We start from the raw sequence: 56,137 nt of genomic DNA, 5'->3' as shown, positions 1-56,137 counted from the left end.
GCTGTGGGCCCATTCAGAGTGGTTCCACCGCCGTGCGGCGGCAGTGACGTGTGTGGAGACGGTCGTGCCGCCGTGGCACGCCCGTGGGAAGGGTGTGCCGAGTGCGCAACACGCTGGTTCTGAACGCGAGCTACGAGCCCCTGACGACGGTGTCGCTCCAGCGCGCCGTCGTCCTGGTGCTCCAGGACAAGGCGGTGGTGGAGCAGGCGCATCCGCTGCGCTCGATCCGGGGGACGGGCGTGGCCGTCCCGGTGCCACGGGTGATCAGACTGCAGCGGTACGTACGGGTGCCGTTCCGACAACAGGCCCCGTGGTCGAGGCGGGGTGTCCTGGCCCGGGACCAACACCTGTGCGCGTACTGCGGGCGCCGGGGCACCACCGTGGACCACCTGCAGCCCAAGTCGCGCGGTGGCGAGGACAGTTGGATGAACACCGTGGCCGCGTGCGCGGAGGACAACCAGCGCAAGGCCGACCGGACACCGGAGCAGGCCGGGATGAAACTGCTGCGGCGGCCGTTCGTGCCGACGCCGCAGGCCACCCTGATGCTGGCGCTCGGCCTGCGCGGCTCGGAGGCCCGGGAGCTCGCCGACTGGCTGCCGGCGGTGCCGGGCCAGCCCCAGCCCGTCCCGGCGGCCTGACGGCGGAGCCCGATCCCAAGGCCCGTTCCCGAGGCCCGATCCCAAGGCCCGACCGCAAGGCCCGACCGCAAGGCCTGGCCTCTGAGGGGCCTCGGCCCGAAGGGCTTCAGCCCTTCGCCTCGTAGCCCGCCGCCGTGCCGAAGTTGGCCGAGTGCTCGGGTATCACGACCACCTGCCCGCCGCCGATCACGACCCGCCCGGAGACCAGCAGCGAGCCGGTGCCGGGCGGGAAGTTGCCGCCGACCGCCTCCTGGCCACCCGCCAGCGGGAAGCGGCCGAGGCGGGCGGGCTGGTCGCGGCGCTCGTCAGCTGCCAGCACCAGCGAGCCGCCGTCGATGGCGACCGCCCGGACGGTGCCCTTGGCGGCGGTCTGCGCCTTCCAGCGCTGCTTGCCGGTGTCCAGGTCGTAGCCGACCGCGGACACCGGCCCGCCGCCGTTCGCCGGGACGAGCGTGGCGACCATCGTGCGGCCGTCGAAGAAGACGTTCGGAGTGGCCGAAAACGTACCGTGGGCGACGTCCAGTCGGCCACCGTCGGTGACCACCGGGATCTCGGCGGCCGGGTCGCCGGAGGCGCCCCAGGCGAACACCCGGTCGTCCTCGGGCTTCGCGCCGGTGGTGAGCACCACGGCCGGCTCGGCGGCGAGCACCGTCACCGTCTTCGGCGAGTTGTTCAGACCCCGCCACCAGGAGACCTTGCCGTCCGCGGTGTTCAGCGCGACGGCCTGGTCGGCAGGGGTCGAATCGGCGCAGGAGGAGGCGACCAGCACGGTCTTGCCAGTGACGCCGCCGGACAGGGTGCAGAACTTGCCCTGCCCGGTGTACTGCCAGACGTCCTTGCCGTCGGCCGCGCCCCAGGCCACCGCCCGGTCGTCCCCGACCGCGATCACCTTGTCCTCGGTGACGCCGATCCGCGCCGCGTAGGCGCCCTTGGCGTCCGAGAGGGTCTTGGTCCAGGCGGTCTTGCCGGTCTTGGTGTCCACAGCGGCGACCAGCGTGCAGGGGCTCTTCGGATCGGCCTGCGGCCGGAACAGGGCCGCGCCCAGCCCGGCCGGGTTCACACCCGCCGACAGCCCGCACGGGACGGCCCCGGCCGCCGGGGGCTCGACCGACCAGGTCGGCTTGCCCGCCGTCCGGTCGTACGCGTGCACGCCGGTGCCGTCCGCCCGGACCACCACGTCGGCCAGCAGCCAGCTGCCGGCCAGCGTGTCGTCCCCGCCGCCCTGGGTTGCGGCCACGGGCTGCGCGGACCAGACCTTGGTGTGCGCCACCGCGAAGCCGGGCTCGCCGCTGCTGGTCGCGGACGCGCTGCCGCCGCCCTCGGCGCCGACCGTCAGCGCGGCCGTGAGCAGCACCCCGAGTGCGGCCACCCCGGCGCCGGCCCGCACCATCAGGGCCCGCCGGCTGGGCACGTGCTCCCCGGTCAGCACGACTGCCCGGGCCTTCGAGACCAGCGAGGAGGAGCCGCCGTCACCACCGCCGCGCCGAGCCACCCGCGAGGACGCGACGGACGCGACGGCCCCGGCGGACCCAGCAGGCTCAGCGGGTTCCGCCGGAGGCTCCTCATCGGCCGGCCCGGCCTCTGCCGCGGGCTCCTCGACCGGCACATAGCCGTCGGCCGAGTACTCGGCGCCCGCCGGAACGTACAGCGCCTCCTCCTCCGCCGCCGGCTGCTGCTCCTGCTGCGCGTCCTGCTGCTGCGCGGCGTACGGCGCGTACAGCTGCTGCCCGTACTCCGGGTACTGCTGCTGGTACGGCTGGTACTGCTCCTGGCCGCCGTACTGCCCCTGGCCGTAGCCGCTCTGGACGTACCCGCCCTCGACGTACCCGGTCGGCCCGTAGCCGGCCTGCTGGTCGTACGGGTGCTGGTCGTACTGCGGCGCCTGCTGCCACTGCCCGTGCGGCTCCGGCTGCTGCCACTGCCCCTGCGGCTGCTGCGGCTCGTAGTACCCGCCCTGGGGGTACCACTGCTTCTGGGCGTGGGCGTCCCCGAAGGGCTCCTGCGCCATCGTTACGTCCCTCCCGGCCCCCCGCCTGCCTGCCGATTGCGGCAGTCAGCATCTCACGCCCGGCCGAGCGCCCCGCCCGGGCCCTCGGCGCAGCGCAGGAGCGGGTCTCAGACCGCCGACTCGGCGCGCAGGGCGTCGTCGATGCGGGCGGCGAGGGTGAAGTCCAGGCCGGTGAGCCCGCCGGCGCTGTGGGTGGACAGCACGAAGCGCAGGGTGCGCCAGCGGATGTCGATGTCGGGGTGGTGGTCGAGCGCCTCGGCCTGCTCTGCGACCGCGACCACCACCCGGATCGCCGCCGGGAAATTCGGGGCGTCCGCGCCGCGGACGATGCTGTCGCCCTCCCGCGCCCACTGCGGTACGGCCGCCAGGGCCGTCCTGATCTCGTCCTCGCTCAGCCGTGCCCTGCTGCTCATCGGTGTGCTCCGGGTGTCGTCGGTCGGGTGCCGGTCAGGCCGCCTTCCGGCGCGGACGGACCACCAGCTCGCCGCCGCAATTGGGACAGTTGGCGGCCATGGCCTCGGTGCAGTCCGGGCAGAAGGTGCACTCGTAGGAACATATCGAGGCGGGGCCGTCGGCGGTCAGCGACACCGCGCAGCGCTCGCAGGTCTCACGCATCTCCAGGGCCATGGCGTATTCCTCCGACTTGTGTACGGTCTGACGTTCGTTCAGCTCACGAGCAGCTTGGTGACGGCCGCGAGCCCGACCACCACGATGATCCCGCGCAGTGCGGTCGGCGGCAGACGGCGGCCGACCTTGGCGCCGAGCAGGCCGCCGACCAGCGAGCCGGCCGCGATCAGCCCGGCGGCCGTCCAGTTGACCGTCGAGGTGAACAGGAAGAACAGCGCGGCGACCCCGTTGACGATCATCGCGAGCGCGTTCTTCACCGCGTTGATCCGCTGCAGGTCCTCCTGGAGCAGCATGCCCATCAGGGCCATCAGCAGGACGCCCTGCGCGGCGCCGAAGTAGCCGCCGTAGATGCCGGTGAGGAAGACCCCGACCAGCAGCACCGGGCTGCCGTCCGGGTCCCCGTCGGCGCGGCGGCGGGCGGCGACGGCCTTGGCGACCCTGGGCTGGACCACCACCAGGACGAGGGCCAGCAGGATCAGCGCCGGGACGATCGCGTCGAAGGCCCCGCTGGGCAGCTTGATCAGCAGCAGCGCGCCGAGCAGCCCGCCGAGCAGCGAGGCGGTGCCCATCCGCAGCAGCCGACGGCCCTGGCCGACCAGTTCGCGGCGGTAGCCGATCACGCCGCTGAGCGAACCGGGCACCAGGCCGAAGGAGTTGGAGACGTTGGCGGTGACCGGCGGGATGCCGACGGCGAGCAGCACCGGAAACGTGATCAGCGTGCCGGAGCCGACGATCACGTTGATCATCCCGGCACCGACGCCGGCCACCAGGACGGCGAGCGCCTCCCAGAGCGTCATGGGTCACCTCTCCTCTCGGTCCTGTCCGAGGGGATCATGCCGGACCCCGCACCGGCCCGACCAGGCCCGCCCACCATTCGGGACGTACGCCACACTGCCAGGACGCCGCGGCCACCCGGCCGGACAGCCGCACAACGGCACGGCTACGGGGCCGCTCGACCGCACGGCCACGGGGCCGGGACACGCCGAGGGCCCGCCACCACCAGGCAGCGGGCCCTCCACCGGACACCGTCACATCACTCCGGGTCGATTCACTCCGGGTCGATCTTGCGGTACTCCCGCGCCGGGTCCACCCGGGGACGGGCGGCGCCCTTCTCGACGTCCACCGGCCGCGGCCCGGCCGCCGGGTCGAGCGGCACCTGGGTGGCCGCCGGGGCCGCCGGGGCCGCCTGCGGAACGCTCGGCGCCGCGATCGCGCCGCCGTTGGCACCGCCGCCGTTACCCGTCAGGCCGGTGAAGGCGCCGCCGAGGCCCTTGAGCGCGTCGCCGACCTCGCTCGGGATGATCCAGAGCTTGTTGGAGTCGCCCTTGGCCAGCTCGGGCAGGGTCTGCAGGTACTGGTAGGCGAGCAGCTTCTGGTCGGCGTCGCCGTCGTGGATGGCCTCGAAGACCGTCCGGATCGCGGCCGCCTCACCGTCGGCGCGCAGCACCGCGGCCTGGGCCTCACCCTCGGCCCTGAGCACGTCGGCCTGCTTCTCACCCTCGGCCTTGAGGATCTGCGCCTGGCGCTGGCCCTCGGCGGTGAGGATCGCGGCGCGCTTGTCACGGTCGGCGCGCATCTGCTTCTCCATCGAGTCCTGGATGGAGGTCGGCGGCTCGATCGCCTTCAGCTCGACGCGGTTGACCCGGATGCCCCACTTGCCGGTGGCCTCGTCCAGGACGCCGCGCAGGCCGGCGTTGATGACCTCGCGCGAGGTCAGGGTCGACTCCAGGTCCATCGAGCCGATGATGTTGCGCAGCGTGGTGACGGTCAGCTGCTCGATCGCCTGGATGTAGCTGGCGACCTCGTAGGTCGCCGCCCGCGGGTCGGTGACCTGGTAGTAGATGACGGTGTCGATGTTGACGACCAGGTTGTCCTGGGTGATCACCGGCTGCGGCGGGAACGGCACGACCTGCTCGCGCAGGTCGATCCGGTTGCGGACGCGGTCGATGAACGGGACGACGATGTTCAGCCCTGCGTTGAGCGTCCGGGTGTAGCGGCCGAAGCGCTCCACGATCGCGGCGCTGGCCTGCGGGATGACCTGGATCGTCTTGATCAGCGCGATGAAGGCCACCACGACCAGGACGACCAAAACGATAAGGACGGGTTCCACGGACTCTCCCCTAGACGACCAGGGCGGTCGCGCCCTGGATTTCGACGACGTCGACCTTCTGGCCCGGCTGGTACACGCTGTCCGGATTGAGTGCGCGGGCTGACCAGATCTCGCCGTTGAGCTTGATCCGGCCGCCCTCTCCGTCGACGGTTTCCGCGACGACCGCGGTGGCGCCCTGGAGCGCCTCGATGCCCATCCTGATCTGCGGGCCCTTCCGCAGCTGCCGACGGGCGATCGGGCCGACGAAGGCCACCAGCCCGACCGAGACCAGCACGAAGGTCAGGGTTTCGAGGACCACTCCCCCGCCCAGCCCGGCCACCGCGGCGGCCGCCAGCGCACCGACCGCGAACATGGCGAACTCCGGCACCGCGGTGAGCACCAGCGGTATGCCGAGCCCCGCGGCGGCCAGGAGCCACCAGATCCAGCTGTCCACACGTCCATCCTAGGGAGCGAAGGGCCTTCGAGGCGGACAGTTCCCGCAGGTCGAGGGGCGGAAACCGGTCGCACGTGCGACCGGTTCCGACGGCCTTCCGAGTGATGGACGGGTGAGGAGGGAAAGGAGGGTCCGTGAGGGACGGACGGGGCCTCAGCCCAGCGGCAGGCCCTGGGCCGACCAGCGGTCGCCGTGGCGCTCCAGGGTGAGCGGCAGCCCGAAGCACTTGGAGAGGTTCCGGGCGGTCAGCTCGGTGTCGATCGGACCGGCGGTGAGCACCTTGCCCTGGCGGATCATCAGGACGTGGGTGAAGCCGGGGGCGATCTCCTCGACGTGGTGGGTGACCATCGCCATGGCCGGGGCGAACTCGTCCTGGGCGAGCGCGCCGAGCCGCCGGACCAGGTCCTCGCGGCCGCCGAGGTCCAGGCCGGCGGCGGGCTCGTCGAGCAGCAGCAGCTCGGGGTCGGTCATCAGGGCGCGGGCGATCAGGGTGCGCTTGCGCTCGCCCTCGGAGAGGGTGCCGAACTTGCGGCCGGTGAGGTTGGCCATGCCCATGCGGTCGAGCAGGGCGAGGGCGCGGGCCTCGTCGGACTGCTCGTAGGTCTCCTGCCAGCTGACCGTCATGCCGTAGGCGGCGGTGAGCACGGTCTGCAGCACGGTCTGCTCGGCCGGCAGCTTGTCGAACATGGCGGCACCGGCCAGGCCGATCCGGGAGCGCAGCTCGAAGACGTCGATCTCGCCCAGCTTCTCGCCCAGTACCGAGACCTTGCCCGAGGTCGGGAACAGGTACGAGGAGGCGATCTGCAGCAGGGTGGTCTTGCCGGCGCCGTTCGGGCCCAGGATGACCCAGCGCTCACCCTCGGAGATGGACCACGAGACCTGGTCGACCAGCGCGCGCCCCTCCCGGACCACGGATACGTCCACCAGCTCCAGCACGTCGCTCATGCCTACGCCTTCCCCAATACACAAAAATCTCGGCCGTCGGTGCGGGCGGCGAGCCTACTCCGGCAGCCGGTGGGCACGGGGTGGGTGCGCCGCACACGCATGGGCAAACCTACGCCACGCGGATGACCGCCGATTCCGTAGGCTGGCTGGATGCTCGCGACTCCTGCCGACAATCCGTACGAAGAACCCCGTTCGGGGCGGCTGACCGCCTGGGGCAACGCCCTGCTCAGCGGCCTGGTGCCGCCCGACAACGCCGCCGCGGCCGTGCTGGGCGCGGACGAGAGCCACCGGGTCACCGGGCTGCCCGGGGACGAACCGGGCGAGCAGCACGGGCTGACCTGGGCGCTGGGCCGGCTGCGGGTGCTCGGGGTGAAGGGCCTGCGCCTGGCACTGCCCTCCACCGGGCACCCGCTGGGGCTGACCGGCCCGGCGGTCTTCAACGAGCGCGCCATGGCGGCGGGCGAGGCGGTGCTCGCGGTGGGCGTGCCGCTCGGCCTGGTGCCGGAGATCACGGTGTACGGCCCGGAAGGGGACCGCGCGGCCACCGTGCTGTGGCGCTGCGCCGAGGTCAACGACGCCCCGCCGGCCGACGTGCCCTCGCTGCACGAGGCCGAGCGCGAGCTCGCGGACGGGCTGCGCGAGGCGACCGTCCTGCTCACCCGGCTCGACGTGGCCGGTGCCGGGCCGGAGGCGCTGCGCGCGCTGGAGGCCTACCGCCGCCGCGGCCACACCGAGCTGCTCGCCCCCGGCTACCCGCCGCGGGCGGTCCGGGTGCTGGAGTCGGCCCGCCAGGTGTCCGCCCTGCTGTCGATCGCCTCGGGCGGCCACGGTGCGGCCGTCAGCGCCTCCGAGATGGCCGCGCGCCAGTCCGTCCTGGCTCCGCTGCGGCGCACCGCCCGCCGGGCCCAGGTCGCCGCCTACAACGCCCTGGTGGACGAGCGCGAGGACCGCTGAGCCACGCCCTACCCGCGCGTCTCTCCGTTGCGGACGGCCCACAGCGCGGCCTGGGTGCGGTCCGCGAGGTCCAGCTTCATCAGGATGTTGGAGACGTGGGTCTTCACCGTCTTCTCCGACAGGTGAAGGCTGCGGGCGATCTCCCGGTTGGACCGGCCGTCGGCGATGTGGCCGAGCACCTCGCGCTCGCGCTCGGTGAGGGTGCCGCCGCGGCCCTGCGGGGCGCGCGGGCCGTCGTCGGAGAGCAGCGCCTCGGCCAGTTCGGGCTGGAGCAGCACGTGTCCGGCGTGCACCGAGCGGATCGCGCCGGCCAGCGCCTCCGGGTCCACGTCCTTGTAGACGTACCCGGCGGCGCCGGCCCGCAGCGCGGGGACCATCGTGCGGTGCTCGGTGAAGCTGGTGACGATCAGGATCCGGGCCCGGCTGCCCTCGTCCTTGAGCGTGCGCAGCGCCTCGATGCCGTCGACGCCGGGCATCTTGAGGTCCATCAGGACGACGTCCGGGTCGAGTTCGCGGGCGCGGTCGACGCCCTCGGCCCCGTCGGCGGCCTCCCCGACCACCTCGATGTCGTCCTGGACCTCGAGGAAGGTGCGCAGTCCGCGGCGGACCACCTGGTGGTCGTCGACCAGCAGGACGCGGATCGGCGGCGTGCTCTCAGGCACCGGGGACCTCCATCTCGACGAGCGTCCCCTTGCCGGGGGCGGACTCCAGGGTGAGCGTGCCGCCGACGGCGGCCGCGCGGTCGCGCATCGAGGCCAGGCCGAGGTGGCGGCCGGCCCGGCGGACGGATTCGGGGTCGAAGCCGCGCCCGTCGTCGCGCACCCGCAGCAGGGCGCCGCGCGCGGGCGTCCCGGCCAGGGTGACGGTGACCCGGCGGGCACCGGAGTGGCGCAGCGCGTTGTGCAGCGCCTCCTGGGCGACCCGCAGCAGAGCGGCCTCCTGAGCAGGCGGCAGGGCGCGCACGCCGTCGGCGGCGAAAGCGACGTCGGCGGTGTGCGCCCGGTCGAGGACCTGCACCTGGGAGGCGAGGGTGGCGCTCAGCCCGTCCTCCTCCAGGGCGGCGGGGCGCAGTTCGACCACGACGGCCCGCAGTTCGTCGGCGGCCTCGGCGGCGAGCCGGGCGACCTCGGCGAGTTCGGCGCGGGCCCGGGCCGGGTCGCGGTCGACGAGCTTGGCGGCGGCCTTGGCGGTCAGTCGCAGCGAGAAGAGCTTCTGCGAGACGGCGTCGTGCAGGTCGTGGGCGATCCGGGCGCGTTCGCCGGCCAGGGTGAGTTCGCGGCTGCGCTCGTACAGGCGGGCGTTGGAGAGCGCGAGGGAGGCGTGGGCGGCGAGGATCCGCAGCAGTTCCTCGTCGTGGTCGGTGAACAGGCCGCCGCCGCGCTTGTTGGCGAGGAAGATGACGCCCATCACCTGGGGTTCGTCCTCGGCGGCCTCGCCGTCCAGGACGGGCATGCCGAGGAAGGCGTCCATCTCGGGGTGGGCGGCGGGCCAGCCCTCGAAGGCGGGGGCCTTTCGGACATCGGCGAGCCGGGTAGGGCCGGTCTCGTGCAGCATCTCGGCGAGCACGCCGTGCTGACGGGGCAGCGGGCCGATCGCCCGCCACTGCTCGTCGGTGACGCCGTCGACCACGAACTGGGCGAAGCCGCCGTGGTCGTCGGGCACGCCGAGGGCCGCGTACTCGGCGCCGAGCAGGTCCCGGGCGGAGGCGGTGATGCGGCGCAGCACCTCGCGGACCTCCAGGTGCCGGCTCATCGCGAGCAGCGCCTGGCTGACGGCCTCGATGCCGGTCAGCGGGTCGCAGAGGGCCTCGACGGCGGCCGGCGGGTCAACGGGGGTCCGGTGGTCACCGGTCGTGCTGGGCATACCGCCAAACTACCGCCGCCGCGGACGCCGCCGCGTCCGTCCCCGGCCGCGCCGGACGCAGGTCCGGGGACCTAGGCCGCTGGGCCCGCCCGCCCCTTCGACTCGGGGCGAGCGGGCGAATCCCCGCCCCGAGCCGAAGGGGCGCGCCGGTGCCGAAAGGCAGAAGCGACAAGCGAGGAACGAGCGCCGGAGCGCCGACCGTCGGCACCGGGTCCGAGCGCCCCGGAGGCGAGCGGGCGAATCACAGAAGGCTGTCAGCCCTTCTGCATGACCTCCGGCTCGTGCCGGCGCTGCAGCCTCGTCACGATGACGCCGATGATGATCGACATCACGATTAGCACGCCCGCATCGATCGACCACTGGGCGACGCTGTGCTTCCACAGCGGGTCGTAGTTGGGGTGCTGGAAGTCCTTGTTCCAGGGGCCCAGGAGGTGCGACAGGTCGAGCGTGGTGGCCACCATGCCGGTGCCCCAGCGGGCCGGCATCAGCCAGCCGACCTGCTCCAGGCCGGGCTTGCCGAAGATCTGGAAGAGGCAGCCGGTGAAGACGACCTGGACGATGGCGAACATGACCAGCAGTGGCATGGTCTTCTCGGCGGTCTTCACCAGCGCGGAGATCATCAGGCCGAACATCATCGCGGCGAAGCTCAGCAGGATCATGCCGATCGTCATCTCGATGAGCGGCGTGTTCTGGACCAGCAGGCCGCCGTGCTCGGGGAGCTTGCGCGGCAGGAAGCCGACGGCGGAGATGATCGCGCCCTGGATCACGCTGAAGATGCCCAGCACGATGATCTTGGACATCATGTACGCCGAGCGGGACAGGCCGGTGGCCCGTTCCCGTTCGTAGATCGCCCGTTCCTTGATCAGTTCGCGGACGGAGTTGGCCGCACCGGAGAAGCAGGCGCCGATCGCCATGATCATGACGATCGGCCCGGCTCCGGAGTTGAGCCCCAACTGACTCTTCGGGTTCGGTGCCAGCCCGGGCTCGTTCGGCATCAGCACGCTGACCACGCCGATGACCGCGGGCAGCAGCACCGACAGCGCCAGGAAGCCGCGGTCCGAGGCGAGCACCGACATGTAGCGGCGCATCAGGGTCCACAGCTGCGAGCCCCAGCTCTGCGGCTTGGGCGGGCGGAGGGCCTCCTGGGCGACCTGGACGTGCTGCACCTCGCCAGCCTCGACGGTCGCGGCGGAGTACTGCTGGTAGTGCACGGAGCCGCGGTAGCGGCCGGCCCAGTCGTGGTCCGGGTAGTTCTCGAAGGCCTGGAAGACGTCCGCCCAGGTCTCGTACCCGAAGAAGTGCAGCGCCTCGTCCGGCGGGCCGAAGTAGGCCACCGAGCCGCCCGGCGCCATCACCAGCAGCCGGTCGCAGAGCGCGAGTTCGGCCACCGAGTGGGTGACGACCAGGATCGTGCGGCCGTCGTCGGCCAGGCCGCGCAGCATCTGCATGACCTCGCGGTCCATGCCCGGGTCGAGGCCCGAGGTGGGCTCGTCCAGGAAGATCAGCGAGGGCTTGGTGAGCAGCTCCAGGGCGACCGAGACGCGCTTCTGCTGGCCGCCGGAGAGCGCGGTGATCTTGTTGTCGGCGCGCTTGTCCAGACGCAGCTCGTACAGCACCTCGTCGATCCGGGCGTCGCGCTCCTTCGCCTCGGTGTCGCCGGGGAAGCGCAGCCGGGCCGCGTACTTGAGGCCCTTTCGGACGGTGAGCTCGCGGTGCAGGATCTCCGACTGCGGCACCAGGCCGATGCGGGAGCGGAGCTCGGCGAACTGCTTGTAGAGGTTGCGGCCGTCGTACAGCACCTCGCCGCGGTCGGCCGGGCGGTAGCCGGTGAGGGCGCGCAGCAGGGTCGACTTGCCGGAGCCGGACGGGCCGATGACCGCGACCAGGGACTTCTCCGGGACGCCGAAGCTGACGTCGTTGAGCAGGATCTTCTTGGCGCCCTTGTGCTCGACCTCGACGGTCAGGTGACGGGCGGAGAAGGAGACCGCGCCGGTGTCGACGAACTCCTGCAGCTGGTCGCCCACCAGGACGAAGCTGGAGTGGCCGACGGTCAGCCGGTCCTGCGGGCCCATCAGCTGACGCTGCACCGGCTGGCCGTTGAGGAAGATGCCGTTGTGGCTGCCGAGGTCGACGATCTCGTAGCGGCCGTCCGGCAGCTGGCGCAGCTCGGCGTGGTGCCGGGAGACCTGGAGGTCGGACACCACGATGTCGTTGTCCAGCGCACGACCGATCCTGACGGTGCGCATGGCCGACGTCAGGTTGCGGATCATCGTGGGCTGCGGGGTGCCGCCACCGCCGTGCTGCGGCGGGGCCTGGAAGCCCTGCTGCTGCGGGAAGCCACCGTGCTGCGGCTGCTCGGGCTGCGGCGCGTGCTGCTGCGGCACGAACTGCGGCTGGGGCTGCTGGCCCGGCCAGGCCTGCTGCTGGTACGGGTCCTGTCCCGGCCAGGCCTGCTGCGGCGCGGGCTGGTGGGGCGTCGGGACGGGGCCGCGGGCCGTCGCGGCGTCGTGCACCGGCGAGGGCTGCGGGGCGGCCGCGGCCACGGGCGCCGAGAAGGCGAGTCGGGGGCCGTTCTCCGGGTTGCCCAGGTTGACCACGGCACCGGGGAACAGCTGGGCCTGCATGGTGCGGGCACCGGCCACGTACGTGCCGTTGGTGCTGCCGTGGTCGTCCAGCAGCCAACCACTGCCGTTGAAGCTGATCGTCCCGTGCTGCCAGGAGACCCTGGCGTCTTCGAACGGGAAGTCCGACTGTGGATTGCGCCCGATGGTGTAGGACCGCCCGGGCTCCAGAGTCCGCTGCTGTCCGTTGATATCGATGACGAGTTGCGGCACTCTCGCCTGCCCCGCTCTCTCGGTTCCCCCGAATTGTGGCCCCCGCCCGGGGGTGCGCTGTTCCTCTGACTGACGGGGGGAATCATTCCAGCCCGCCGTCCGCCGGTGAAAGTCACCCCGGGTGACTGTGACCAGGCTGCTACCGGACCGGGGCGCGCCGGTGTCCCGCGAGGTGGGACGGGTACCCGCCGCCCGAGGGCCGACGGGTAGCGTGGGACTCACCATGAACGCATCGCCCTTGGCCGCTGAGCCCCTCCCCGCCGCCCAGCCCCGGACCGCGGACGAGCGCACCCTGCTCGTCAAGGTGTTCGGCAAGGACCGCCCCGGCATCACCGCCGGCCTCTTCGCCACCCTGGCCGGCTTCGGCGTCGACGTGATCGACATCGAGCAGGTCGTCACCCGTGGCCGCATCACGCTGTGCGCCCTGGTCACCCCGCCCTCCGCGCCCGGCGCGGAGGGCGGCCTGCGGGCCACCGTGCACCGCTGGGCGGACGAGCAGAAGCTCCAGGCCGAGATCCTCTCCGGCATCGGCGACAACCGCCCGCGCCGCGAGGGCCGTTCGCACGTGACGGTGCTCGGCAACCCGCTGACCGCCTCCGCCGTCTCCGCGCTGACCTCCCGGATCACCGCGGCCGGCGGCAACATCGACCGTGTCTTCCGCCTCGCCAAGTACCCGGTGACGGCGGTCGAGCTGGCCGTCTCGGGTGTGGCCACCGAGGAGCTGCGGGCCGAGCTCGCCCAGGAGGCGGCCACCCAGCGGGTGGACGTCGCGGTGGTGGCGGCCGGGCTGGAGCGCCGGGCCAAGCGCCTGGTGGTGATGGACGTGGACTCCACGCTCATCCAGGACGAGGTGATCGAGCTGTTCGCCGCCCACGCGGGCTGCGAGGAGCAGGTCGCCGAGGTGACGGCCGCGGCGATGCGCGGCGAGCTGGACTTCGCCGAGTCGCTGCGCGCCCGGGTGGCGCTGCTGGCGGGGCTGGACGCCTCGGTGACGGACAAGGTCCGCACGGAGGTCCGGCTCACCCCGGGCGCGCGCACCCTGATCCGCACCCTGCAGCGGCTGGGCTTCCAGGTCGCGGTGGTGTCCGGCGGGTTCACCCAGGTGACCGACCACCTGGTGGAGCTGCTGGGGCTGGACTTCGCGGCCGCCAACACCCTGGAGGTGGTGGACGGGAAGTTCACCGGCCGGGTGGTCGGCGAGATCGTGGACCGGGCCGGGAAGGCCCGCTGGCTGGCCCGCTTCGCCGAGCAGGCGAAGGTGCCGCTGGAGCAGACGGTGGCGATCGGCGACGGCGCCAACGACCTGGACATGCTGAACGCGGCCGGGCTCGGGGTGGCGTTCAACGCCAAGCCGGTGGTGCGCGAGGCCGCCGACACCGCGGTGAACGTGCCGTTCCTCGACACCGTGCTCTACCTGCTGGGCATCACCCGCGAGGAGGTCGAGGCGGCCGACGTGCACGACGGCACCCCGACCGAGTGAGGCCTGCGGACGTGAACGAGGGGCGTGTGGATCCGATCCGCGCGCCCCTCGCGTGCGTTCCTAGTCCTGCGGCGTGTAGTACGAGACCAGCTGGGCCACGCCCGGCTCGACGCCCTTCCAGGAGCCGGAGAAGCTGAGCACCGCGACCGCAGCCGTCGGGAACCCGCCCATGCGCAGCCGCTCCAGCGCGTCCCGGTCGCCCGCGTCCCCGGCCAGCACCTGGGTCAGGCCCAGCACCCCGGGGTTGTGGCCGACCAGCACCACGTCCGCGTACTCCTCCGGGGTCTCGTGGAGCACGGCGATGATCTCGCCCGGGCTGGCCTCGTAGATCCGCTCCTCGTAGACGGTCTTGCGGGCCCGCTTGGGCAGCTCGTGCGCGGCCAGCTTCCACGTCTCGCGGGTGCGCAGGGCGGGGGAGCAGAGCACGAATTCGGGATTGATCCCGGAATCGGCCATCCAGCGGCCGGCGTCCGGGGCCTGGTGGCGGCCCCGGTCGGCCAGCGGCCGCTCGTGGTCGTCCACGCCGTTCGGCCAGTCGGCCTTGGCATGGCGGAGAACGATGATCCTGCGGGGCGTTTCGGCGCTCATACCCAGCAAGCTTGGCAGAAAAGCCGCCCGGGGGCGCGACGCTCCCGGTTGCCGCCGCTCCCCGGGGCGGCGGGTGCCATCATGCCCCGTTCGCCGGGCCACCTTCCCGAAACGAAGGGGATACCGGGAGTACGGCGGTGGTACGGGCGGTGGTCAGCCCATCTGGGCGGCGACGGTGGCGATGATCGCCACCAGCACCACGATGCCGGCGAAGGCGAAGGCGATACGGCCGAGCTGCTTGCGGCCGTCGGTGGGGTTCGGGTCGAGAACGGGCATGTCCGGAATTCTCCCACCCCGAACACGCCCGCCGGTCCCCGGCCCCACCGCTTTGGCCAGGCCTTGACCTTCGGCGTCAGGTCTTGACCTTCACGTCAGGCCTTGACCTTCGCCGCCGGGTGGACCGCCTCGTCCTCGATGTGCCGGGCCCGGGCGGCGCGCAGGCCGAACAGCATCTGCGGCACCAGCAGCAGCGCCAGGAAGCCCAGCGGCCAGTACCACTCACCGGTGACCTGGTAGATCCGGCCGATCAGGATCGGGCCCGGGATGGAGATCAGGTAGCCGACGCCCTGGGCGAAGGCGGACAGCTGTGCCACCCCGCCCGCGGTCCGGGCGCGCAGCCCGATCATGGTCAGCACCAGCGGGAAGGCGCAGTTGGACAGGCCCACCAGGACCGCCCAGACCCACGGCGCCCCGGCCGGGGCGAGCGCCAGGCCGGCGTACCCGGCGATGCCGCAGGAGGCCAGCACCACCACGAACAGCCGCTGGTCGCCGCGCCGGGCCGCCAGGTTGGGCAGCACGAAGGAGACCGGCACGCCGATCACCATGGTGACCGCGAGCAGCACCCCGGAGGTCCCCTTGTCGACGCCGGAGTCCTGGAAGATCTTCGGCAGCCAGCCCATCACCACGTACGCACCGGTGGCCTGGAGGCCGAAGAAGCAGGCCAACGCCCAGGCCGTGCGGCTGCGGGTGATCGGCAGCTTGACGGGGGCCGCGGCGCCGCCGGCGTGCTCGCCGCGCTCGCGCTTGCCGATCAGCACCGGCAGCCAGAGCACCAGGGCGAGCGCGCCCAGGGCGGCCCAGACACCCAGGCCCTGGCGCCAGTCGCCGCCCAGTGCGCTGGTCAGCGGCACGGTGACGGCGGCGGCCAGTGCGGTGCCGGCGGACAGCGCCATGGAGTACAGGCCGATCATCGGCCCGACCTTCTCCGGGAAGTACCGCTTGATCACCACTGGCAGCAGCACGTTGGAGACCGCCACACCGGCCAGGGCGAGCGCGGTGAGCAGCAGGAACACCGCGGTGCCGCCGGCGAAGGAGCGCGCCAGCACGCCCGCCGTGATCGCGCCCATCCCGGCCGTGATCACCGCGATCGGCCCGACCCGGCGGGCCGCCGTGGGCGCCGCGAAGCCGAACAGCCCGAAGCACAGCGACGGGACGGCGGTGAGCAGCCCGGCGAGCGTCGGGTTCATCCCGAGACCGGTGCGGACCTGGTCGAGCAGCGGCCCGAGGCTGGTGACCACGGGACGCAGGTTGAAGGCGGCGGCGGCGATCGCGACGGCGAACAGCCAGCCGAGGTACTTGGCGGGGGCGACGGGCCGCTCGGTCTGCGGCCCGGCCTCGGTTCGTGGGGAGGTGGTGGTGTCTGCTGCGGGAGGCATGCAGGTCATCATAGAATGATGGGATGAATTGATGCACCTTGGAATTGGCATGATGTGCCGATCGTTCATCCACCGGCCACTTCCCCCCAGGCCCACCCACCCCGTAGCCGCAAGGAGTCCCCGTGGCGCTGTCATCGCCGAGGCGCACCCCGCTGTCCGACCAGGTGATCGCGCAGCTGCGCGCCCAGATCACCTCCGGGGAGTGGCCCGTCGGCTCGCGCATCCCCACCGAGGCCGCGCTGGTCGAACAGCTGGGGGTGGCCCGCAACACCGTCCGCGAGGCCGTCCGCGCCCTCGCCCACAACGGGCTGCTCGACATCCGGCAGGGCTCCGGCACCTACGTGCTGGCCACCAGCGAGCTGGCCGGGGTGATGCACCGCCGCTTCGCCGACGCCGACCAGGCGCAGGTCGCCGAGCTGCGGGCGGCCCTGGAGACCTCCGCGGCGGGCCTGGCCGCCGTCCGCCGCACCGCGCGCGACCTCGGCCTGCTGGACGCCGCGCTCGGCCGCCGCGAGGCCGCCTGGCACTCCGGTGACGCCGAGGACTTTGTCCAGGCCGACGCCGCCTTCCACCAGGCCGTGGTCGCCGCCGCCCACAACGACGTGCTGCTCGCCGTCTACGCCGACCTCGGCGAGGTCACCCGCGCGCACCTGCGCAACGACGTCGGCCCCGAGCTGATCGCCGAGCGCTACATCGGCCACGACACCATCCTGGACGCCATCCGGGCCGGCGACGCCCAGCGCGCCTCGGTCGAGGCCGGCCGCGCCATCGGGGCCTGCGCCACCGCCGAGGCGTGAGCGGCTGCGCGGCGACTCGCCCGTAAGGGGAAACACCGCTGCCCGGCACCCCCTACAGGGGTGCCGGGCAGCGGCGGTTTCAGCGGATCAGGCGCCGATGGCGTGCAGACCGCCGTCGACGTGGATGATCTCGCCGGTGGTCTTCGGGAACCAGTCCGACAGCAGCGCGACGATGGCGCGGCCGGCCGGCTCCGGGTCGTTCAGGTCCCACTTCAGCGGGGAGCGGTGGTTCCAGGTGTCGGCCAGGTCGCCGAAGCCCGGAATGGACTTGGCGGCCATCGAGCCGAGCGGGCCGGCCGAGACCAGGTTGCAGCGGATGTCCCGCGGGCCCAGGTAGCGGGCCAGGTAGCGGCTGGTCGACTCCAGGGCGGCCTTGGCCGGGCCCATCCAGTCGTACTGCGGCCAGGCGAACTGGGCGTCGAAGGTCAGGCCGACCACCGAGCCGCCGTCCTGCATCAGCGGCATCAGCGCCATGGTCAGCGACTTCAGCGAGTACGCCGAGACGTGCATCGCGGTGGCCACGGACTCCCACGGGGTGTCCAGGAAGTTGCCGCCCAGCGCGTCCTGCGGCGCGAAGCCGATCGAGTGGACGATGCCGTCCAGGGTCGGCAGGGTCTCGCGGACCTGGTCGGCGATGCCCGCCAGGTCCTCCGCGCTGGAGACGTCCAGCGACAGCACCTTGACCGGCTTCGGCAGCTTCTTGGCGATCCGCTCGGTCAGGCTCGGGCGCGGGAAGGCGGTGAGGATGATCTCCGCGCCCTGCTCCTGCGCGAGCTTGGCGGCGTGGAAGGCGATGGAGGACTCCATCAGCACGCCGGTGATCAGGATCCGCTTGCCTTCGAGGATTCCACTCATGATCAGTGACCCATGCCCAATCCGCCGTCGACGGGAATGACGGCTCCGGTGATGTACGCGGCCTCGTCCGACCCGAGGAACCGCACGGTGGAGGCGACCTCGGCGGGCGCCGCGTAGCGGCCCAGCGGCACGCCCGAGACGATCTCCGCGCGGCGCTCGTCGGTGAGCACGGCGGTCATGTCGGTGTCCACGAAGCCGGGGGCCACCACGTTGACGGTGATGTTGCGCGGGCCGAGCTCGCGCGCCAGCGACCGGGCGAAACCGACCAGGCCGGCCTTGGAGGCGGCGTAGTTGGCCTGGCCCGGCGAGCCGGACAGGCCCACCACGGAGGAGATCAGCACCACGCGGCCCTTCTTGGCGCGCATCATCAGCTTCGAGGCGCGCTTGACCACGCGGAAGGTGCCGGTCAGGTTGGTGTCCAGGACGGAGGTGAAGTCCTCCTCGGACATCCGCAGCAGCAGGGTGTCGTGGGTGATGCCCGCGTTGGCGACGAGCACCTCGACCGCGCCGTGCTTCTGCTCGATCTCGGTGAAGGCGGCGTCGACCTGCGCGGCGTCCGTGATGTCGCAGCGCACCGCGAGGACGTCGTACTTCACCAGGGCCTCGGGCACCTCACCCGAACGGCTGGTGATGGCCACCTTGTCGCCCGCTTCGGCGAAGGCCTGGGCGATCGCGAGGCCGATGCCCCGGTTTCCTCCGGTGACGAGAACCGAGCGGCTCAACGATCCACCTCTCTCCGTGTGTGAGCACGTACGTCGGAATGCGTACGCAGTGTGACGGTATCGGGCGCCCGGCGGTGTCGGCGCATCGGGCTCCCACAGCGCCGCACCAGAGGAACTGTCGCAATCCGACAATCCGCACCCGCAGCACCTGGCACCTCCCGCCGACGCCCCGCAGGCCGGGGCGCCGCCGCGATCGGGGCGACTGTGCGGGAACAACACGGACGGGCGCACCCGTTGCCCCCGTGGTGTGGACCGACCGGGACCCCGTACCCTTCCCCGAACAGTCCCGGCGAGGAACGAACGAAGGCAGGGCGCATGACCAAGGCACGGCCCGGGAGCACCCACCGACGCGGACGACTGCTCGCCCTGACCGCCCTGGCGGCGGGCCTGGGCGCCACCGCCTGGTCGCTGCGCGACCTGCCGGCGGCGTTCGGGCGGCGCCCGGACGGCGAGCGCGAGGAGCGGGTGCGCAACTCCCCGCAGTACCGCGACGGCGTCTTCCACAACGCGCCCTCGGCCCTCGCCCGCACGGCCGGCGCCCCCGGCGTCGACCCCGCCACCGTCCGCCGGATGATGTTCGAGCGCACCGGCCGCGTCCCCGCCCACCCGGTGCCCACCGTCCGCCCCGCCGCGACCGGCCCGGCCGCCGAGGGCGTGGAGATCACCTGGTACGGGCACGCCTCCGCGCTGGTGGAGATCGAGGGCTCCCGTGTGCTGCTCGACCCGATCTGGAGCGACCGCTGCTCCCCCTCCGCGCACGTCGGCCCCAAGCGGCTGCACCCGGTGCCGGTCGAGCTGGAGGAGCTGCCGCCGGTCGACGCCGTGCTGATCTCGCACGACCACTACGACCACCTCGACATGGCCACCGTCAAGCGCCTGGTGCGCAGCCAGTCCGCGCCCTTCGCGGTGCCGCTCGGCATCGGCGGCCACCTGCGCCGCTGGGGCGTCCCGGAGCACCGGATCATCGAGCTGGACTGGGACGAGACCTGCACCCTGGGCGAGCTGGTGGTCACCCTCACCTCCGCGCACCACTTCTCCGGCCGCGGTCTGACCCGCAACACCACCCTGTGGGGCTCCTGGGTGATCGCCGGCCCCACCCGCAAGGTCTTCTACACCGGCGACTCCGGCTACTTCGAGGGCTACGGCCGGATCGGGGAGCAGCACGGCCCCTTCGACGCCGCGCTGGTGCAGATCGGCGCCTACGACGCGGCCTGGGCGGACATCCACATGACCCCCGAGGACGCCGTCCTCGCCCACCGCGACCTCGACGCCGGGCTGCTGGTGCCGGTCCACTGGTGCACCTTCAACCTGGGCCTGCACCCGTGGGCCGAACCGATCGAGCGACTGCTCAAGGAGGCCAAGGCCCAGGCCGTCCCGCTGGCCGTGCCGCGCCCCGGCGAGCGGGTCGACGTGGACAACCCGCCGGAGCTGGACGGCTGGTGGGAGTCCGTCTCCTGACGGCCCGGTAGGAGACCTCGACCGAAACCGCGTCGCACGGGTCGAAATGGGCTGGCCGGAAACCCGGTGGACGGGAAATGATGCGGTGCGGGCGTCCCTGTGGGCACCCGCACCGTCACCCTCCGCGACCTGGGAGCCCGATTGCCTCCGATCCCTCCGGCCGTCAGCGCCGGCGCCCCGACCGGGCGCGCCGTCGATCCGCTGTTCCTCGCCCTCCCGCTGCGCACCCTGGCCGACGCCGCCCTCACCCGGGCCCGTGAACTCGGCGCGAGCCACGCCGACTTCCGCCTGGAGCGGGTCCGCAGCGCCTCCTGGCGGCTGCGCGACGCCCGCCCGTCCGGCACCTCCGACAGTGTGCAGCTCGGCTTCGCCGTCCGCGTCCTGCTGGACGGCGCCTGGGGCTTCGCCGCCGGGGTGGACCTGACCCCCGACGCCGCGGCGAAGGTCGCCGCCCAGGCCGTCGCGGTGGCCCGCCTGTCCGGCGGGATCAGCCGGGCGGCCGGCTCCACCGAGCGGGTCGAGCTGGCCGACGAGCCCGTCCACCGGGACGTCACCTGGGTCTCCGCGTACGAGGTCAACCCCTTCGAGGTGCCGGACGCCGAGAAGACCGCCCTGCTCGCCGAGCGCAGCTCCCGGCTGCTGGCCGCCGAGGGCGTCTCGCACGTCCAGGCGGCCCTGCTGACCGTCCAGGAGAACAAGTTCTACGCGGACACCGCGGGCACCATGACGACCCAGCAGCGGATCCGGCTCTACTCCGACCTGGAGGCCACCTCGGTCGACGAGCGCACCGGCGCCTTCGACTCGATGCGCACCCTGGCCCCGCCGGTCGGCCGCGGCTACGAGTACCTCACCGGTACCGAGTGGGACTGGGACGCGGAGCTCGCCGAACTTCCGGTCCTGCTGGCCGAGAAGATGAAGGCCCCGAGCGTCGAGGCGGGCCGCTACGACCTGGTGATCGACCCGTCCAACCTCTGGCTGACCATCCACGAGTCGATCGGCCACGCCACCGAGCTGGACCGCGCGCTCGGCTACGAGGCCGCCTACGCCGGCACCTCCTTCGCCACCTTCGACCAGCTCGGCGCCCTCCAGTACGGTTCCGGGCTGATGCACGTCACCGGCGACCGCACCGCCGAGCACGGCCTGTCCACCATCGGCTACGACGACGAGGGCGTGGCCACCCAGTCCTGGGACCTGGTCAAGGACGGCGTCCTGGTCGGCTACCAGCTCGACCGCGGCATGGCCAAGTTGAAGGGATTCGAGCGCTCCAACGGCTGCGCCTTCGCGGACTCCCCGGCGCACGTCCCGGTGCAGCGGATGGCCAACGTCTCGCTCCGGCCCGCCGCCGACGGCCCGGACACCGAGGGCCTGTTCGCCGGGGTGGAGAACGGCCTGTACATAGTCGGCGACCGCTCCTGGTCGATCGACATGCAGCGCTACAACTTCCAGTTCACCGGCCAGCGCGCCTACGCCATCAAGAACGGCGAACTCGCCGGCCAGGTCAAGGACTTCGCCTACCAGGCCACCACCACCGACTTCTGGGGCTCGATGGCGGCGGTCGGCGGCCCGCAGACGTACGTCCTCGGCGGCGCCTTCAACTGCGGCAAGGCGCAGCCCGGCCAGGTCGCGGCGGTCAGCCACGGCTGCCCGTCGGCGCTGTTCCGCAACGTCAACGTGCTCAACACCCAGCAGGAGGCGGGTCACTGATGACCGCGATGCAGCCCCACGAACTCGTCGAGCTGGCCCTCGGCCTCTCCCGCGCCGACGGCTGCGTGGTGATCGCCGACGAGGAGTCCACCGCCAACCTGCGCTGGGCCGGCAACGCGCTGACCACCAACGGGGTCACCCGCGGCCGCCGCCTCACCGTGATCGCCACCGTGGCCGGCGCCGAGGGCACCGCCTCCGGCGTGGTCTCCCGCGAGGCCGTCACCACCGAGGACGTCGAGGGCCTGGTCCGGGCCGCCGAGGACGCCGCCCGCGCGGCCGGCCCGGCCGAGGACGCCCAGCCGCTGGTCGCCGACCAGCCGCACTCCCCGCACTTCACCCAGCCGCCCGCGGAGACCTCCATCGAGGTGTTCGACGCCTTCGGCCCAGCCCTCGGCGAGGCCTTCGCCCGCGCCGCCGCGCAGGGCGAGCTGCTGTACGGCTTCGCCCGGCACGAGATCACCACCAGCTACCTGGGCAGCTCCACCGGCCTGCGGCTGCGCCACGACCAGCCCACCGGCATGGTCGAGATCAACGCCAAGACCGCCGACCTGTCCGGCTCGGCCTGGATCGGCGCCGCCACCCAGGACTTCACCGACATCGACGTCGAGGCCCTGCACACCGAGCTGACCAAGCGCCTCGGCTGGGGCGCCCGCAAGGTCGACCTGCCGGCCGGGCGGTACGAGACGCTGCTGCCGCCCTCGGCCGTCGCCGACCTGATGGTGTACCTCAACTGGTCCTCCGGCGGCCGGGACGCCCACGAGGGCCGGACGGTCTTCTCCAAGCCCGGCGGCGGCACCCGGATCGGCGACAAGCTCGCCGGCCTGCCGCTGACGCTGCGCTCCGACCCGCGCGAGGAGGGCCTGGAGGCCGTCCCGTTCGTGCTGGCGCACAGCAGCGGCGGCGACGTCTCGGTCTTCGACAACGGCGAGCCGATCGCCGCCACCGACTGGATCCGCGAGGGCGTGCTGACCGAGCTGATCACCAGCCGCCACGTGGCCGGCCTCACCGGCCTGCCGCTGCGCCCGGCGATCGACAACCTGGTGCTGGAGACGGCCGACCAGGAGTCCGCGCCGACCCTGGACGAGATGATCGCCCGCACCGAGCGCGGCCTGCTGCTCACCTGCCTCTGGTACATCCGCGAGGTGGACCCGGCGACGCTGCTGCTCACCGGCCTCACCCGGGACGGCGTGTACCTGGTGGAGAACGGCGAGGTGGTCGCCGCGGTCAACAACTTCCGGTTCAACGAGTCCCCGGTCGACCTGCTCGGCCGGATCACCGAGGTGGGCCGCACCGAACGCTGCCTGCCCCGCGAGTGGAGCGACTACTTCACCCGCACCGCGATGCCACCCGTGCGTGTCGCGGACTTCAACATGAGTTCGGTCAGCCAGGCCTCTTAGCCACTGACCAACGGGGGATACGAGAGACATGATGGACGAGAAGCGGCTGGTCAGAACGAGCAAGATGCTGTCGCGCATCCTGCGGCACGAGCCGGAGCTGGTGGGGATCACGCTGGACGGGTCCGGCTGGGTGGGGATCGACGTGCTGCTCGCCGCGCTCGCGGCGAAGGGCAGGCCGGTCACCCGGGCCGAGCTCGACCACGTGGTGGCCACCAACAACAAGCGCCGCTTCGGCTACTCGCCGGACGGTCTCTCGATCCGCGCCAACCAGGGCCACACGGTGGCGGTCGACCTCGGTCTGACCGCCACCGTGCCGCCGCACGTGCTGTACCACGGCACCGCCGACCGCCACCTGGCGTCGATCTTCCGCGAGGGCCTGCGCCCGATGGCCCGCCAGGACGTGCACCTGTCGGCGGACACCGAGACCGCGACCCGGGTCGGCGCCCGGCACGGCCGCCCCGTGGTGCTGACCGTGAACGCGGCCGCGATGGCGGCGGCCGGCCACGAGTTCCGGCTCAGCGAGAACGGCGTCTGGCTCACCGACGCCGTCCCCCCGCAGTACCTCTCCCGCCGCTCCTAGCCGCTCCTGCCGCCGGACGGCTCCCCTATCACGCCCGACCGGGTGGGCCCCGCCCACCCGGTCTCGTCGCCCCCGGACCCCGGGCGTACCGTGAGGAGGCCGCGCGGAACGGCGCGCGGGTGCGTGGACGAAGGCGGTAGACACATGGGCAAGAGCGCCGACGACGGGCAGGTCTTCCGGATCACGGGGGCGCGCAGCAGCCTGTCCGAGGACGTCCGGGGGCGTCAGCGCCGCTACGTCATCTCGATGCTGATCCGCACGCTCTGCGTGCTGCTCGCGGTGGTGCTGTGGGACGTCCAGCGGTGGCTGGCGATCGCCGCGCTGGCGGGCGGCGTGCTGCTGCCGTACTTCGCGGTGCTGATCGCCAATGCGGGCCGGGAGCGCGCACCGGGCCTGCCGAGCACCTTCGACATCCCGCACGACACCCCGCTGATGCTCGGCCCCGGTGGTACGGGTGGGGCTGGTGCGCCTGCTGGTACAGGACAGGCAAAGCCCGCTGGCACCGAAGCTTCACAGGGCGCGGACTGACCGTCCACTTCGCGGTGGTTGAGACGGAATCGGCTCCAGGAAAGCTCAAAAGAAGCTCAGATTAATCATGCAAGACCTCCCCATCCGGGGGTCTCGGCGTGACATACTGCGTACGCGCTCCGCATCCCCCGTCGGAGCGACGGACCGACGCCGGGCGGCTCCCCCCGTGGCTGCCCGGCGTCGCCATGTCCGGATCCGGACGGGCCCGGTCCGATCGCCGGGGGCCCGTGAAAGACTGGCGGCGACGATCGACCCGCCGAGCACCGAGGACGGCCCCGATGGACACCCCGCAGACGCCGATCTGCTCCGCGAAGGGCTGCCGGGCGGACGCCCACTGGGTGCTGGTGTGGAACAACCCCAAGCTGCACACCCCGGACCGCCGCAAGACCTGGCTGGCCTGCGAGGAGCACCGCGAGCACCTGTCCCAGTTCCTGGGCGTGCGCGGCTTCCTCAAGGAGGTCGTCGCCTTCGCCGACTACCCCAGGACTCCCGAGGGGCCCGGGACCGACCAGTCGGTCTAGCCCCCGATCGCCGACATCGGCCGCTCGGGCTGGTGGAACTCCGGGTCGTCGATCCCGGCCCCGGCCTTCTTGCCCCACATCGCCGCCCGCCACAGCGCGGCCAGTTCCGCGTCGTTCGCCCCCGAGCGCAGCGCGGTGCGCAGGTCGGTCTCCCCGGTTGCGAACAGGCAGTTGCGCACCTGCCCGTCGGCGGTCAGCCGGGTCCGGTCGCAGGCCCGGCAGAACGGCCGGGTGACCGAGGCGATCACGCCGACCCGGCCCGGGCCGCCGTCCACCACCCAGCGCTCGGCGGGCGCCGCGCCCCGGCCCGCGGACGGCTCCGGGGAAAGCGCGAAGCGGGCGCACAGCAGGTCCAGGATCTCCGCCGCGGTGACCATCGACGAGCGGTCCCAGCCGTGTTGGGCGTCCAGCGGCATCTGCTCGATGAAGCGCAACTCGTAGCCCCGCTCCAGGCACCAGGCCAGCAGGTCGGCCGCCTCGTGGTCGTTGACCCCGCGCATCAGCACCGCGTTCAGCTTCACCGGGGTCAGCCCGGCCGCCTCGGCCGCGGCCAGCCCGTCCAGCACGTCCTGGTGGCGCCGGCGGCGGGTGAGCGTGTGGAACACCTCGGGGTCGAGGGTGTCCAGCGAGACGTTGACCCGGTCGAGCCCGGCCTCGCGCAGCGCGGTCGCGGTGCGGGCCAGTCCGATGCCGTTGGTGGTCAGGGACAGCTCGGGGCGCGGCTCCAGCTCCGAACAGGCGGCCACGATCGCGACCAGTCCGGGGCGCAGCAGCGGCTCGCCGCCGGTGAAGCGGACCTCGCGCACACCCAGGTCCCGGACGGCCAGGGTGACCAGCCGGACGATCTCCTCGTCGCTCAGCAGGTCGGGCTTGGCCAGCCACTGCAGGCCTTCCTCCGGCATGCAGTAGGTGCAACGGAGGTTGCACCTGTCGGTCAGGGAGACCCGCAGGTCGACGGCCTGTCGTCCGAAGGTGTCGAGCAGCACGTGCGTCCCTTCCCGAAATGCGGCCGGCCCGGCCACCGTCGCGGCGGGGGCCGGGCCAGCATAGTCATCGCGGGACGATCAGTGGGCGCCCAGCCCGGTCAGTGAGCGGACCTCCAGTTCAGCGTACTTCTCCGGGTCGGGACGCTCCTTGGACAGCAGGGTGCCGAGCCAGCCGGCCAGGAAGCCGATCGGGATGGAGACCAGGCCGGGGTTCTCCAGCGGGAACCAGTGGAAGTCGACGCCCTGGAAGAGCGAGCTCTTGCCCCCGGACAGGACCGGGGAGAAGACCACCAGCACCACCGAGGAGATCAGCCCGGCGTAGACCGAGCTGACCGCGCCGACGGTGGTGAAGCGCTTCCAGTAGAGCGAGTAGAGCAGGGTCGGCAGGTTCGCCGAGGCGGCCACCGCGAAGGCCAGCGCCACCAGGGCGGCGGTGCTGAGCTTGCCCGCGTAGAGGCTGAGCACGACGGCGATCGCGCCGATCACCACCGCGGCCCACTTCGCCGACCGCACCTCCTCCTTCTCGCTCGCCTTCCCGCGCCGGATCACGTTGGCGTACAGGTCATGGGCGAAGGAGGCCGAGGAGGCGAGGGTGAGCCCGGCCACCACGGCGAGGATGGTGGCGAAGGCGACCGCCGAGATCACCGCGAGCATGATCGCGCCGCCGGTGGTGCCGGACCCACCGCCGAGCTGCTCGGCGAGCAGCGGCGCCGCGGTGTTCCCGGACGGCGTCTTGCCCTCGACGGCCACCATGCCGCTGCGGCCGACCAGTGCCGCCGCACCGAAGCCGAGCGCCAGGGTCATCAGGTAGAAGACGCCGATGATGCCGATCGCCCAGAGCACCGATTTGCGAGCCGCCTTGGCGGTGGGGACGGTGTAGAAGCGGACCAGGATGTGCGGCAGGCCGGCGGTGCCGAGCACCAACGCGATCCCCAGGCTGATGAAGTCGAGCTTGGAGGTGTTGCTGGCCCCGTACTTCAGCCCGGGTTCGAGGAACGCCGATCCCTTGCCGCTCGCGGAGGCGGCCGCGCCGAGCAGCTCCGAGGGGTTGAAGTGGTACTTGGCGAGCACCAGGACGGTCATCAGCGCCGCGCCGACGATCAGCAGCACCGCCTTGACGATCTGCACCCAGGTGGTGCCCTTCATGCCCCCTATCACCACGTAGATGATCATCAGTGCACCCACCGCGAGGATGGTCCAGCGCTTGGCCCCGTCCCCGGTGACCCCCAGCAGCAGGGCCACCAGCGCCCCGGCGCCGACCATCTGGGCCAGCAGGTAGAAGATCGACACCACGATGGTGGACACCCCGGCCGCGGTGCGCACCGGGCGCTGGCGCATCCGGAAGGCGAGCACGTCGGCCATGGTGAAGCGGCCGGAGTTGCGCAGCGGCTCGGCGATCAGCAACAGCGCGACCAGCCAGGCGACCAGGAAGCCGATCGAGTAGAGGAAGCCGTCGTACCCGGCCAGGGCGATGGTGCCGGCGATGCCCAGGAAGGACGCGGCGGACATGTAGTCGCCGGAGATCGCCAGGCCGTTCTGGAAGCCGGTGAAGCCGCGGCCGCCGGCGTAGAAGTCGGCGGCGCTGCGGTTCTGCCGCCCGGCCCAGACGGTGATGACCAGGGTGGCCACCACGAAGAGCCCGAACAGGGCCATCGTCAGGCCGCGGTGCTCCGTGGCGGAGCTGGCGAGCACGATCATTCGGCGGACTCCCGGGGAGCGTGGACGACGGCACCGTGGGCCTCGCGGATCGCGGCGGCGGGCGGGTCGATCCGCCGGTCCGCGTAGCGGGCGTACCAGGCGGCGATGGCGAAGGTGGTGGCGAACTGCAGCAGCCCGAGCACCAGGGCCACGTTGATGTGCCCGACGACCTTGGTGCCCATCAGACCGGGTGCGTAGCAGGAGAGCAGGACGTAGAGCAGGTACCAGAGCACGAAGCCGATGGTGACCGGGAAGGCGAAGCTCCGGAACGAGCGCCGGAGGGTACGGAACTCCTCGCTGTCGTCGATGAGTTGGACGTCCGTGGCGGTAGTGCTGATCGGCGGCGAATCCACTCTCTCTCCTCACTCCTTCGGCATAGCGGTCACACGAGGGGCGTGAACGAACGTGAGGGGCGTCACATGTCTCGTGCGCGCCGCGCAATGCTAGGAGCGTCGCGCCCGCCTCGAAAGGGGTTCACAGCGATCAGCCAGTCGTTCACCCCCTCGCACTATCCATTTGGCCGAAAGAAACCGTTCGGACAGTCTCTGTCAGATCCTCACAACCCGCTCGATGACGAAGGATTCACGGCGGCAGCCTCCTGCCACTCATGCGATCTTCATGAGGTCATACTTTGCGAGCGCGCCCATCCAACAGCCGTCGAACCGTCAGTTTTCGGACGTTTTCGAACGAGCGGGGCCTCGCCGTTTCAGGGGGACATCCATCACCGTGAATCGCAGTTCCCGTCCGGCACGGCTGCTCGTGCTGCCGCTACTGGCATCCGCCCTCGCGCTCGCCGGCCCGCTTCCCGCTGCCTCCGCAGCCCCGGCCGCGCCCACCGCCGACCCGGCCTTCCTGCCCGAACTCGTCGTCCCGGGGCAGCCGTTGCCCCAGCCGCGGACCGAGAACCTGCTCGCCGCCGGCCCCAAGGGCTTCCTGCACGGCGCCCGCGACAACCGGATGGCCTGGACTTCGTACGACACCGGTGCCACCACCCTGGTCAGCGGCTACAACGAGTACTACGACGACTATGCGCGCACGCCCGCGCAGTACGGCGCGACCGGCGACTACACCGTCGTCGGCTCCCCCAACAACGGTGACACGTCCTGGAAGCTCCAGAACCCCGCCACCGGCACCTCCGTCACGCTGACCACACCGACCACCACCTGGGTGACGGGCGTGTACGGCGACGCCGTGCTCGCCAAGACCATGGTGCCGGAGTCGCCCGGCAGTGGCTCGCTGAAGATCGGTTCCCTGGCGTTCCTGCGCGCGGACGCCTCCGGCGGCACCGTCAACCTCCCGGTCACCGGCTGGCCCGACGCCTCCGGAATCCCGGGGCGGATCCGCTTCCTCGGCGGTGACGCCAAGGAAGCCGCCCTCGGCTTCAACGACAGCGCCGGCAAGTACCGGATCGCCCTGGCCGACACCCACACCGGCGCCCTGCGGGTCTCCCCGCCGGTGGCCTCCGGGGACACCAACGTGTCCTCGTGCGCCGGCCGGGAAGCGATCGGTCCCGACCGCATCGCCTGGTTCGGTACCGACTGCAACGCCCACGTCCTGCCCCGCGTCGACCTCTCGGCCGCCGAGACCGTGCTGCCCTTCGGCTCGACCAACCTGCCCGACGCCATCGGCATCGCCGGCGACTGGCTGCTCAGCATCGATCACCCCAACGCGGGCGGCCCCAACAACCCCAGCCCCAACCAGGCGCCGCTGAAGGCCCGTCCGATCGCGGGCGGCGCCCCCGTGACGCTGCTGCCGCACGCCGCCCCCAACGTGGTCCCGACCCCGGACGGCGGCGTCCTGGTCGAGGGCGGTGACACCTCCAGCGCCTGGCAGGTCCAGCGGGTCACGCCCGCCGGCAGCGCCCAGCCGACGGTCGCCACCACCGGCTACCGGGTCGAGCCGGACGCCTACACGATCGTCACCGAGTCCCTGTCGGAGAACGTGCTCACCACCGCCGAGAGCGGTAGCACCGTCGATCAGGGCTTCGCTCAGCGCCAGGTCACCCTCGGCGCCGCGCCCGCCGTCGGGGCGCGCACCTCCATCGGCACCGACCTGTACCCGGACCCGTCCCAGCTCTGCATGGCGGGCTCCAACCGGTGCAACACCATGGTGGGCACCGGCGACGGCCGGGTCATCCATCCCGGCACCCGCGGCACCGGCCTGATCGTTCGCCAGGGCCGGAACGCCAAGGCCGTCCCCCTGCCCCAGGGCCTGCCCGCGGCGAACCTCACGGAGGCCAGCGGCCGCTACGTCCTGGTCAACACGTCGACCTACCAGCACCCCGGCCAGGTCGTGCTCGACCTCGACGCGCCGACGCCCGGCACCCAGGTGGCCGCGACGAGCAGCTACGTGGCCACGGTCGACGCGGGAACGCTCTACTCCCCCGGTGCCAACCCGGGTGAGATCACCGCCCTCGACCTGGCGACCCAGCAGTCCCGGACCGTCCAGACCGGCAAGGCCTGCCCGGTCACCAACCTCGAGTCCTCCCGTGGCTGGCTGTACTGGAACTGCGGCACCCAGCGGCTCGCCGGCGTCCTCCGTCCGGCCACCGGCACCGCCATCGACGTGGCGTCGGGCGCCGCCGCCATGGGCGACGGGTTCCTGCTCTACACCGACACCAACAGCTACAGCCAGGTGGTGGACTTCCACACCGGCACCCCGGTCACGAGCAACATCAAGACCAACCTCCGTAGTGACGGTCTCTGGGGCCCGTGGAGCGTCGACCGCTTCGGCAGCGGCCTGGTGTACACCGACCAGCTCAGCAACATCCACCTGATCTCCGTCACCGCCCCCGCGCAGGGCACCACCTTCACCTCGGTGAGCCCGGACCGGCTGCTCGACACCCGCTACGCCATCGGCCAGCCCACCACCGACAAGGTCCCCGGCCGCGCCACCATCGGCCTCCAGGTCGCCGGACGCTCCGGCGTCCCACTGGGTGCCAAGGCCGTGGTCCTCAACGTGACCGCGACCGAGACCGACGGCGGCGGACACCTCACCGCCTGGGCCAGCGGCTCCCAGCAGCCCACCTCCAGCAACCTCAACTGGACCACCAGCGGAGTCACCACCCCCAACCTCGTCGTCGTCCCCCTCGGACCCGACGGCAAGGTCAACCTCTTCAACGGCTCCTGGAACACCACCCACCTCATCGCCGACGTCTTCGGCTACTACGTCTGACCCCGGTAACCCGAGCACCAACGAACACTGGCCTGTGCCGCACCCCGTCAGGGGGGCGGCACAGGCCAGTGCCGTGAGATCAGGGCGTCAGCGCATCAGTACGTCAGAACGCGATCCGAACCTTCAGCGCCGAGCGGTCGTCCATCGCCCGGTAGCCGTCCGGCACGCCGTCCAGATCGACCGTGCGGTCGAACACGAGCCCGGGCTCGATGGCCCCGGAGAGCACGTCCGGCAGCAGCTCGGGGATGTACGCGCGGGCCGGCGCGACGCCGCCGTTCAGCGAAACGTTTCGGCCGAACATCTGGCCGATGTCGACGCCCGCACTGCCGCCGTGCGGCACACCCACATAGCCGACCGCGCCGCCGTCCCGGGTGATCGAGATCGCCGTCCGCATCGACTCCTCGGTGCCGACCGCCTCCAGCACGGCGTGCGCGCCCAGGCCGCCGGTCAGCTCCTTCACCGCCTCGACGGCGGCGTCACCGCGCTCGGCCACCACGTCGGTCGCCCCGAAGCGGCGGGCCAACTCGGTCCGGGCGGGGTGGCGGCCCAGCGCGATGATCCGGCCCGCGCCCAGCCGGTGCGCCGCCAGCACACCGCACAGGCCCACCGCGCCGTCACCGACCACCGCGACCGTCGCCCCCGGACGCACCCGCGCCGAGACCGCCGCGTGGTGCCCGGTGGACATCACGTCGGACAGCGCCAGCAGCCCCGGCAGCAGCTTCTCGTCGCCCGCCGCCTCCTTCGGCAGCTTCACCAGCGTCCCGTCCGCGAACGGCACCCGCACCGCCTCGCCCTGGCCGCCGTCCGAACCGACCTGCCCCCAGAACCCGCCGTGCGGGCAGGAGGTCTGCAGCCCCTCCCGACAGAACTCGCAGACCCCGTCCGACCAGACGAAGGGCGCCACCACGAGATCGCCCTTGCCGAAGCCGCGGACCTCGGTGCCGACCTCCTCGACCACGCCCAGGAACTCGTGCCCGATCCGCTGCCCGGCCACCCGCTCCGCCACCCCGCGGTAGGCCCACAGGTCGCTGCCGCAGATGCAGGCGTTCAGCACCCGGACCACGACGTCCGTCGGGTGCTGGATCACCGGGTCCGGTACCTCTTCGATCCGGATGTCGTTGGGTCCGTGGATCACGGTGGCGCGCATGCGTTCTTCCTCACACAAGCCCGGCCCGCGGGCCGGAAACGATCTCGACCAGGTGTACGACACCCCCGCCGACCACTCTATTCCGGCTCCCCGGTCACAACATTCCGACCGGCCCCGACCACCGCGCCCCTTATCCTGTTGGACCATGCAACCGATCCAGCCCGAGACGTACGGCGCGCCGCGGACCGCCCCGGTCCCCGCCCAGCGCTCCGCCGCCCCCGCCGAGGGCTTCGCGGTCGTCGACGTCGAGACCACCGGTCTCGGCCGCTCCGACCGCGTCATCTCGGCGGGCGTCTACCAGCTGGACCCGGACGGCGAGGTCACCGACCACTGGTACACCCTGGTCAACCCCGAGCGGGACCCGGGCCCGGTGTGGATCCACGGCCTCACCGCCGAGCTGCTCTCCGGTGCCCCGATCTTCCCCGAGATCGCCGACGAGTTCGCCACCCGCCTGGAGAACCGGGTCCTGGTCGCCCACAACGCGCTCTTCGACTGGAACATGATCTCCCGCGAGTTCTCCCGGGCCGGCCGCCGCGCCCCGGTCGAGCAGCGGCTGTGCACCATGGTCCTCTCCCGCGACCTGCGCCTGCCCCTGCCCAACGGCAAGCTCTCCTCGCTCGCCGCCCACTTCGGCGTCCAGCAGCGCCACGCCCACAACGCCCTGGACGACGCCCGGGTGCTCGCCGAGGCCTTCCGCCCCAGCCTGCACCTGGCCCGCAGCTCCGGTCTCGCACTGCCGCTGCAGACCTGCGTCGCGGTCACCGACCTCGGCGAGGACGAGCCCGCCACCCCCGGTCGCGCCAACTGGACCGGCTCCCAGTACCGCCAGGCCAAGAAGCGCCCGCCCTGCCCGTACCCCAACCCGGGGCGCTGGGAGGACGGCAAGCCCCTGGTCCAGGGCATGCGGGTGGCCTTCACCGGCGACACCGCCACCGACCGCGAGGTACTGGAGGACCGCACCGTCGAGGCCGGCCTGCACATCGCCACCTCGGTGAGCCGGCTCACCAGCCTGCTGGTCACCAACGAGCCGAGCAGCTGGAGCGGCAAGGCCCGCAAGGCCCGCGAGGTCGGCACCCCGGTGGTCACCGAGGACGCCTACCTCCAGCTGCTGCGCGAGGTCGCCCCGCACCCCGGTGCGTGAGCCCGTTGTGAGGTCGGCGTACGGTTCCCATGTGTACCGTTTTCTGCTGACCCGGCAGTGGCTGATCACCATGCTGATCGCGCTGCTGCTGATCCCCGCGACGATCAAGCTGGGCTTCTGGCAGCTGCACCGCCACGAGGCGCGGGTGGCCCGGAACGAGCTGATCGGCAAGGCCCTCACCGCCTCGCCCGAGCCCTTCGACACCCTGTCGCCGACCCCCGGCGCCGCGGTGCCCACGGACCTCACCTGGCGCGCGGTGACGGCCACCGGGCAGTACGACCCGGCGCACGAGTTCGTGGTCCGCAAGCGGACCGACTCCAACGGGACCATCGGCTACTTCGTCGTCACCCCGCTGAAGCTCTCCGACGGCAAGGGCACCGTCCTGGTCAACCGCGGCTGGGTCGCCTCCGGCGACGGCGCCACCGAGTACCCGCCCGTCCCGGCCGCCCCCACCGGCGAGGTCACCCTCACCGGCCGCCTGCGCTCCGACGAGACCGCCGGCAGCAGCGGCGGTTTCGTCAAGGACCGGGCCGGCCTGCCCGCCCGCCAGTTCAACCTGATCAACACCGAGCAGCAGTCCAAGGAGACCGGCACCACCCTGCTCGGCGGCTACCTCGAACTCACCGGCACCACCCCGGCCCCGGCCGACCAGCCCGAGCTGATCCCCGAGCCCGACCACTCCGACATCGGCCCGCACATGGCCTACGCCATCCAGTGGTGGCTGTTCACCGCGATGATCCCGGTCGGCGTCTGGATCCTCATCCGCCGCGAAGCCAAGGACCGCGCCAAGCAGGCGGCCGAACCCGAGGTCCCCCTCGACGCCCTCCCGGCCTAGAGCACGTCCTCCAGCTCCCGCAACAACCGCGCCTTCGCCCGCGCCCCCACCACCGACCGCACCGGCTGCCCGTCCCGGAACACCATCAGCGTCGGCATCGACAGCACCCCGTATTCCGCCTGCGTACGGGGATTCCTGTCCACGTCGAGACTCACCACCCGCAGCCGGTGCGCCTCCTCCCGCGCGACGTCCGCCAGCACCGGCGCCATCATCCGGCACGGCGGGCACCAGTCCGCCGTGAAGTCCACCAGCACCGGTCCCTCCGCCGCCAGCACCTCCGCAGCGAACGTCTCGTCCGTCACTGCTGGCACACCCGCGATCTCCACCATCGCCTACTCCTTCGTCAGTTCACACAGTGGCGGCTGCTCGGAAACCGCGAGCTCGTCCCGCGCCCGCACCGCCCGCTCGAACTGCCCGGCCACCTGCTGCCGGACCTCCCGCAACCGCGCGATGCAGTCGTCCAACTCGGCCAGCTTCCGCCGGTACACCTCCAGCGAAGCCGGACACGAGTCGCCCTCCGGGTGCCCCGCCCGCAGACACTCCACGAACGGCCGGGTCTCCTCCAACCCGAACCCGAAGTCCTGCAGCATCCGGATCTCCCGCAACAGCCGCAGATCCCCCTCGTCGTACGCCCGGTACCCGTTGCCCGCTCGCCGAGCCGGCAACAACCCCAACTGCTCGTAGTACCGCAACGCCCGCGTGGTCGTCCCCGCCCGCTCCGCCAACTCCCCGATCCGCACGCCGAACCACTCCTTCCGTACAGCCGCAACGACCGTAATCCTTGCCCCTGACGTCAACGCCAGCCATCACCCGCAACTACCCGGCCCCGGAGCGGCCACCCCCGGAGCCGCCCCCGGCCACCCACCCTCCCGAAAGCCACCCCCCACACGAACGCCCCCACCGGGCAAGATGTCCCCATGGATCTAGGACTCAAGGACAAGGCCTACATCGTCACCGGCGCCACCCGAGGCCTCGGCCTCGCCGCCGCCCGCGAACTCGCCGCCGACGGCGCCCGCGTCCTCATCAGCGGCCGCACCCAGCAGGCCGTCGACACCGCCGTCACCGAACTGAACACCCTCGGCACCGCCCACGGCCTGGTCGCCGACAATGCCGCCCCCGACACCGCCGAGCGTCTGATCGCCGAGGCCCAGGACCGCTTCGGCCGTCTCGACGGCGTCCTGATCAGCGTTGGCGGCCCCCAGGCCGGTCCGGTCGAGACCACCCCCGAGTCCGCCTGGCGCGACGCCTTCGAATCCGTCTTCCTCGGCGCCCTCCGGATCGCCCGCACCACCGCCGCCGCCCTCCACGACGGCGGCGTGATCGGCTTCGTGCTCTCCAGCTCGGTCCGCCAGCCGATCCCCGGCCTGGGCATCTCCAACGGCCTGCGCCCCGGCCTGGCCATGGCCGCCAAGGCCCTCGCCGACGAACTCGGCCCCCGCGGCATCCGGGTGCTCGGCCTGCTCCCCGCCCGGATCGACACCGACCGGGTCCGCGAGCTCGACTCCCTCGCCCCCGACCCGGCCGCCGCCCGTACCCAGCACAGCGCCGGCATCCCGCTCGGCCGCTACGGCACCCCCGAGGAGTTCGGCAAGGTCGCCGCCTTCCTGCTCTCCCCCGCCGCCTCCTACCTGACCGGCATCATGGTCCCCGTCGACGGCGGCGCACTCCGCTCCCTCTAGAACACCCCGCCCACACCCGCGCCCACACCACCCGCCTACACCACCCGCGGATGCCCCCGCCGACGCCGACGCCCACCCCACCAGTGCCGACGCTCGACGGGGGCCTCCTGCGACACCCGGATCCGCAGGTCCGCCGGCAGCTCCGCCAGCCCCAGGCTCCCCAGGGCGTCCGCCCGGGGCCCGTCCTCGAAGTGCTCCACCAGCCCCACCGGATCCCCACCCGGCGTCAGCCGTACGGCCCCGCGCAGCCGCGGATGCCGCGGCGCCCGCACCAGCCGCACCCCCACCCGCTCGACCTCCGGCAGCACCACCGTCCCGTTCTCCACCGCCTCCTCCAGCGCCCGCGCGCTCACCCGCAGCCGCAGCCCGCCCACCCCCGGCGTCGACACCGCGATGCTGGCCAGCCCGGTCCGCCGCAGCTGCGCCACCAGCCACCACGCCATCCCCGCCACCAGCACCGACAGCCCCCCGATCACCGTCGGCCACCACCAGGAGGACCCGACCCACCGCGCCCGCGAACGCGTGCTGACCACCGGCTGGTCCGGCGAGGTGAGCGGCCACCGGCTCGGCGGATCGACGCCCAACCGCCGGTACAGGTCCAGCCCGCCCGCCAGCACCAGCACCCCGACCCCCAGCAGCACGACCCCCACCGCCCCCAACAGCACCCGGTTGACGACCGTGCGAGTCACCCCGCCGCCCCCTCCCCCACCCCACCGGCGCCCCCACCCGGCGCCCCGTCAGCGGCCCCGCCGGCCACCCGACCCCCCAGGGTCCGAACGTCCAGCCGCAACGGCTGCGCCAACCCCACCCGCCCCAGCTCCTCCCGCAGTTGCCGCTGCACCGCCGCCGGATCGGTCGGCCCGCTCACCGCCACCCGGATCCTCCGTCGCCCCACCCGGATCCGCAGGTGGTCGATGCCGTGCAGCCCCGCAGCCCGGTCGGCCAGCAGGTGCCCGATCCCGCCCTTGTCGATGGCCGCGCTCGTCCCCCCGTACGGCCGCAGCACCAGCCACCGCCGCAGCCCGGGCGCGACGGCCAGCCACAGCAGCCACCCGCCCAGCAGGGTCGCGACCCCGGCCCCCACCAGCACCCACAGGTCGTCCAGGTGGCGCGTCGCCAGCTCGTCCGCGATCCGCGCCCGCCACCGCTTGGCCGGCTGCCCGGCCCGCACCGCGATCACGTCGTACAGCAGCGCCCCCGCCACCACCAGCACCCCCGTGGCGACCAGCGCCGCCGCCCCGGCCCGGGTCGCCCGCAGCCGGGGCACCTTCTCCCCGGCACGCGAGGAGGCCACGGCCTGTGAAGGTTCCCCGGGCTCCGCCGGCTCGCCGGGCGCCACGGCCTCCGAGGGCTCGCCGGTCTCAGAGCCGGTCACCACGCTCCCCCGGTGACCAACTTCTCCACCACGACGACCACTTCGGACACCCTGGTCCCGGTCAGCCCGGCCACCTGTGCCCCCACCCGCTCCCGCAGTCCCCGGGCCAGCCCCGCGAGGTCCGCCGGAAACGGCAGCTCGACCGCCACCCGAACCCTCACCGTGCTGCCCGGCACCGCCACCGACACGTGGGGCGGCGCACCCTTCACCGAGCGCCCGGCCCAGACCTCCGCGAGCACCTCCCGCACGGCCTGGTCGGCGATCCGGGCGTAGACGCGGTCCGCGACCCGCAGCCGCCCCCGCCGGGCCGGGACGGCCGCAGCGGCCCCGGGGGCCCGCATCAACGCCGCCGGTCGCGACCGCGGAGCAGGTCCCCGAGGTCGCCCAGCTCGATGTCGCCCTCCAGCAACCGCCCGGCCACGAAGCCGACCAGCCCGAGCGCCGCCACCAGCAGGAACGCCGCGAACCCGCCGAAGTACCCGGCGAAGCCGAGGGCCATGCCCACTACCAAGCCGACCATGGCCAGGTTCATCCGCTACTCCCTCGTCCTCCGCTGAACTCGTCCTCCGCCGAACACCCCCGGCCGACCCCGCGGCCGGGTGCTATTTGAGCTTGGGCCGCTGCCCCGGCGTCGTCACCGGCTCCTCTTCCTCCTCGAACTCCGGTTCGTCCGGGAGGTGGACGTCGTTGACCGCGATGTTGACCTCGACGACCTCCAGGCCGGTCATCCGCTCCACCGCGACGATGATGTTCTCCCGCACCTGGCGGGCCAGTTCGGGGATCACCACGCCGTACTCGACCACCAGGGCGATGTCGATAGCGGTCTGCTTCTCGCCGACCTCGGCCTTGATCCCGCGTCCGATGCTGGACTTGCCGCCGGGCACCCGGTCCCGCATCGCGCCGAAGGTGCGGGCCAGCCCGGAGCCCAGGGCGTGGATGCCGGGGGCCTCCCGGGCGGCCATCCCGGCGATCTTCTCGACCACCCCGACGGCCAGCGACGTCCGGCCGCGCTCGCCGACCGGACGGCCGCCGTCCCCGCCGCCGCCCGTGCCGGGGCCGGGGCCCGGGCCCGGCTTGGCACCGGGCGGGCCGGGGGTGGGGGCGTTGCCGGGGGTCTTGTGCAGGGTCGCGGGCGTCGGAGTGTCAGGCATGGGGGCGCATCTCCCGTCGTACGGCTCCAGCTATAGCGCAGACCTCCACAACTCTGGCATTTCGCCACGTTCCCCGCCCGCCGGGAGCGCCTCCAGGAGCAGTCCGGCAGCATCGCGGAAGCCGCCCGGGGAACGCCGAAGGCCCGCCCCCGGTGTTCCCCGGGGGCGGGCCTTCGCGCGAACGGCCTACGGACTCAGTCGCCGATCCCGGCCAGCTCCCGCAGCCGCCGCGCCTGCGCCACCCGTTCGGCTGACCGCTGCTCCTCGAAGGAGCGCCCGGCGGCCCCCTGCAGCAGCGCCTTGGTCTCGATCACGGCACCGCGCGGCGTGGCCAGCAGGGCGGCGGCGAGGTCGCGGGCGGTGGCGTCCAGCTCGGCACCGGGGACGGCCAGGTTGGCCAGCCCGATCGCGGCGGCCTCCTCCGCTCCGACCCAGCGGCCGGTCGCGCAGATCTCCAGCGCCCGGGCGTAGCCGACGAGTTCGACCAGCGGCTTGGTCCCGGCGAGGTCGGGGACGAGGCCGAGCGAGGTCTCCTTCATCGCGAACTGCACGTCCTCGGCGACCACCCGCAGGTCGCAGCCGAGGGCCAGCTGGAAGCCCGCGCCGACGGCGTGGCCCTGGACGACGGCGATGGAGACCAGGTCGGCGCGGCGCCACCAGGTGAAGGCCTCCTGGTACGAGGCGATGGTGTCGTCCAGCTCCTTGTCGGTGGAGCCCGCGAGCTGGAGGAAGGTGGGCTCGCCGGGGATGCCCTCGGCGGTGAACATGGCCCGGTCCAGCCCGGCGGAGAAGGAGACGCCCTCCGCACGCAGCAGTACCACCCGGACACTGCCGGGCAGTTCGCGCCCGGCAGCGGCGAGGGCGCGCCAGAGCGCGGGCGACTGGGCGTTGCGCCGCTTGGGCTGACAGAGGGTGACGACGGCGAGTTCGCCGTCGATCTCCAGGCGGACGCCGTCCCGCTCCCAGCTCGGGGCCTGCGGTTCGGTGGCGGGGGCGGTCATGCGGGGACCTCCGGTGGCGAGGGACTTGGCTACCGGAGAGTAACAAACCTGGGCGCGGACGGGCAGGGTCCCGGCCCGGAAAGATCGGAACGGGCGGGAGGGCTCCGGATCCGGACATGACGATCGGCGGCCGGCCCACTCGACCCGAGGGCGGACGCCCGGCTGCGGTCAGCCGTCGTCTCCTCGGTCGGCGCCGTGCCGCCGCGTCATCCAGCCATGAGCTGATGGACCGTCAGGAACCGGCCCCAGCAGTCGCCTTGCTCTTGCCCCGCGTGGCACCACCGCGACCCCGGAGGATCACTCCGGACTCGCTCAGCATCCGGTGCACGAAGCCGTACGAACGACCGGTCTCCTCCGCGAGAGCGCGAATGCTCGCCCCGGAGTCGTACTTCTTCTTGAGATCGGCCGCGAGCTTCTCACGCGCGGCACCGGTCACCCGGCTGCCCTTTTTCAGAGTCTCGGCCACCCGTGCCTCCTCGTAGCGTTGCTCGGTCAGATTCCCATGATCACCCATCCACCGCGTCCTGGCCACCCATTCGACAAGGTCGATGTCGCAAATGCGTGGTCCTGCGGTGGTGATCCGAGCGCATCAGGGCGCTCACGCAGAGTGCACGCCCCCGAGTGGGTGCCGCCGTTCGCCGCGAAAGGGCTGATCAGCAGTGTCGGCCCGACCACGATCGAGTGGCGGGCCGACGGGAAGTCCTTAAACGGAATCCGGGTCTACTTCATTCCCGGACACGCCGAGAGGACTAGATTTTCTGGTCCGAAAAGCGGATGCGGCGTCTACTTCCGGTCAGGCCAGGTTGACGAGATCGGCGTAGGCCGGACTCCAGAGGTCCTCCACCCCGTCCGGCAGCAGGATGATCCGCTCCGGCTGGAGCGCGTCGACCGCGCCCTCGTCGTGGGTGACCAGCACGACCGCGCCGCTGAACTCGCGCAGCGCACTCAGGATCTCCTCGCGGCTGGCCGGGTCGAGGTTGTTGGTGGGCTCGTCCAGCAGCAGCACGTTGGCGGAGGAGACCACCAGGGCGGCCAGCGCCAGACGGGTCTTCTCACCACCGGAGAGCACCCCGGCCGGCTTGTCGACGTCGTCGCCGGAGAACAGGAACGAGCCGAGGATCTTGCGGATCTGCACCAGGTCGGTGTCCGGCGCGGACGAGCGCATGTTCTCCAGGACGGTGCGGTCCGGGTCGAGCGTCTCGTGCTCCTGCGCGTAGTAGCCGATCTTCAGGCCGTGGCCCGGGATCACCTCGCCGGTGTCCGGCTTCTCCACCCCGGCCAGCATCCGCAGCAGGGTGGTCTTGCCGGCGCCGTTGAGGCCGAGCACGACGACCCGGGAACCGCGGTCGATCGCCAGGTCCACGCCGGTGAAGATCTCCAGCGAGCCGTAGGACTTGGACAGGTCGGCCGCGGTGAGCGGGGTCTTGCCGCAGGGGGCCGGGTCCGGGAAGCGCAGCTTGGCGACCTTGTCGCTCTGGCGCACCTGCTCCAGCCCGGAGAGCAGCTTCTCGGCACGGCGGGCCATGTTCTGCGCGGCCACCGTCTTGGTCGCCTTGGCGCGCATCTTGTCGGCCTGCGCGTTCAGCGTCGCGGCCTTCTTCTCCGCGTTGGCGCGCTCGCGCTTGCGGCGCTTCTCGTCGTCCTCGCGCTGCTGCTGGTACTGCTTCCAGCCCATGTTGTAGACGTCGATGGCGGACCGGTTGGCGTCCAGGTAGAAGACCTTGTTGACGACCGTCTCGACCAGGTCGACGTCGTGCGAGATGACGATGAAGCCGCCCTTGTAGGTCTTCAGGAAGTCCCGCAGCCAGACGATCGAGTCGGCGTCCAGGTGGTTGGTGGGCTCGTCGAGCAGCAGCACGTCGGAGTCCGAGAACAGGATCCGGGCCAGCTCGACGCGGCGGCGCTGACCACCGGAGAGGGTGTGCAGCGGCTGGCCGAGGATGCGGTCCGGCAGGCCCAGCGCGGCGGCGATGGTGGCGGCCTCGGCCTCGGCGGCGTACCCGCCCTTGGTGAGGAACTCGGTCTCCAGCCGGGCGTACTTCTTCATCGCGTTGTCCCGGGTGGCGCCCTTGCCGTTGGCCATCCGGTCCTCGTTCTCGCGCATCTTCTTCAGCACGGTGTCGAGGCCGCGGGCGGAGAGGATGCGGTCCTTGGCGAGGACGTCCAGGTCGCCGGTGCGCGGGTCCTGGGGGAGGTAGCCGACCTCGCCCGAACGGGTGACGGTACCGGCGGCCGGCAGGCCCTCGCCGGCCAGCACCTTGGTGAGTGTGGTCTTCCCGGCACCGTTGCGACCGACCAGGCCGATCCGGTCGCCGGCGGCGACCTTGAAGTTCGCGGACTCGATCAGGACCCGGGCACCGGCGCGCAGCTCAAGGGCGTTGGCGGAAATCATGGCTGGGAACTACTCCTGGGACGTGGGCGGGCGGCCGGGTCCGGGCCCGGGCAGCGGGAAGGGGGGCTTCATCGGCGGTCGGCGCGGTGGAAGGGGCGCCGCCGCCCGCTATTGCCCGGAGAAGATAGCCATGGCGGCCAGTCTACCGGGCCGCGCCGAACACCCCAGGGGGTTACCGCCCTGGGGTACCCGAAGCGCCTCGGCTACTGCTGCGCCGCAGCCGGCTGGTCGGTCGCGGAGGCTGCCGGGGCCGTCGGCTGGTCGGTCGCCGGGGCCGCCGGGGCCGCCGGGGTGGCCGCGACGGCAGGGGCGTCCGCGGTCGGGCTCGCCGACGGGTCGGCGCAGCCGCCCTGCGGGCGGACCGCGGCGAACGGGGCGTCCAGGGCGCCGCAGGCCGTCTCGGGCGCGGCCGCCTTGGTGTCGAACACCCTGGCCGGGACGATCGGGCCGTCGGTGATCTCCACCCGGCTGCTGTCCAGCACCTTGATGGCCGCCGCCGGGCCGGTGCTCATCGCCCAGCCGTTGCTGTCCAGCCGGTAGCCGGTGATGCCGCCGGAGACGGCCAGCCCGCTGCTGTTGGTGCAGCTGCGCGGGATGAGTACCGCGTAGTCCGTGTGGACGGTGCGCAGCGGGTCGTAGAGGCAGCCGTTGGAGGGCCGGTCGTTGTAGCGCAGGTCGCCGTCGGCGTCGCGCAGGCCCATGGTCAGGTTCGGCGTCACCACGGCCAGCCAGGGCGAGCCGTTCCGCTGGACGGTGTGCAGCGCGGCGGCCGCCCGCTGCACGGCGGCCTGCTTGCGCTGGGCCTCGGTGCGCTTGTCGGCGCCGGGCTCGCCGTCGGCGCGCAGGTAGTCCGCGAGGCCCGGCACCGCGCGGTGCCAGCGCACCTCGTGGTCGCCCGGGCGCACCGAGGTGACCAGGCCGTCGTCCCAGACCACGATCGCGTTGTCGCCGGCCATCGCCACGTAGAGCGCCTCGGCGCCCTCGCGGCGGTACGACCAGGCCCGGTCGCCGGTCGTCTTGTGGTAGGCCTCCAGTGCGGGGCCGACCACCTTGAGGTCCAGGTCGGCCGAGTTGACCGACTGCGAGTTCACCGGGGTCGCCTCGGCGTCGCCCGGCCCCGCCACCCGGTCGCCGAACGGCACCGGCTTGTTCGCGTGTGCCGCCGCACCGGCCGCAAGGACCAGCATCACCGCCAGGGCAGGCAGGATCGACCGGGGGGTGAGTACGCGCGGCGGCTTCCAGGACACTGCCGGAGCGTACCTTTCACCGGGCGGGCGAGTCAGCCCGGATTCGCCGCTCGCGCACGGTGTCGGCCGCACTGCCCGCCGCGCGCACCCGTCCCGTACGCCCGCCCGCCCACCTGCGTCGTCGGGCCCTCGGCCGGGTGGCCGGGCGCTCGGCGGTAGGCCGCGCGGGCCCGGTCGGAACGTTACAGAGCTGATACACGGACGCCTCCGGTCGGGTGTTGCGGCAGACGGCGTTCGAATATCGCCCACTTTAGGGTGACATTCGGCTTTTCTTCGCCCCGGCGGCCCTACTGTCGGCGGGCGTGACGCCACGGTCCGTCCCCGGTCGTCACCGTCCGCCCCGCCCGCGACGCCCGGAGGAGAGACCATGCGAATCGGCCGTCTGACGCTGGCCGCCGCCGCTCTGCTGCTGATGGCCACGGCCGGCGTCCCGGCCGGGACGCCGGTCGACCGGGCCGACCGGCACGCCCTCTCCTCGGACGCCCTCGAGCCGCGCGGCGCCGCCCCCCGCCCCCCGGTCCAGCGGCCGAGGCACGAACCGCCGTTCGGCGCCTTCGTCGGCTCCTGGGACGACTACATCCCGCAGATCGGCAGGTACGCGCGCTGGCTCGGCGACGCCAACATGCAGGTCGGCCACACCTATCTGGCGGGCAACGGCTGGACCGACATCGAGGGCGAGCCGATCGTGCTCGGCATGTGGTCGCAGTGGCGACTGGCCGACCCGTCCCGGATGCTGGTGCTCGGCGTGCCGATGCTGGTGCCCAACGAGGCGAACGTGCCGGACGGCGAGGTCGCCAAGCTGCTCGCCCAGGGCAGCCGCGGGGACTTCGACGGCCACTTCCTCCGGCTCGCCCGCCGGCTGGTCGCGCTCGGCGGCTCGGACACCGTCATCACCCTCGGCTGGGAGATGAACGGCATCACCTACACCCACCGCTGCAAGCCCGACCCCGCCGCGTGGAAGGCGTACTGGCGGCGGATCGTCGGGGTGATGCGCTCGGTGCCCGGGCAGCGGTTCCGCTTCGACTTCAACCCGACCCGGGGCCTGGACGCGATCCCGTGGACCAAGTGCTACCCCGGCGACGACGTGGTCGACATCATCGGCATGGACAGCTACGACCAGCCGGCCGGGAGCACCTTCGACGACTACGTCCGTGAGCCGTACGGCCTGCAGGACCAGGTGGAGTTCGCCGCCAAGCACGGAAAGCCGGTCTCGTACCCGGAGTGGGGGCTGTTCCGCAACGGCGACAACCCCGAGTTCGTCCGGCGGATGGTCGAGTGGATGCGCACCCACGACACCGTCTACCAGACCGTCACCGACTACTGCCCGCACGGCTTCTTTCAGTGCAAGAGCAATCCGCGCTCGACCGCCGCGTTCAAGCAGCTGATGTCCGGTTCGCGGGGGGCGCCGGCGGTGGTGCCGCCGGCGCCCCCCGTCCCGATCGTGCCGGTGGCGCCGAACGCCCCGGTCGTACCGGTCCCGCCGGCGCGGCCGACCCCGCCCACCGCGCCGGGCGCCCCCGCAGTGCCGGGTGCGGCGGCGAGCCCGTCCTCGGCCGGGACGCCCTCGCGGCGGTGAGCGGCGGTCGGTGTGGGCGCTCAGCCGCGGCGGCGGGCCAGCAGGGCCTCCCGCAGCTTGGGGAAGCGGGTGCGCAGCAGGTGCGCCGCCGAGTGCCGGGCGTGCACCGCCCCGGCCCGGGCGGCGGCCGCCGGGGCCGCCCCGGCCGGCCCCAACAGCAGCCGACGGTTGTGGAGTTGGTCCGGCCGCCAGCGCTGCTTGTACGGCTCCTGGCCGCGCATCAGGCCGAGCAGCGGGATGCCCGCGCCGACCGTCTCGTCCAGCGCGGCGTTGAACAGCAGCCCGGCGATGTCCAGCCGCTCGCGAAGCGCCGGATGGGCGCCGTACAGGTACAGCCCACCGAACGAGGGGCAGAGCAGCAGCAGGTTCACCGCGACCAGTTCGCCGTCCAGGTGGAACTGGTGGACGGCCGCCCGACCGGTGGCGACCAGCCCGGTGGTGGACTCGGTCAGGTGCCGGGCGAAGCGCTCGGTCCGGTGCTCGGGGGTGACACCGCGGTCCTGCCACTGCAGGAAGTGCAGCCGCAGCAGCCCCTCCAGCGCGGCGGGCACCTCGGCCGCCGGCGTGGAGCGCACCTGCACCCCGGCCTCGGCGATCTTGCGCATCTTCACCCGGCTGCGCTGGGCGGTCTTGCCGGGCACCCGCTTGAGCAGCCGCTCCATCGGGACGGCCGGGAGGTACTGGCAGAGCGAGTCCCGGTAGCGCCGGCGGAACCCGCGCCAGTGCTCGTACACCCGATGCACCGCCGCCTCGGGGTGGACCTCGCGCAGCTCCAGCCAGTGCCAGGGCCGGGTGAGCGGGAGGGCGGCGGCGAACTCGGCGGCGGCCCGGTCGGCGCACTCGTCGTCGAGCAGGATGTCGCCGTAGTCGACCAGCCCGGCGCCCAGGCCGGTCAGGCCGCCGAACGGGCCGGGGCGCCGCATGAAGGCGCCCGCGCCGACCAGCCGGCCGTCCCGACGGACCAGCACCACCAGCAGCGCGCCGGAACAACCGTAGTGACGCCACCAGGAACGCTGCCAGGCGGCGGCCTGGAAGAAGGTGGCGGTCCGGCAGCGGGCCGCCAGGTCGTCCCACTCCTCGGCGAGGGTGTCCAGGGCGTCGTCCTCGCGGCGCAGCTCGGTGGTCCAGGCCGGCGCCGCCGACTGGGCCGGCAGGCCGGCGGCGCGGGCCTCGGTGCTCATCGCTTGCTCCCGGCGGCGGCCTTCTCCTTGGCCGAGGGCTTGGCGGCGGCCTCGGGCGCGGCCTTCGACTCGGGCTCGGCCACGGCTTCAGCGCCGCTCTTCGGCGCGGCCTTCGACTCGCGCTTCGACCGGGGCCGGGGCTCGGCCTCGGCGTCCTGCTCCCCGCTGCGCGGGCGGGGGGTGGCCGGGGCCTCGGCCGGCTCGGCGGCCTGCGGGGCCTGCGGAGCCACGGCGGTCTCGACCCTCTCGACGCTCTCGACGGCCTCGGGCTCGGCGGCGGCCCCGCCGCGGCGGCGGGTCATCATCACCAGTGACCCGAGCAGCACCCCGGCCGCGGCGCCGACCGCGACGTCCAGCTTGCCGGAGGGCGAGGTCGGCTTGTCCGGCTCGGCGGCCGGGGCCAGCGTCACCAGCCGGACGTCGGTGTCCTTGCTGCTGGTGTTGGCGAAGGAGACCAGCGAACCGGCCACCGCGTCGGCGGTCCGGGCGGCCTCCTGGGCGCGCTTCCCGGTGCCGGTGATCTCGATCATCGGCGCGTCCGGGGAGGTCGTCCCCGACACCAGGGACTCCAGCTCGCCCCGGGTGTGGCCGGTCTCGGCGGCCGCGACGGCGAGCACCTGCGGCTGGCCCGCCAACCGCCCGTAGGCCTGGGCGAAGTTGGTCGCGGTCGCGGCCTCCCCCGGGTTCTGCGGCACCACGAGGACGTAGGCGGTGGCGGAGTACGAGGGGTGCGAGAGGACGGCGTACCCGGCGCCGGCCGCGGCGCCCAGCGGCACCGCGAGCGCCACCGGCCACCAGCGGCGGATCAGGTGACGGGCGCTTCGGCGCGGTGTGGTCATGGGTGTGGCTCCTTGGGTATGGGACGGCGGTACCGGCGGCGGGCGGTCAAACGCGGGCCAGCCGGTCGTAGAGGGCGCCCAGGTCGGCGGCGACCCGGGCGATGTCGTAGTGGCCGACGGCCGGCGGGTGCGGCAGCGGGTCGGCGGTGTGGCCGCTCAGCTGCCGCAGGTCGCGCAGCGCGGCGGCGTACGCGGCCGGCTCGGAGGGGATGCGGCGGGCCTGCGGGGCGGCGCTGGGCGGCAGTTCGTCCAGCGCCGGGCAGGCACTGTGCCGCACCGGCAGCCCGGCCGCGAGGCCCTCCAGAACGCCGAGGCCGAAGGTCTCCGCTGTGGAGGGGGCGACCAGCACGTCCATCGCGGCCAGCAGGTCGGGCACGTCGTCGCGCTCGCCGGTGAGCACCAGCCGCTCCCGGACACCGAGTTCGGCGGCCCGCCGCTCCAGCGCGGCGCGCTCGGATCCCTCGCCGACCAGCACCAGCCGAGTGGCCGGGTCGAGCTCGACCAGCGCCTCCAACAGCACCTCGAAGCGCTTGCCGGGGACCAGCCGGCCGACCGCGCCGACCACCCAGCCGCCCTCCGGCAGGCCGAGTTCGGCCCGCACCCGACGGCGGGCGGCGGTCCGCTCGGCGGGCGGGCGGCGGTAGCCGGCGGTGTCGATGCCGTTGGGGATCAGCTCGATCCGGCCCGGCGGGACGCCCCAGGAGCGCAGGGTCTGGGCGACCTGGCGGGAGACCGCGACGGTGGTGCAGCCGAGCCGCTCGGCCGCCAGGTAGAGGCCCTTGACGCCCCAGGTGACCGGCCGGCCCTCGATCACCCCGGCGTGCAGCGAGTGCTCGGTGGAGACCACCGCGCGCACCCCGGCCAGCCGCGCGGCCAGCCGGCCGTACAGCTGCGCCCGGTAGAGGTGGGTGTGCACCACGTCGTAGCGGCCGGCCCGGACCAGCCGGACCAGCCGGGGCAGCGCGCCGAGGTCCCGGTTGCCGCGCATGCCGAGGTGGTGGACGGTCACGCCGTCGGCGCGCAGCGCGTCGGCGACCGCGCCGGGGTTGGTCAGGGCGAGCACCTCACACCGCTGGTGCGGCGGCAAGTGCCTCAGCAGCAGGTGAAGTTGGCGCTCGGCACCGCCGGAGGCGAGCCCGGTGACGATGTGCAGGACCTTCACGTCCGACGCCCCTTGCGAACACTCCGCAGCTCGGCGACGGCGTCGCGCAGCTGGTGCCGGCCCTTCTTGGCACGCAGCCGCCAGGCGCCGTCGCGGTCGCCGACGTAGCAGCGCGGCAGGGCGAAGCGGCCGGTGAGCGGGGAGTGGGCGATGGCGCAGGCGTAGTCGTACCCGGCGTCGCGCACGGCCAGGACGGCGGGCAGGTCGACGGCGCCGTACGGGTAGCAGAATCCGGTGACGGGGCCGTCGACCACCTCCTCCAGCAGGCGCCGACTCTCCCGGGTCTGCATCGCGAGGACGTCGGCGGGCAGGCCGGGCAGCGCCTGGTGACCGAGGCCGTGCGAGCCGATCTCCCAGCCGGCGGCGGCGAGTTCAGTGACCTCCTCGACGGTGAGCAGCTCCTTGCGCGGGCCCTCGGTGTCCCAGCCGTTGTCCTGCCCGAGCAGGTCGGCGACCACGTACGCGGTGGCGGTGAAGCCGTACGCCTGCAGAATCGGTACGGCGTAGCGGGCGAAGTCGGCGTAGCCGTCGTCGAAGGTCAGGCCGACCAGTCCGTCGCCCCGGCCCTGGGCCCGGGCCCGCATCAGCTCGCGGACCGAGACCCCGCGCCGCCCGTGCCGGTGCAGCCAGGCGATCTGCTCGGCGAACCGCTCGGGGCTGACGGTGAGTTGGTAGGGGTCCGCTTCCTCGACCGCCACCGAGTGGTACATCAGGATCCACGGCGAGGAGGAGCCGGGGGCGGTCGGTTCGCCGACCGGACGGCGGCTCCTGGGCGGTCGCGCCCGGTCGGGCGGGGCGTTGGTGACGCCCGCCTGGGCCGAACGGACGGTTCCCCGTTCATTGTCCATGGGGAAGCTTCCCTTCATCGGCGACGGTTGGCGGGTCCAGAGGCCCGGTTTGCCGGTTCAGAGGCCCGGTCGGGGGGTTCAGGGCCCGGGCGGCGGCCAGGACCGGGCCGCGCACCTCGCGGGCACCGAGGCCGGTGCCGAGGACGGCGAAGGCCAGCGCCACGGTGAGGCCCCCGAGGAGGGTCGAGAGCAGCGGATCGTCGGCCAGGTCCGCCACGGCGGTGCCGAGCACGGTGGCCCCGGCGGCGGCGGCGACCAGCCGTGCGTGGCCGCCGAGCACTCGGGGCAGCCGCAGCGGGATGCCGCGCAGCACCAGGCCGCGCAGCAGCAGCACCGCGGTGGTGGTGATCCCGGCGGCGTTCCCGGCGGCGAGGCCGAGGGCGCCGAAGCGGCTCGTGGCGAGCAGGCCGACCGCGACGGTGACGCCGAGGCCGAGCACCATCGCGGCGGCCGGGTACCAGTCCAGCAGTCGGCGGCCGCCGTCCTCGGTACGCGGGTCGTCGGCCCGGCGGACCACCGGGCGCAGCGAGAAGTACGGGCGGATCATCACGCCGGTCAGCGCCTGGGCGGGAAGCCCGAAGCTGTACACCCGGATGACGTCGGCGGTGGCGGCGGTGTCGCCGGGGCCGAAGGCGCCGCGCTCGAACAGCAGCGAGACCACCGAGGGGGCGCAGGCCATCAGGAAGGCGGTGCCGAGCAGGACCACCGCCGCGGCCTGGCCGAGGTCCTTCTCGACCCGGTCGCGGGCGGCGGTGAGGTCCCCGGCCGCGAGCGCCCGGGCGACCAGCGGGAAGGTGACGGTGCAGATCAGGATGCCCGCCGTCATGGCGAGTTGGGAGACCTTGGCGGCGTAGTTGAGGTGCGAGATGGTGCCGGGCGGCAGGGCCGAGCCGAGGTAGCGCTCGACGAAGACCTGGGCCTGCCGGGTCAGGGTGAAGGCCGCCACCGGCAGCAGGGCCAGCGGCATCGGCACCAGGCTGCGGCGGGAGCGCCGGCCCAGGCCGGTGACGGCCTGGCCCCGGCGCAGTCGGCGCAGGAACGGGCCGGTCAGCAGGCCGGCCATCAGCAGGCTGCCGAGCGCGACACCGAAGGCGGCGGAGCGGACGCCGAGGTGGCCGTGGAAGCCTTGCAGCAGGGCCAGGATGCCGAGGTTGTAGGCGACGTAGATGCCGGCCGGGGCGGTGAAGCAGTGGTGGGCGCGCAGCGCGGCGGCCAGGTAGCCGACCAGTCCGAACGGCAGCACGGTGATCGCGGTGATCCGGGTGCAGTCGACGGCCAGGCCCGGGTCGCGCAGGCCGGGGGCGAGCAGTTCGACCAGCTGGGGGGCGCCGAGCGCGGCGGCCAGGGCGAGGCCGCTGAGGGCGAGCGGCAGCCACGGCAGGGTGGCACGGACCAGCTGGCGGACCGGGTCGGGGGCGTCCGGGTCCTCCTCGCGCAGCACCAGGGCGAGGGCGAAGGCGGGCACCATGAGGAAGGACATGGCGTCCTCGATCAGCAGCGGCGCGGCCGTCTCGGGGACGGTCCAGGCGACCAGGAAGGCATCGGTGCCCTGGTTGGCGCCGAAGTAGCGGGCCAGCAGGAGGTCGCGCAGCAGTCCGAGGCCGGAGCCGGCCGCGCTGAGCACGGCGGTGATGCCGAAGGCCTTGGCGAGGAAGCCGCGCCGGGGCGCCGGGGCGCGCCCGGGGGGCGGAGGCGGGAAGGGGGCGCTGCGTGGGGCCGGGAGGGTGGAGGCGAGCACGGCCGGCCGGTCGGTGGTCACAGTGACATCGCCCGCTCGCCTCCGGGGCACTCGGACCCGCTGCCGACGTTCCTCGCTCCGGCCCTCGCTGCGCTCGCTTGTCGCTCGTCGCTTTCGGCACCGGCGTGCCCCTTCGGCTCGAGGTCCACCCCCTGGACGGCGGCGCGGGCGGCGAGGCCGAGGACGACGGAGGTCAGCACGGTGGTGGTGCCGCCGATGTCGGCGTACAGGAAGTCGACCAGCACCCAGGTGAGCAGGGCGAGCGCGGCCAGCGCCGGGCCGCGGCGGTGCCGCAGGCAGCCGAGCAGCAGGCCGAGGAAGAGCGCGGCGTAGGCGGTGATGCCGATCAGGCCCTGCTCGCTGAGCACCAGGAAGTACATGTTGTGCGGGGAGAGCAGCGGCTCGCGCTGGAAGCCGATGGTGGAGTCGGCGGCGTCGCTGCCGGAGGACAGCCGCAGCGGGGCGTGACTGTCGCGCAGCTTCGGGAAGGCCTTCGGTCCGGCGCCGTGCACGGGGTGGTCCTGCCAGATCCGCCCGGCGGTGGCCCACAGGTCGTAGCGGTCGGAGACGGACTGGTCGGGGGCGGCGGAGACGGAGCCGATCGAGCTGAGGCGTTCGGTGACGCCGGAGGCGCCGAGGCCGAGGCCACCGACCAGGACGACTGCGGCTGCGAGGCCGAGGACGGCGCCGCGCACCAGCAGTCGGGCGTCGACGCGCAGCAGCAGGACGGTGGCGGCGACGGCGGTGGCGATCCAGCTGCCACGGCTGAAGGAGACGGCGAGCGGGAAGGTGAGGAAGGCGGCGGCGGCGAACATCGCCCGCCGCAGCCGGACGTTTCCGCCGGGACCGCGCTCGCCGAGCGCCAGGGCGAGGGCGGCGAGCAGCCCGTAGCTCACCACGGTGGACATCGCCATGATGTCCAGCGCGCCGAAGGTGCCGACGGCCCGGATCGGCTGGCCGGTGTAGGAGGCGCCGGTGCGGGTGAGGTACTGATGGGCGCCGACCACGCCCTGGATCAGCGCGGCGAGCACGAAGGAGCCGAGGACCAGGCGCTGGTCGGTGCGGTCGCGCAGCGCGCAGAGCACCCCGGCGGGGACCAGGACGAAGACCTGGGTGAGCCGGACGAAGCCGGTGACACTGGTGGCCGGGTCGATCGAGCCGATGGTGGCGACGGCGGCGGCGACCACGATCCCGCCGAACAGCATGCAGGTGGCGCGGCTGAGCACGGGCAGCTTGCCACGCAGCAGGTTCAGCGCGGTGAGGGTGACCAGGGCGAGCGAGGCGAGGTCGGCGGCGGTGACGTGGACGGCGGCGGTGACGTCCTTCTCGCCGGTGGGCACGCAGACCAGCAGGACGGTGGCCGCGGCCGGCAGGCTGGGCCGGTCCGCGAGCGCGGGCAGGGCCCGCCGTAAGGTCGGACGCGGAAGGGCCGGGAAGGTCAGGGCCACGCGGGTCAGCTCCCGTCCGGGTGGAGCATCAGGGCCGCGGTACGGCACAGGATCTTGACGTCCTGCCAGAAGCTCCAGCTCTCGATGTAGCGGTTGTCGAAGCGGGCCCGGTCCTCGATCGAGGTGTCCCCGCGCAGGCCGTTCACCTGGGCGAGGCCGGTGAGTCCGACCGGGACGCGGTGCCGGTCGGCGTACTCGGGGTAGGCCTGGCTGAACCGCATGACGAAGTAGGGGCGTTCGGGGCGCGGGCCGATCAGGCTCATGTCGCCGCGCAGGACGTTCCACAGCTGCGGCAGCTCGTCCAGGGAGCTCTTGCGCAGCAGGCGGCCGACGGCACCCATCCGGTGGTCCTGGGAGATGTTCCAGCGGGTCGCCGCCTCGTGCTCGCTGCTGGGGCGCAGGGTGCGGAACTTGAGGACGGTGAAGACCCGGCCGTCCAGCCCGGTGCGCTGCTGGCGGAAGAGCACGCCGGGGCCCGTGTCGAAGCGGACGGCGAGGGCGCAGAGCACCAGGACGGGGGCGAGTAGCAGCAGGCCGAAACCGGCGGCGGTGACGTCCAGGGCACGCTTGGCGGCCCAGCCGGGGCGGCCCATGGCCGGGCGGCCGACCCGCAGGCAGGGGAAGCCCCACAGGTGGTCGCCGCCGGAGATCGGGGCGGTCGGCAGCGAGCCGTACTCGCGCAGCGCGGGCACCAGCCAGACCTGGCAGCCGAGCCGGACGGCGTCGCGCAGGGCGGCGGCGGTCTCGGCCTCGTCGGCGGCTCCGGCGGTGGCGATCACGTGCTGGACCCGGTGCCGGCGGACCTCGCGCTCCAGCACCTCGCGGCCGCCGAGGACGGGCAGGTCGGTGTCGCCGACCAGCAGCGGCGGGTCGGCGTCCAGGAAGCCGACCGGGCGCATCCCGTACTCGCCGTGCTCGCTCAGGGCGGTGGCGACCTTGTGGCCGAGCCGGCCGGCGCCGAGCACCAGGGCGGAACTGGGGCGAGCGCGGCGGATCCGCCGGACCAGGTGGTAGAGGACGGCCCGGCCGACGGCGGCGATCAGCAGCTGGGCGCCGAGCAGGACGGTGAGACGGGCCGGGGTGGCCGGGCCGCAGTCGGGCCAGCGGCCGTCCAGGCAGCCGGCCAGGGTGACCGCGAAGGCGGTGGCGACCACGGCCCGGACGGCCAGCGCGGGCAGCTCGTCCAGGACGGACAGGGTGAGCCGGGCACGGTACAGGCCGCCGGCCAGGTTGAGCAGCAGGAGCAGCGGCAGGACGGCGGGGACGCCGACCAGCGGGGCGAGCGGCACGGCCGGGTCGACGGCCCGGTTGGCGATGCCGGTGGCGGTGCACAGCGCGATCGCGTCGACCTGGACCAGCGCGAGCGGCAGGGCGAGCCGGGAGCGGACCGCCCTGGGGTGCCGGCGGGGCGGCGGCACCGCCCGGGTGTGCGCCGATCCGGCCGGCCGGTCGAGCAGCCCGGTGGCGGGCCGGCGCGGGCCGGCCAGGGGCCCACCGGATCGCGGCACACTGTCGTGGTCAATGGTCATCAGCGCACGAACTCCCCTGCTGTGTGCCCGGGGTGACGGCGCCCCGGCACCGGTGGGCGTCGGGCGGCCGTCCCGGCCCGGCGGGCGCGGTCCTGACAGCACCTGCTACCGCTGGCGGCTTTCGGTCCTCCCGCGTTGGGGCCGATCACGGAACGGCCGGTCGCACAGGACGCGGTTGCGATGGGCTCTGGCGCGAATGTCCGGGATGAAATCGAAACGAAGCAGGCAAAATCCGACAATACCGAACCCGACCATGGGGGCTGGAGGTTGACTTGCCGTTTCATTCCAGCCGCCCATTAATAGGTATTTCGGATTTAACGCCCCTCCCCTTATCCGGTTGGGGTGCGAATATGGCAGCGCCTGATTCGGCGGGCATTCACGGCATGTGAAACGATCAGATCCGCTCTGGGACACGGGCCCGGCGCCGCCCGGCGGCCGGACCGGCACCCAGCAGATGGCGGTAGAGGACGTCCACCTGTTCGACCACGGTCCGGACGTCATGGCGGGCGACCACGTGGTCGCGCAGACGGGCACCGCGTCGCTCGCACTCGATCGGATCGGACAGCGCTTCCGCCATTCGGGTGGCGAGCACGGTCACGTCCTCCGGCGGCACCACCGCCTGCGCGCGCGCCGTCTGCGGCAGGCACTCACGCGCCCCCGGCACATCGGTCAGCAGCACCGGACGGGCGGCCGCCATCGCCTCCAGCGGGGCCAGCGCCATACCCTCCCAGCGCGAGGGCTGCACCACCAGGTCGGCCGCCGCCAGCCACGGGCGCGGATCCGGCACGTCCCCGACCAGCCTGACCCGGGACGGCTCGACCGACCGCCGCACCAGCTCCGCGGTCCGCTGCTCGTCCGGCCCGCCGCCGACCAGCGCCAGCCGGGCCCGCGGCACCCGGCGCAGCACCTCGGGCCAGGCGGCCAGCAGCACGTCCTGGCCCTTCTGCCGGCACAGCCGCCCGACGCAGACCGCGAGCGGGGCGTCCAGGTCCAGGCCGAGCGCGATCCGGGCGGCCCGGCGGTCGGCGGGTGCGTAGTGGCGCACGTCCACGCCGTTGGGCACCACCGCCCAGTCGGCGTGCACCCCGGCCGCCACGCCGTCAACCCGCTCCTGGACGCTGACGCACAGCAGCCGGTGCGCCCAGCGGGTCGCGAAGCGCTCCCAGCGCAGGGTCGCGGCGGCCAGCGGGCCGTCCACGGCGGCGAAGGACCAGGCGTGCGGCTGGAAGACGGTCGGCACCGCGCCGCGCACGGCCAGCCGGCCGGCCAGCCCGGCCTTGGCGCTGTGCAGGTGCACCACGTCGGGCGCGGCGGCCCGGACGATCCGGCGCAGCCGCCAGGCCTCGGCGGCGGTGGACGGGCCGGGCGAGCGCTCGGCGGGCCAGTCCTGGACCAGCGCGCCCACCGCGGCCGCTTCCTCGGCGAGTCGCCCGCCGGACGGGCAGGCGACCAGCACCCGGTGCCCGGCCTCGCGCTGCCCCCGGACCAGGTCGACGACGACGCGGGCGACTCCGCCGTCCACCGGCTGCGAAATGTGAAGGATCGTCATATGCACGGCGGCGAGCCTAGGATGGCTCGCCGACGCCGAACGGCTCGCGTCACCCGGAGGTGGTGGGCCGTCCACCCGTACGGCTTTCGGCTCGCACGGGTGGACGGACCGCTCGAAATTCCGGGCGATTTCCCTGATTCACCGGAACCATCGGAGTCGTGTCGGCGATCCTTCGGGTTCCGTCGAAATCCGGGAGGGGCTCAGCGGACCTCGGCGGCCAGGTTGGCCAGCACCTGGTCGTGGATCCGGTTCAGGCCCTTGGGGGCGAAGGTGCGCTCGAAGAAGCCGCCGATGCCGGTCGCGCCCTGCCAGGTGGCGGTCACGGTGACCTTGGTGCGGCCCTCGCCGGCGGCGGCGACGGTCCAGGTGATCACCATGCTGGAGTTGGCGTCCTTCTCCACCAGCTGGTCGGGCTTGGGCGCCGAGACGGTGAACAGGCAGTCGCGCACCCGCTTCTCGGTGGCCTGCAGCTTCCAGTGCACCTGGGTGCCCGCGCCGGTGCCGCCGACCCGGACCTCGTACTCGCTGTACTGCGCGGGCAGCAGCTTGGGGCGGGTCACCTGGTAGTCGGCCAGCGCCTCGTACACCCGCTCGGGGGTGGCGTCGTAGACCCGCTCGGTGGTGGCCTGCACCTGTCCCATGACCTTGCTCTCCTCGTGTGGTGGGTACCGCTGTCCGTACCGCTCTCCCGGCAAGACAATCACAGGGGCGCGGCCGCGACGCGGCGGGATAGGGTGGCCGGTGTGCTCGATCTGGTGACTGCGCTGCGCTACGTGGACCCGCTGCGGGCCGGCGGCTCGGTGCCCGGGGTGGTGGAGACCGACGACCTGGGAACGTACGTGGTCAAGTTCACCGGCGCCGCCCAGGGTCGCAAGGCGCTGGTGGCCGAGGTGATCGTCGGCGAGCTGGCCCGGCGGCTGGGGCTGCGGGTGCCGGAGCTGCGGCTGGTGGACTTCGACCCGGTGGTGGCCGCGGACGAGCCCGACGCCGAGATCCAGGACATGCTCAAGGCCAGCGGCGGCCTCAACCTCGGGATGGACCTGCTGCCCGGCTCGCGGGACTACCGGCCGGGGATGATCCCGGTGGACTCCGTCGAGGCCGGGCGGGTGGTCTGGCTGGACGCGCTCACCGGCAACGTCGACCGCACCGTGCACAACCCCAACCTGGTGGCCTGGCACAACCGGCTCTGGCTGATCGACAACGGCGCCGCGCTGATCTTCCACCACCGCTGGGCCACCGCGGAGGCCTCGGTCGGCAAGCGGTACGACCTCAGCACCCATGCGCTCGGCGGCTCGGCCCCGGACGTCCGGCTGGCCGACGAGGACCTCGGGCCGCTGGTCACCGTGGAGCTGCTGGAGGAGGTGCTCGCGCTGGTCCCGGACGAGTGGCTGGCCGACGAGCCCGGCTTCGACTCGGTGGACGCCGTCCGGCACGCCTACGTCACCCATCTGGCCGCCCGGGTGGTGCTCTCCGAGCAGTGGCTGCCGGAGGGCTTCGCCACCCCCGAGCAGATGCGCGAGGCGGAGCTACGACGGGCGGCGCGCACCCGGGCCGGTCGGCCGGCCTGGCTGCGGGAAGTGCCGGACCTGCACGGCCAGCCGTCGGTGGAGACGGTCTGGGAGCACCACTTCGAGTGAGCGCCGGGGGCCCTAGGAGCGTGGGTCGGTAACGAGCAACTGGCCGGGTGGGTTTGATCGCCGCGATCGGTCGCGGTCGCCCGGTCCGTGCTCGCCGCGCCGGTGGT

General features: G+C 73.1%; 55 protein-coding genes. 16 read left to right on the top strand and 39 right to left on the bottom strand.

The annotated features are described in order from the left end of the window. Positions 1–101: 101 nt before the first annotated feature. Positions 102–638 carry an HNH endonuclease gene (locus tag ACGF12_RS27570; protein ID WP_393035441.1) on the top strand — a complete coding sequence of 179 codons (537 nt, stop codon included), beginning with the start codon at positions 102–104 and terminating at the stop codon, positions 636–638. 106 nt (positions 639–744) lie between these two features. Here the strand turns inward: ACGF12_RS27570 and ACGF12_RS27565 are convergent, their stop codons facing one another. The 7 genes from ACGF12_RS27565 to ACGF12_RS27535 all read right to left on the bottom strand — a co-directional run bounded on the left by ACGF12_RS27565 (position 745) and on the right by ACGF12_RS27535 (position 6,761). Then, the gene (locus ACGF12_RS27565; protein ID WP_393035438.1) at positions 745–2,646 is read right to left on the bottom strand and encodes a PQQ-binding-like beta-propeller repeat protein; all 1,902 of its coding nucleotides are present in this window, start codon (positions 2,644–2,646) and stop codon (positions 745–747) included. A gap of 107 nt (positions 2,647–2,753) precedes the next feature. After that, positions 2,754–3,059 (bottom strand): 4a-hydroxytetrahydrobiopterin dehydratase, encoded by a 306-nt coding sequence (locus ACGF12_RS27560; RefSeq protein WP_393035435.1) that lies wholly within the window; start codon positions 3,057–3,059, stop codon positions 2,754–2,756. Positions 3,060–3,093: 34 nt separating this feature from the next. Beyond that, positions 3,094–3,273 carry a DUF1272 domain-containing protein gene (locus ACGF12_RS27555; protein ID WP_387627499.1) on the bottom strand — a complete coding sequence of 60 codons (180 nt, stop codon included), beginning with the start codon at positions 3,271–3,273 and terminating at the stop codon, positions 3,094–3,096. A 38-nt stretch (positions 3,274–3,311) separates the two neighbouring features. Then, positions 3,312–4,070: a sulfite exporter TauE/SafE family protein gene (locus ACGF12_RS27550; RefSeq protein ID WP_387627497.1), complete on the bottom strand. Its 759-nt coding sequence runs from the start codon at positions 4,068–4,070 to the stop codon at positions 3,312–3,314. Between the two features lie 251 nt (positions 4,071–4,321). Next, a complete protein-coding gene (locus ACGF12_RS27545; RefSeq protein ID WP_393035432.1) occupies positions 4,322–5,383 on the bottom strand; it encodes an SPFH domain-containing protein in 1,062 nt (353 codons plus the stop codon). Between the two features lie 10 nt (positions 5,384–5,393). Beyond that, on the bottom strand, positions 5,394–5,816 hold the full coding sequence (locus tag ACGF12_RS27540) for an NfeD family protein (RefSeq protein ID WP_393035429.1): 423 nt from the start codon (positions 5,814–5,816) through the stop codon (positions 5,394–5,396). 153 nt (positions 5,817–5,969) lie between these two features. Then, positions 5,970–6,761 (bottom strand): ABC transporter ATP-binding protein, encoded by a 792-nt coding sequence (locus ACGF12_RS27535; protein ID WP_380616129.1) that lies wholly within the window; start codon positions 6,759–6,761, stop codon positions 5,970–5,972. Positions 6,762–6,911: 150 nt separating this feature from the next. On the opposite strand from ACGF12_RS27535, the gene ACGF12_RS27530 reads away from it, so the two are divergent. Continuing rightward, on the top strand, positions 6,912–7,715 hold the full coding sequence (locus tag ACGF12_RS27530) for a hypothetical protein (protein ID WP_393035426.1): 804 nt from the start codon (positions 6,912–6,914) through the stop codon (positions 7,713–7,715). A gap of 8 nt (positions 7,716–7,723) precedes the next feature. Here ACGF12_RS27530 and ACGF12_RS27525 read toward each other — a convergent pair whose 3' ends face one another. The 3 genes from ACGF12_RS27525 to ACGF12_RS27515 form a co-directional block, all read right to left on the bottom strand. After that, entirely contained in the window at positions 7,724–8,377 is a 654-nt protein-coding gene (locus ACGF12_RS27525) for a response regulator (protein ID WP_387627492.1), read from the bottom strand. Further along, the gene (locus ACGF12_RS27520; protein WP_393035447.1) at positions 8,370–9,467 is read right to left on the bottom strand and encodes a GAF domain-containing sensor histidine kinase; all 1,098 of its coding nucleotides are present in this window, start codon (positions 9,465–9,467) and stop codon (positions 8,370–8,372) included. The genes ACGF12_RS27525 and ACGF12_RS27520 overlap by 8 nt, the downstream gene beginning before the upstream one ends. 365 nt (positions 9,468–9,832) lie before the next feature. After that, complete coding sequence (locus tag ACGF12_RS27515) at positions 9,833–12,412, bottom strand: FHA domain-containing protein (RefSeq protein ID WP_393035423.1); 2,580 nt, start codon at positions 12,410–12,412, stop codon at positions 9,833–9,835. Between the two features lie 223 nt (positions 12,413–12,635). On the opposite strand from ACGF12_RS27515, the gene serB reads away from it, so the two are divergent. Then, on the top strand, positions 12,636–13,892 hold the full coding sequence (serB, locus tag ACGF12_RS27510) for a phosphoserine phosphatase SerB (RefSeq protein WP_393035420.1): 1,257 nt from the start codon (positions 12,636–12,638) through the stop codon (positions 13,890–13,892). 60 nt (positions 13,893–13,952) lie between these two features. On the opposite strand, the gene ACGF12_RS27505 is transcribed toward serB, so the two are convergent. The 3 genes from ACGF12_RS27505 to ACGF12_RS27495 all read right to left on the bottom strand — a co-directional run bounded on the left by ACGF12_RS27505 (position 13,953) and on the right by ACGF12_RS27495 (position 16,135). Then, positions 13,953–14,480 carry a SixA phosphatase family protein gene (locus ACGF12_RS27505; protein ID WP_393035417.1) on the bottom strand — a complete coding sequence of 176 codons (528 nt, stop codon included), beginning with the start codon at positions 14,478–14,480 and terminating at the stop codon, positions 13,953–13,955. Between the two features lie 153 nt (positions 14,481–14,633). Further along, entirely contained in the window at positions 14,634–14,756 is a 123-nt protein-coding gene (locus ACGF12_RS27500) for an SGM_5486 family transporter-associated protein (protein WP_380615658.1), read from the bottom strand. A gap of 95 nt (positions 14,757–14,851) precedes the next feature. Further along, entirely contained in the window at positions 14,852–16,135 is a 1,284-nt protein-coding gene (locus ACGF12_RS27495; RefSeq protein WP_393035410.1) for a CynX/NimT family MFS transporter, read from the bottom strand. 122 nt (positions 16,136–16,257) lie between these two features. Here ACGF12_RS27495 and ACGF12_RS27490 point away from each other — a divergent pair, with 122 nt between their 5' ends. Then, positions 16,258–16,932, top strand: a complete 675-nt coding sequence (locus tag ACGF12_RS27490; protein ID WP_393035407.1) for a FadR/GntR family transcriptional regulator — start codon at positions 16,258–16,260, stop codon at positions 16,930–16,932. An 87-nt stretch (positions 16,933–17,019) separates the two neighbouring features. Here ACGF12_RS27490 and fabI read toward each other — a convergent pair whose 3' ends face one another. Together fabI and fabG are read right to left on the bottom strand one after the other, a co-directional pair. After that, positions 17,020–17,787 carry an enoyl-ACP reductase FabI gene (gene fabI / locus ACGF12_RS27485; RefSeq protein WP_393035404.1) on the bottom strand — a complete coding sequence of 256 codons (768 nt, stop codon included), beginning with the start codon at positions 17,785–17,787 and terminating at the stop codon, positions 17,020–17,022. 2 nt (positions 17,788–17,789) lie between these two features. Next, entirely contained in the window at positions 17,790–18,509 is a 720-nt protein-coding gene (gene fabG, locus ACGF12_RS27480; RefSeq protein ID WP_387627481.1) for a 3-oxoacyl-[acyl-carrier-protein] reductase, read from the bottom strand. 315 nt (positions 18,510–18,824) lie between these two features. On the opposite strand from fabG, the gene ACGF12_RS27475 reads away from it, so the two are divergent. The 6 genes from ACGF12_RS27475 (at position 18,825) to ACGF12_RS27450 (ending at position 24,697) form a co-directional block, all read left to right on the top strand. Continuing rightward, on the top strand, positions 18,825–19,967 hold the full coding sequence (locus ACGF12_RS27475) for an MBL fold metallo-hydrolase (protein WP_393035400.1): 1,143 nt from the start codon (positions 18,825–18,827) through the stop codon (positions 19,965–19,967). A 141-nt stretch (positions 19,968–20,108) separates the two neighbouring features. Next, complete coding sequence (locus tag ACGF12_RS27470) at positions 20,109–21,671, top strand: TldD/PmbA family protein (protein ID WP_393035397.1); 1,563 nt, start codon at positions 20,109–20,111, stop codon at positions 21,669–21,671. After that, positions 21,671–23,068: a metallopeptidase TldD-related protein gene (locus ACGF12_RS27465; RefSeq protein ID WP_393035395.1), complete on the top strand. Its 1,398-nt coding sequence runs from the start codon at positions 21,671–21,673 to the stop codon at positions 23,066–23,068. The genes ACGF12_RS27470 and ACGF12_RS27465 overlap by 1 nt, the downstream gene beginning before the upstream one ends. A 31-nt stretch (positions 23,069–23,099) precedes the next feature. Next, positions 23,100–23,648 carry an RNA 2'-phosphotransferase gene (locus tag ACGF12_RS27460; RefSeq protein WP_393035444.1) on the top strand — a complete coding sequence of 183 codons (549 nt, stop codon included), beginning with the start codon at positions 23,100–23,102 and terminating at the stop codon, positions 23,646–23,648. A 144-nt stretch (positions 23,649–23,792) separates the two neighbouring features. Next, positions 23,793–24,176 carry a DUF3099 domain-containing protein gene (locus ACGF12_RS27455; protein WP_393035392.1) on the top strand — a complete coding sequence of 128 codons (384 nt, stop codon included), beginning with the start codon at positions 23,793–23,795 and terminating at the stop codon, positions 24,174–24,176. A gap of 278 nt (positions 24,177–24,454) precedes the next feature. Continuing rightward, positions 24,455–24,697 (top strand): hypothetical protein, encoded by a 243-nt coding sequence (locus tag ACGF12_RS27450; RefSeq protein ID WP_393035389.1) that lies wholly within the window; start codon positions 24,455–24,457, stop codon positions 24,695–24,697. Here the strand turns inward: ACGF12_RS27450 and moaA are convergent. From moaA to ACGF12_RS27435, 3 genes are all read right to left on the bottom strand, one after another. Continuing rightward, complete coding sequence (moaA, locus tag ACGF12_RS27445) at positions 24,694–25,683, bottom strand: GTP 3',8-cyclase MoaA (protein ID WP_393035386.1); 990 nt, start codon at positions 25,681–25,683, stop codon at positions 24,694–24,696. The genes ACGF12_RS27450 and moaA overlap by 4 nt on opposite strands. A 78-nt stretch (positions 25,684–25,761) precedes the next feature. Continuing rightward, on the bottom strand, positions 25,762–27,381 hold the full coding sequence (locus ACGF12_RS27440; RefSeq protein ID WP_393035383.1) for a cation acetate symporter: 1,620 nt from the start codon (positions 27,379–27,381) through the stop codon (positions 25,762–25,764). Continuing rightward, complete coding sequence (locus ACGF12_RS27435) at positions 27,378–27,734, bottom strand: DUF485 domain-containing protein (protein ID WP_393035380.1); 357 nt, start codon at positions 27,732–27,734, stop codon at positions 27,378–27,380. Before ACGF12_RS27435 ends, ACGF12_RS27440 begins: the two co-directional genes overlap by 4 nt. Before the next feature lie 373 nt (positions 27,735–28,107). On the opposite strand from ACGF12_RS27435, the gene ACGF12_RS27430 reads away from it, so the two are divergent. Further along, a complete protein-coding gene (locus tag ACGF12_RS27430) occupies positions 28,108–30,555 on the top strand; it encodes a hypothetical protein (protein ID WP_393035377.1) in 2,448 nt (815 codons plus the stop codon). 103 nt (positions 30,556–30,658) lie between these two features. Here ACGF12_RS27430 and ACGF12_RS27425 read toward each other — a convergent pair whose 3' ends face one another. Next, complete coding sequence (locus ACGF12_RS27425) at positions 30,659–31,702, bottom strand: zinc-dependent alcohol dehydrogenase family protein (RefSeq protein WP_393035375.1); 1,044 nt, start codon at positions 31,700–31,702, stop codon at positions 30,659–30,661. Between the two features lie 145 nt (positions 31,703–31,847). Between ACGF12_RS27425 and ACGF12_RS27420 the strand changes: the two genes are divergently transcribed. Both ACGF12_RS27420 and ACGF12_RS27415 read left to right on the top strand, forming a co-directional pair. Continuing rightward, positions 31,848–32,843 (top strand): DEDDh family exonuclease, encoded by a 996-nt coding sequence (locus ACGF12_RS27420; RefSeq protein ID WP_393035372.1) that lies wholly within the window; start codon positions 31,848–31,850, stop codon positions 32,841–32,843. 31 nt (positions 32,844–32,874) lie between these two features. Then, positions 32,875–33,678 carry an SURF1 family protein gene (locus tag ACGF12_RS27415; protein ID WP_387627463.1) on the top strand — a complete coding sequence of 268 codons (804 nt, stop codon included), beginning with the start codon at positions 32,875–32,877 and terminating at the stop codon, positions 33,676–33,678. Here ACGF12_RS27415 and trxA read toward each other — a convergent pair. Both trxA and ACGF12_RS27405 read right to left on the bottom strand, forming a co-directional pair. Next, the gene (gene trxA, locus ACGF12_RS27410) at positions 33,675–34,007 is read right to left on the bottom strand and encodes a thioredoxin (protein WP_393035368.1); all 333 of its coding nucleotides are present in this window, start codon (positions 34,005–34,007) and stop codon (positions 33,675–33,677) included. The genes ACGF12_RS27415 and trxA overlap by 4 nt on opposite strands. Before the next feature lie 3 nt (positions 34,008–34,010). Next, a complete protein-coding gene (locus ACGF12_RS27405) occupies positions 34,011–34,418 on the bottom strand; it encodes a MerR family transcriptional regulator (RefSeq protein ID WP_393035365.1) in 408 nt (135 codons plus the stop codon). Between the two features lie 177 nt (positions 34,419–34,595). Between ACGF12_RS27405 and ACGF12_RS27400 the strand changes: the two genes are divergently transcribed. Next, positions 34,596–35,357, top strand: a complete 762-nt coding sequence (locus ACGF12_RS27400) for an SDR family oxidoreductase (RefSeq protein ID WP_393035362.1) — start codon at positions 34,596–34,598, stop codon at positions 35,355–35,357. Positions 35,358–35,392: 35 nt separating this feature from the next. Here ACGF12_RS27400 and ACGF12_RS27395 read toward each other — a convergent pair whose 3' ends face one another. The 9 genes from ACGF12_RS27395 to ACGF12_RS27355 all read right to left on the bottom strand — a co-directional run bounded on the left by ACGF12_RS27395 (position 35,393) and on the right by ACGF12_RS27355 (position 42,523). Beyond that, positions 35,393–36,046: an alkaline shock response membrane anchor protein AmaP gene (locus ACGF12_RS27395; RefSeq protein ID WP_393035359.1), complete on the bottom strand. Its 654-nt coding sequence runs from the start codon at positions 36,044–36,046 to the stop codon at positions 35,393–35,395. After that, positions 36,043–36,732, bottom strand: coding sequence for a DUF6286 domain-containing protein (locus ACGF12_RS27390; protein ID WP_393035356.1), 690 nt, complete (start codon positions 36,730–36,732; stop codon positions 36,043–36,045). Before ACGF12_RS27390 ends, ACGF12_RS27395 begins: the two co-directional genes overlap by 4 nt. Beyond that, a complete protein-coding gene (locus tag ACGF12_RS27385; RefSeq protein WP_393035353.1) occupies positions 36,729–37,073 on the bottom strand; it encodes a hypothetical protein in 345 nt (114 codons plus the stop codon). The genes ACGF12_RS27390 and ACGF12_RS27385 overlap by 4 nt, the downstream gene beginning before the upstream one ends. Beyond that, complete coding sequence (locus tag ACGF12_RS27380; protein WP_387618127.1) at positions 37,073–37,264, bottom strand: hypothetical protein; 192 nt, start codon at positions 37,262–37,264, stop codon at positions 37,073–37,075. Before ACGF12_RS27380 ends, ACGF12_RS27385 begins: the two co-directional genes overlap by 1 nt. A gap of 70 nt (positions 37,265–37,334) precedes the next feature. Next, entirely contained in the window at positions 37,335–37,883 is a 549-nt protein-coding gene (locus ACGF12_RS27375) for an Asp23/Gls24 family envelope stress response protein (protein WP_393035350.1), read from the bottom strand. A 194-nt stretch (positions 37,884–38,077) separates the two neighbouring features. Then, positions 38,078–38,884 carry an enoyl-CoA hydratase/isomerase family protein gene (locus ACGF12_RS27370; protein WP_393035347.1) on the bottom strand — a complete coding sequence of 269 codons (807 nt, stop codon included), beginning with the start codon at positions 38,882–38,884 and terminating at the stop codon, positions 38,078–38,080. Positions 38,885–39,116: 232 nt separating this feature from the next. Beyond that, positions 39,117–39,350, bottom strand: coding sequence for a helix-turn-helix domain-containing protein (locus tag ACGF12_RS27365; RefSeq protein WP_188300454.1), 234 nt, complete (start codon positions 39,348–39,350; stop codon positions 39,117–39,119). A 327-nt stretch (positions 39,351–39,677) separates the two neighbouring features. After that, positions 39,678–41,276: a ribosomal protection-like ABC-F family protein gene (abc-f, locus tag ACGF12_RS27360; protein WP_393035344.1), complete on the bottom strand. Its 1,599-nt coding sequence runs from the start codon at positions 41,274–41,276 to the stop codon at positions 39,678–39,680. Between the two features lie 203 nt (positions 41,277–41,479). After that, positions 41,480–42,523: a hypothetical protein gene (locus ACGF12_RS27355; RefSeq protein ID WP_393035341.1), complete on the bottom strand. Its 1,044-nt coding sequence runs from the start codon at positions 42,521–42,523 to the stop codon at positions 41,480–41,482. Positions 42,524–42,890: 367 nt separating this feature from the next. Here ACGF12_RS27355 and ACGF12_RS27350 point away from each other — a divergent pair, with 367 nt between their 5' ends. Next, a complete protein-coding gene (locus ACGF12_RS27350) occupies positions 42,891–44,099 on the top strand; it encodes a glycoside hydrolase family 26 protein (RefSeq protein ID WP_393035338.1) in 1,209 nt (402 codons plus the stop codon). Positions 44,100–44,119: 20 nt separating this feature from the next. Here the strand turns inward: ACGF12_RS27350 and ACGF12_RS27345 are convergent, their stop codons facing one another. From ACGF12_RS27345 to ACGF12_RS27305, 9 genes are all read right to left on the bottom strand, one after another. Beyond that, complete coding sequence (locus ACGF12_RS27345) at positions 44,120–45,280, bottom strand: GNAT family N-acetyltransferase (protein ID WP_393035335.1); 1,161 nt, start codon at positions 45,278–45,280, stop codon at positions 44,120–44,122. Next, positions 45,277–46,119, bottom strand: coding sequence for a Wzz/FepE/Etk N-terminal domain-containing protein (locus ACGF12_RS27340; RefSeq protein WP_393035332.1), 843 nt, complete (start codon positions 46,117–46,119; stop codon positions 45,277–45,279). Before ACGF12_RS27340 ends, ACGF12_RS27345 begins: the two co-directional genes overlap by 4 nt. A gap of 46 nt (positions 46,120–46,165) precedes the next feature. Then, positions 46,166–47,281: a glycosyltransferase gene (locus ACGF12_RS27335; RefSeq protein ID WP_393035329.1), complete on the bottom strand. Its 1,116-nt coding sequence runs from the start codon at positions 47,279–47,281 to the stop codon at positions 46,166–46,168. Continuing rightward, entirely contained in the window at positions 47,278–48,129 is an 852-nt protein-coding gene (locus ACGF12_RS27330; RefSeq protein WP_393035326.1) for a polysaccharide deacetylase family protein, read from the bottom strand. Before ACGF12_RS27330 ends, ACGF12_RS27335 begins: the two co-directional genes overlap by 4 nt. Then, positions 48,119–49,888 carry a lipid II flippase MurJ gene (locus tag ACGF12_RS27325; protein WP_393035323.1) on the bottom strand — a complete coding sequence of 590 codons (1,770 nt, stop codon included), beginning with the start codon at positions 49,886–49,888 and terminating at the stop codon, positions 48,119–48,121. Before ACGF12_RS27325 ends, ACGF12_RS27330 begins: the two co-directional genes overlap by 11 nt. Continuing rightward, positions 49,885–51,315, bottom strand: a complete 1,431-nt coding sequence (locus ACGF12_RS27320) for an O-antigen ligase family protein (RefSeq protein WP_393035320.1) — start codon at positions 51,313–51,315, stop codon at positions 49,885–49,887. The genes ACGF12_RS27325 and ACGF12_RS27320 overlap by 4 nt, the downstream gene beginning before the upstream one ends. 5 nt (positions 51,316–51,320) lie before the next feature. After that, complete coding sequence (locus tag ACGF12_RS27315) at positions 51,321–52,844, bottom strand: sugar transferase (protein ID WP_393035317.1); 1,524 nt, start codon at positions 52,842–52,844, stop codon at positions 51,321–51,323. Between the two features lie 394 nt (positions 52,845–53,238). Continuing rightward, positions 53,239–54,393, bottom strand: coding sequence for a glycosyltransferase (locus ACGF12_RS27310; protein WP_393035314.1), 1,155 nt, complete (start codon positions 54,391–54,393; stop codon positions 53,239–53,241). Between the two features lie 200 nt (positions 54,394–54,593). Beyond that, complete coding sequence (locus tag ACGF12_RS27305) at positions 54,594–55,034, bottom strand: SRPBCC family protein (protein WP_393035311.1); 441 nt, start codon at positions 55,032–55,034, stop codon at positions 54,594–54,596. Between the two features lie 102 nt (positions 55,035–55,136). Between ACGF12_RS27305 and ACGF12_RS27300 the strand changes: the two genes are divergently transcribed. Continuing rightward, the gene (locus ACGF12_RS27300; protein WP_393035309.1) at positions 55,137–56,030 is read left to right on the top strand and encodes a HipA family kinase; all 894 of its coding nucleotides are present in this window, start codon (positions 55,137–55,139) and stop codon (positions 56,028–56,030) included. Positions 56,031–56,137: the final 107 nt, after the last annotated feature.

Origin of the sequence: Kitasatospora sp. NPDC048296 (genome assembly GCF_043201815.1) — a bacterium.
GTDB lineage: Bacteria > Actinomycetota > Actinomycetes > Streptomycetales > Streptomycetaceae > Kitasatospora.
Note: the sequence above shows the minus strand (reverse complement) of the source record. Positions and strands in the feature narration are given on the sequence as shown.

Coding starts and splice junctions, on each gene's coding strand:
- ACGF12_RS27560 (WP_393035435.1), bottom strand. CDS start 3,059: ATGAGCAGCAGGGCACGGCTGAGCGAGGACGAGATCAGGACGGCCCTG.
- ACGF12_RS27455 (WP_393035392.1), top strand. CDS start 23,793: ATGGGCAAGAGCGCCGACGACGGGCAGGTCTTCCGGATCACGGGGGCG.
- ACGF12_RS27380 (WP_387618127.1), bottom strand. CDS start 37,264: ATGAACCTGGCCATGGTCGGCTTGGTAGTGGGCATGGCCCTCGGCTTC.
- ACGF12_RS27465 (WP_393035395.1), top strand. CDS start 21,671: ATGACCGCGATGCAGCCCCACGAACTCGTCGAGCTGGCCCTCGGCCTC.
- ACGF12_RS27375 (WP_393035350.1), bottom strand. CDS start 37,883: ATGCCTGACACTCCGACGCCCGCGACCCTGCACAAGACCCCCGGCAAC.
- ACGF12_RS27370 (WP_393035347.1), bottom strand. CDS start 38,884: ATGACCGCCCCCGCCACCGAACCGCAGGCCCCGAGCTGGGAGCGGGAC.
- ACGF12_RS27535 (WP_380616129.1), bottom strand. CDS start 6,761: ATGAGCGACGTGCTGGAGCTGGTGGACGTATCCGTGGTCCGGGAGGGG.
- ACGF12_RS27505 (WP_393035417.1), bottom strand. CDS start 14,480: ATGAGCGCCGAAACGCCCCGCAGGATCATCGTTCTCCGCCATGCCAAG.
- ACGF12_RS27530 (WP_393035426.1), top strand. CDS start 6,912: ATGCTCGCGACTCCTGCCGACAATCCGTACGAAGAACCCCGTTCGGGG.
- ACGF12_RS27400 (WP_393035362.1), top strand. CDS start 34,596: ATGGATCTAGGACTCAAGGACAAGGCCTACATCGTCACCGGCGCCACC.
- ACGF12_RS27345 (WP_393035335.1), bottom strand. CDS start 45,280: ATGAGCACCGAGGCCCGCGCCGCCGGCCTGCCGGCCCAGTCGGCGGCG.
- ACGF12_RS27500 (WP_380615658.1), bottom strand. CDS start 14,756: ATGCCCGTTCTCGACCCGAACCCCACCGACGGCCGCAAGCAGCTCGGC.
- fabI (WP_393035404.1), bottom strand. CDS start 17,787: ATGAGTGGAATCCTCGAAGGCAAGCGGATCCTGATCACCGGCGTGCTG.
- ACGF12_RS27350 (WP_393035338.1), top strand. CDS start 42,891: ATGCGAATCGGCCGTCTGACGCTGGCCGCCGCCGCTCTGCTGCTGATG.
- ACGF12_RS27340 (WP_393035332.1), bottom strand. CDS start 46,119: ATGACCACACCGCGCCGAAGCGCCCGTCACCTGATCCGCCGCTGGTGG.
- ACGF12_RS27330 (WP_393035326.1), bottom strand. CDS start 48,129: ATGGACAATGAACGGGGAACCGTCCGTTCGGCCCAGGCGGGCGTCACC.
- ACGF12_RS27550 (WP_387627497.1), bottom strand. CDS start 4,070: ATGACGCTCTGGGAGGCGCTCGCCGTCCTGGTGGCCGGCGTCGGTGCC.
- ACGF12_RS27495 (WP_393035410.1), bottom strand. CDS start 16,135: ATGCCTCCCGCAGCAGACACCACCACCTCCCCACGAACCGAGGCCGGG.
- ACGF12_RS27385 (WP_393035353.1), bottom strand. CDS start 37,073: ATGCGGGCCCCCGGGGCCGCTGCGGCCGTCCCGGCCCGGCGGGGGCGG.
- serB (WP_393035420.1), top strand. CDS start 12,636: ATGAACGCATCGCCCTTGGCCGCTGAGCCCCTCCCCGCCGCCCAGCCC.
- ACGF12_RS27310 (WP_393035314.1), bottom strand. CDS start 54,393: ATGACGATCCTTCACATTTCGCAGCCGGTGGACGGCGGAGTCGCCCGC.
- ACGF12_RS27450 (WP_393035389.1), top strand. CDS start 24,455: ATGGACACCCCGCAGACGCCGATCTGCTCCGCGAAGGGCTGCCGGGCG.
- ACGF12_RS27565 (WP_393035438.1), bottom strand. CDS start 2,646: ATGGCGCAGGAGCCCTTCGGGGACGCCCACGCCCAGAAGCAGTGGTAC.
- ACGF12_RS27440 (WP_393035383.1), bottom strand. CDS start 27,381: ATGATCGTGCTCGCCAGCTCCGCCACGGAGCACCGCGGCCTGACGATG.
- ACGF12_RS27460 (WP_393035444.1), top strand. CDS start 23,100: ATGGACGAGAAGCGGCTGGTCAGAACGAGCAAGATGCTGTCGCGCATC.
- ACGF12_RS27315 (WP_393035317.1), bottom strand. CDS start 52,844: ATGACCATTGACCACGACAGTGTGCCGCGATCCGGTGGGCCCCTGGCC.
- ACGF12_RS27475 (WP_393035400.1), top strand. CDS start 18,825: ATGACCAAGGCACGGCCCGGGAGCACCCACCGACGCGGACGACTGCTC.
- trxA (WP_393035368.1), bottom strand. CDS start 34,007: ATGGTGGAGATCGCGGGTGTGCCAGCAGTGACGGACGAGACGTTCGCT.
- ACGF12_RS27520 (WP_393035447.1), bottom strand. CDS start 9,467: ATGAGCCGGCACCTGGAGGTCCGCGAGGTGCTGCGCCGCATCACCGCC.
- ACGF12_RS27420 (WP_393035372.1), top strand. CDS start 31,848: ATGCAACCGATCCAGCCCGAGACGTACGGCGCGCCGCGGACCGCCCCG.
- ACGF12_RS27425 (WP_393035375.1), bottom strand. CDS start 31,702: ATGCGCGCCACCGTGATCCACGGACCCAACGACATCCGGATCGAAGAG.
- ACGF12_RS27305 (WP_393035311.1), bottom strand. CDS start 55,034: ATGGGACAGGTGCAGGCCACCACCGAGCGGGTCTACGACGCCACCCCC.
- abc-f (WP_393035344.1), bottom strand. CDS start 41,276: ATGATTTCCGCCAACGCCCTTGAGCTGCGCGCCGGTGCCCGGGTCCTG.
- ACGF12_RS27555 (WP_387627499.1), bottom strand. CDS start 3,273: ATGGCCCTGGAGATGCGTGAGACCTGCGAGCGCTGCGCGGTGTCGCTG.